The 57,103-nt window shown below is 72.7% G+C and carries 51 protein-coding genes and 1 tRNA gene (2 of these 52 running past the window's edge); 37 read left to right on the top strand and 15 right to left on the bottom strand.

Annotated features, from left to right (window positions below; genetic code table 11):
* On the top strand, nt 1-574 hold the 3' portion of the coding sequence (locus D1648_RS08345) for a hypothetical protein (protein ID WP_122940614.1). It extends 128 nt beyond the left edge of the window; the window shows 574 of its 702 coding nt (coding positions 129-702); the start codon falls outside the window, past its left edge; it ends in the stop codon at nt 572-574.
* Between the two features lie 39 nt (nt 575-613).
* Nucleotides 614-1,207 (top strand): AAA family ATPase, encoded by a 594-nt coding sequence (locus D1648_RS08350; RefSeq protein WP_122940616.1) that lies wholly within the window; start codon nt 614-616, stop codon nt 1,205-1,207.
* Here the strand turns inward: D1648_RS08350 and D1648_RS08355 are convergent.
* Both D1648_RS08355 and D1648_RS08360 read right to left on the bottom strand, forming a co-directional pair.
* Nucleotides 1,182-2,861 carry a bifunctional 3'-5' exonuclease/DNA polymerase gene (locus D1648_RS08355; RefSeq protein WP_241155426.1) on the bottom strand — a complete coding sequence of 560 codons (1,680 nt, stop codon included), beginning with the start codon at nt 2,859-2,861 and terminating at the stop codon, nt 1,182-1,184. The two genes, D1648_RS08350 and D1648_RS08355, sit on opposite strands and share 26 nt — an antisense overlap.
* Nucleotides 2,862-2,938: 77 nt before the next feature.
* Entirely contained in the window at nt 2,939-3,616 is a 678-nt protein-coding gene (locus D1648_RS08360) for an MBL fold metallo-hydrolase (protein WP_122940620.1), read from the bottom strand.
* Between the two features lie 72 nt (nt 3,617-3,688).
* On the opposite strand from D1648_RS08360, the gene uvrA reads away from it, so the two are divergent.
* The 9 genes from uvrA to secG all read left to right on the top strand — a co-directional run bounded on the left by uvrA (nt 3,689) and on the right by secG (nt 15,203).
* Nucleotides 3,689-6,556, top strand: coding sequence for an excinuclease ABC subunit UvrA (gene uvrA / locus D1648_RS08365; protein WP_122940622.1), 2,868 nt, complete (start codon nt 3,689-3,691; stop codon nt 6,554-6,556).
* A 12-nt stretch (nt 6,557-6,568) separates the two neighbouring features.
* Entirely contained in the window at nt 6,569-8,506 is a 1,938-nt protein-coding gene (uvrC, locus tag D1648_RS08370; protein WP_122940624.1) for an excinuclease ABC subunit UvrC, read from the top strand.
* Nucleotides 8,507-8,544: 38 nt separating this feature from the next.
* Nucleotides 8,545-9,441, top strand: coding sequence for an RNase adapter RapZ (gene rapZ / locus D1648_RS08375; protein WP_122940627.1), 897 nt, complete (start codon nt 8,545-8,547; stop codon nt 9,439-9,441).
* On the top strand, nt 9,438-10,571 hold the full coding sequence (yvcK, locus tag D1648_RS08380; protein ID WP_122940629.1) for a uridine diphosphate-N-acetylglucosamine-binding protein YvcK: 1,134 nt from the start codon (nt 9,438-9,440) through the stop codon (nt 10,569-10,571). Before rapZ ends, yvcK begins: the two co-directional genes overlap by 4 nt.
* Entirely contained in the window at nt 10,555-11,553 is a 999-nt protein-coding gene (gene whiA, locus D1648_RS08385) for a DNA-binding protein WhiA (RefSeq protein WP_122940631.1), read from the top strand. The genes yvcK and whiA overlap by 17 nt, the downstream gene beginning before the upstream one ends.
* 112 nt (nt 11,554-11,665) lie before the next feature.
* Nucleotides 11,666-12,670 (top strand): type I glyceraldehyde-3-phosphate dehydrogenase, encoded by a 1,005-nt coding sequence (gap, locus tag D1648_RS08390; protein WP_122940633.1) that lies wholly within the window; start codon nt 11,666-11,668, stop codon nt 12,668-12,670.
* Nucleotides 12,671-12,817: 147 nt separating this feature from the next.
* Complete coding sequence (gene pgk / locus D1648_RS08395; RefSeq protein ID WP_122940635.1) at nt 12,818-14,020, top strand: phosphoglycerate kinase; 1,203 nt, start codon at nt 12,818-12,820, stop codon at nt 14,018-14,020.
* On the top strand, nt 14,017-14,790 hold the full coding sequence (gene tpiA / locus D1648_RS08400) for a triose-phosphate isomerase (protein ID WP_122940638.1): 774 nt from the start codon (nt 14,017-14,019) through the stop codon (nt 14,788-14,790). Before pgk ends, tpiA begins: the two co-directional genes overlap by 4 nt.
* Nucleotides 14,791-14,960: 170 nt before the next feature.
* Nucleotides 14,961-15,203 (top strand): preprotein translocase subunit SecG, encoded by a 243-nt coding sequence (secG, locus tag D1648_RS08405; RefSeq protein ID WP_122941095.1) that lies wholly within the window; start codon nt 14,961-14,963, stop codon nt 15,201-15,203.
* Between the two features lie 332 nt (nt 15,204-15,535).
* On the opposite strand, the gene pgl is transcribed toward secG, so the two are convergent.
* The 4 genes from pgl to tkt form a co-directional block, all read right to left on the bottom strand.
* Nucleotides 15,536-17,254 carry a 6-phosphogluconolactonase gene (pgl, locus tag D1648_RS08410; protein ID WP_122940640.1) on the bottom strand — a complete coding sequence of 573 codons (1,719 nt, stop codon included), beginning with the start codon at nt 17,252-17,254 and terminating at the stop codon, nt 15,536-15,538.
* On the bottom strand, nt 17,251-18,804 hold the full coding sequence (zwf, locus tag D1648_RS08415; protein ID WP_122940642.1) for a glucose-6-phosphate dehydrogenase: 1,554 nt from the start codon (nt 18,802-18,804) through the stop codon (nt 17,251-17,253). The genes pgl and zwf overlap by 4 nt, the downstream gene beginning before the upstream one ends.
* Nucleotides 18,805-18,877: 73 nt before the next feature.
* Nucleotides 18,878-19,990 (bottom strand): transaldolase, encoded by a 1,113-nt coding sequence (tal, locus tag D1648_RS08420; protein WP_122940645.1) that lies wholly within the window; start codon nt 19,988-19,990, stop codon nt 18,878-18,880.
* 180 nt (nt 19,991-20,170) lie between these two features.
* Nucleotides 20,171-22,270, bottom strand: a complete 2,100-nt coding sequence (gene tkt / locus D1648_RS08425) for a transketolase (RefSeq protein ID WP_122940647.1) — start codon at nt 22,268-22,270, stop codon at nt 20,171-20,173.
* Nucleotides 22,271-22,558: 288 nt separating this feature from the next.
* On the opposite strand from tkt, the gene D1648_RS08430 reads away from it, so the two are divergent.
* The 12 genes from D1648_RS08430 (at nt 22,559) to D1648_RS08485 (ending at nt 35,113) form a co-directional block, all read left to right on the top strand.
* Nucleotides 22,559-23,509, top strand: a complete 951-nt coding sequence (locus D1648_RS08430) for a heme o synthase (protein ID WP_164518650.1) — start codon at nt 22,559-22,561, stop codon at nt 23,507-23,509.
* 4 nt (nt 23,510-23,513) lie between these two features.
* Entirely contained in the window at nt 23,514-24,533 is a 1,020-nt protein-coding gene (locus D1648_RS08435) for a site-specific tyrosine recombinase XerD (protein WP_122940649.1), read from the top strand.
* A gap of 173 nt (nt 24,534-24,706) precedes the next feature.
* Nucleotides 24,707-25,579, top strand: a complete 873-nt coding sequence (locus D1648_RS08440; RefSeq protein ID WP_122940651.1) for a ParA family protein — start codon at nt 24,707-24,709, stop codon at nt 25,577-25,579.
* The gene (locus D1648_RS08445) at nt 25,579-26,469 is read left to right on the top strand and encodes a pseudouridine synthase (RefSeq protein ID WP_122940653.1); all 891 of its coding nucleotides are present in this window, start codon (nt 25,579-25,581) and stop codon (nt 26,467-26,469) included. Before D1648_RS08440 ends, D1648_RS08445 begins: the two co-directional genes overlap by 1 nt.
* Nucleotides 26,466-27,575 (top strand): prephenate dehydrogenase, encoded by a 1,110-nt coding sequence (locus D1648_RS08450; protein WP_122940655.1) that lies wholly within the window; start codon nt 26,466-26,468, stop codon nt 27,573-27,575. The genes D1648_RS08445 and D1648_RS08450 overlap by 4 nt, the downstream gene beginning before the upstream one ends.
* Before the next feature lie 20 nt (nt 27,576-27,595).
* On the top strand, nt 27,596-29,854 hold the full coding sequence (der, locus tag D1648_RS08455; RefSeq protein ID WP_122941100.1) for a bifunctional cytidylate kinase/GTPase Der: 2,259 nt from the start codon (nt 27,596-27,598) through the stop codon (nt 29,852-29,854).
* 88 nt (nt 29,855-29,942) lie between these two features.
* Entirely contained in the window at nt 29,943-30,599 is a 657-nt protein-coding gene (locus D1648_RS18170; RefSeq protein ID WP_122940657.1) for a TM2 domain-containing protein, read from the top strand.
* Between the two features lie 151 nt (nt 30,600-30,750).
* A complete protein-coding gene (locus D1648_RS08465; RefSeq protein ID WP_122940660.1) occupies nt 30,751-31,167 on the top strand; it encodes an NUDIX domain-containing protein in 417 nt (138 codons plus the stop codon).
* Nucleotides 31,164-31,775, top strand: coding sequence for a hypothetical protein (locus D1648_RS08470; protein ID WP_122940662.1), 612 nt, complete (start codon nt 31,164-31,166; stop codon nt 31,773-31,775). Before D1648_RS08465 ends, D1648_RS08470 begins: the two co-directional genes overlap by 4 nt.
* Before the next feature lie 67 nt (nt 31,776-31,842).
* Nucleotides 31,843-33,270, top strand: a complete 1,428-nt coding sequence (locus D1648_RS08475) for an extracellular solute-binding protein (RefSeq protein WP_370239785.1) — start codon at nt 31,843-31,845, stop codon at nt 33,268-33,270.
* Nucleotides 33,267-34,205, top strand: a complete 939-nt coding sequence (locus D1648_RS08480) for a carbohydrate ABC transporter permease (protein ID WP_122940667.1) — start codon at nt 33,267-33,269, stop codon at nt 34,203-34,205. The genes D1648_RS08475 and D1648_RS08480 overlap by 4 nt, the downstream gene beginning before the upstream one ends.
* The gene (locus tag D1648_RS08485) at nt 34,202-35,113 is read left to right on the top strand and encodes a carbohydrate ABC transporter permease (protein WP_122940669.1); all 912 of its coding nucleotides are present in this window, start codon (nt 34,202-34,204) and stop codon (nt 35,111-35,113) included. Before D1648_RS08480 ends, D1648_RS08485 begins: the two co-directional genes overlap by 4 nt.
* Here D1648_RS08485 and D1648_RS08490 read toward each other — a convergent pair.
* Nucleotides 35,103-36,323, bottom strand: coding sequence for an acyltransferase family protein (locus tag D1648_RS08490; protein WP_241155409.1), 1,221 nt, complete (start codon nt 36,321-36,323; stop codon nt 35,103-35,105). The genes D1648_RS08485 and D1648_RS08490 overlap by 11 nt on opposite strands.
* A 97-nt stretch (nt 36,324-36,420) precedes the next feature.
* On the opposite strand from D1648_RS08490, the gene D1648_RS08495 reads away from it, so the two are divergent.
* The 5 genes from D1648_RS08495 (at nt 36,421) to D1648_RS08515 (ending at nt 42,356) form a co-directional block, all read left to right on the top strand.
* The gene (locus D1648_RS08495) at nt 36,421-37,713 is read left to right on the top strand and encodes a sensor histidine kinase (RefSeq protein ID WP_122940672.1); all 1,293 of its coding nucleotides are present in this window, start codon (nt 36,421-36,423) and stop codon (nt 37,711-37,713) included.
* Nucleotides 37,710-38,333 (top strand): response regulator transcription factor, encoded by a 624-nt coding sequence (locus D1648_RS08500; RefSeq protein WP_122940674.1) that lies wholly within the window; start codon nt 37,710-37,712, stop codon nt 38,331-38,333. Before D1648_RS08495 ends, D1648_RS08500 begins: the two co-directional genes overlap by 4 nt.
* Nucleotides 38,334-38,499: 166 nt before the next feature.
* Complete coding sequence (locus tag D1648_RS08505; protein ID WP_122940676.1) at nt 38,500-39,759, top strand: aspartate aminotransferase family protein; 1,260 nt, start codon at nt 38,500-38,502, stop codon at nt 39,757-39,759.
* The gene (gene doeA / locus D1648_RS08510) at nt 39,759-40,967 is read left to right on the top strand and encodes an ectoine hydrolase (protein WP_122940679.1); all 1,209 of its coding nucleotides are present in this window, start codon (nt 39,759-39,761) and stop codon (nt 40,965-40,967) included. The genes D1648_RS08505 and doeA overlap by 1 nt, the downstream gene beginning before the upstream one ends.
* Nucleotides 40,968-40,979: 12 nt before the next feature.
* Nucleotides 40,980-42,356 (top strand): NAD-dependent succinate-semialdehyde dehydrogenase, encoded by a 1,377-nt coding sequence (locus tag D1648_RS08515; RefSeq protein ID WP_122940682.1) that lies wholly within the window; start codon nt 40,980-40,982, stop codon nt 42,354-42,356.
* Nucleotides 42,357-42,419: 63 nt separating this feature from the next.
* Here D1648_RS08515 and D1648_RS08520 read toward each other — a convergent pair whose 3' ends face one another.
* Both D1648_RS08520 and D1648_RS08525 read right to left on the bottom strand, forming a co-directional pair.
* Nucleotides 42,420-43,289 carry a formyltetrahydrofolate deformylase gene (locus D1648_RS08520; RefSeq protein ID WP_122940684.1) on the bottom strand — a complete coding sequence of 290 codons (870 nt, stop codon included), beginning with the start codon at nt 43,287-43,289 and terminating at the stop codon, nt 42,420-42,422.
* A 150-nt stretch (nt 43,290-43,439) separates the two neighbouring features.
* Nucleotides 43,440-43,513: transfer RNA gene (locus D1648_RS08525), tRNA-Pro, on the bottom strand.
* A 170-nt stretch (nt 43,514-43,683) separates the two neighbouring features.
* On the opposite strand from D1648_RS08525, the gene D1648_RS08530 reads away from it, so the two are divergent.
* From D1648_RS08530 to D1648_RS08555, 6 genes are all read left to right on the top strand, one after another.
* A complete protein-coding gene (locus D1648_RS08530; RefSeq protein ID WP_122940686.1) occupies nt 43,684-44,652 on the top strand; it encodes a DUF881 domain-containing protein in 969 nt (322 codons plus the stop codon).
* Complete coding sequence (locus D1648_RS08535) at nt 44,649-44,981, top strand: small basic family protein (RefSeq protein ID WP_122940689.1); 333 nt, start codon at nt 44,649-44,651, stop codon at nt 44,979-44,981. The genes D1648_RS08530 and D1648_RS08535 overlap by 4 nt, the downstream gene beginning before the upstream one ends.
* Nucleotides 44,978-45,730 carry a DUF881 domain-containing protein gene (locus D1648_RS08540; protein ID WP_122940691.1) on the top strand — a complete coding sequence of 251 codons (753 nt, stop codon included), beginning with the start codon at nt 44,978-44,980 and terminating at the stop codon, nt 45,728-45,730. The genes D1648_RS08535 and D1648_RS08540 overlap by 4 nt, the downstream gene beginning before the upstream one ends.
* A gap of 125 nt (nt 45,731-45,855) precedes the next feature.
* Nucleotides 45,856-46,299, top strand: a complete 444-nt coding sequence (locus D1648_RS08545) for an FHA domain-containing protein (protein ID WP_122940693.1) — start codon at nt 45,856-45,858, stop codon at nt 46,297-46,299.
* Between the two features lie 4 nt (nt 46,300-46,303).
* Nucleotides 46,304-46,993 carry a MerR family transcriptional regulator gene (locus D1648_RS08550; protein ID WP_122940696.1) on the top strand — a complete coding sequence of 230 codons (690 nt, stop codon included), beginning with the start codon at nt 46,304-46,306 and terminating at the stop codon, nt 46,991-46,993.
* A 180-nt stretch (nt 46,994-47,173) separates the two neighbouring features.
* Nucleotides 47,174-47,758, top strand: coding sequence for a MerR family transcriptional regulator (locus D1648_RS08555; RefSeq protein WP_122940698.1), 585 nt, complete (start codon nt 47,174-47,176; stop codon nt 47,756-47,758).
* Between the two features lie 106 nt (nt 47,759-47,864).
* Here D1648_RS08555 and D1648_RS08560 read toward each other — a convergent pair whose 3' ends face one another.
* Nucleotides 47,865-48,656 carry a ParA family protein gene (locus D1648_RS08560; RefSeq protein WP_122940700.1) on the bottom strand — a complete coding sequence of 264 codons (792 nt, stop codon included), beginning with the start codon at nt 48,654-48,656 and terminating at the stop codon, nt 47,865-47,867.
* A 93-nt stretch (nt 48,657-48,749) separates the two neighbouring features.
* Between D1648_RS08560 and D1648_RS08565 the strand changes: the two genes are divergently transcribed.
* Entirely contained in the window at nt 48,750-49,769 is a 1,020-nt protein-coding gene (locus D1648_RS08565; protein ID WP_122940702.1) for a methyltransferase, read from the top strand.
* A 39-nt stretch (nt 49,770-49,808) separates the two neighbouring features.
* Here the strand turns inward: D1648_RS08565 and D1648_RS08570 are convergent, their stop codons facing one another.
* The 3 genes from D1648_RS08570 to D1648_RS08580 are packed head-to-tail and all read right to left on the bottom strand — an operon-like array spanning nt 49,809 to nt 52,624.
* Nucleotides 49,809-50,438 carry a TIGR03085 family metal-binding protein gene (locus tag D1648_RS08570; protein ID WP_122940704.1) on the bottom strand — a complete coding sequence of 210 codons (630 nt, stop codon included), beginning with the start codon at nt 50,436-50,438 and terminating at the stop codon, nt 49,809-49,811.
* Nucleotides 50,439-50,442: 4 nt separating this feature from the next.
* Nucleotides 50,443-51,444 carry a sugar phosphate isomerase/epimerase gene (locus tag D1648_RS08575; protein WP_122940707.1) on the bottom strand — a complete coding sequence of 334 codons (1,002 nt, stop codon included), beginning with the start codon at nt 51,442-51,444 and terminating at the stop codon, nt 50,443-50,445.
* 34 nt (nt 51,445-51,478) lie between these two features.
* Nucleotides 51,479-52,624 (bottom strand): Gfo/Idh/MocA family protein, encoded by a 1,146-nt coding sequence (locus D1648_RS08580; protein WP_122940709.1) that lies wholly within the window; start codon nt 52,622-52,624, stop codon nt 51,479-51,481.
* A gap of 156 nt (nt 52,625-52,780) precedes the next feature.
* On the opposite strand from D1648_RS08580, the gene D1648_RS08585 reads away from it, so the two are divergent.
* On the top strand, nt 52,781-53,578 hold the full coding sequence (locus D1648_RS08585) for a transglutaminase family protein (protein WP_241155410.1): 798 nt from the start codon (nt 52,781-52,783) through the stop codon (nt 53,576-53,578).
* A 13-nt stretch (nt 53,579-53,591) separates the two neighbouring features.
* Here the strand turns inward: D1648_RS08585 and D1648_RS08590 are convergent, their stop codons facing one another.
* Entirely contained in the window at nt 53,592-54,548 is a 957-nt protein-coding gene (locus tag D1648_RS08590) for a PAC2 family protein (RefSeq protein ID WP_122940714.1), read from the bottom strand.
* 119 nt (nt 54,549-54,667) lie between these two features.
* The gene (locus D1648_RS08595) at nt 54,668-55,471 is read right to left on the bottom strand and encodes a TSUP family transporter (RefSeq protein WP_122940716.1); all 804 of its coding nucleotides are present in this window, start codon (nt 55,469-55,471) and stop codon (nt 54,668-54,670) included.
* A 216-nt stretch (nt 55,472-55,687) separates the two neighbouring features.
* Here D1648_RS08595 and D1648_RS08600 point away from each other — a divergent pair, with 216 nt between their 5' ends.
* On the top strand, nt 55,688-57,103 hold the 5' portion of the coding sequence (locus D1648_RS08600) for an FtsX-like permease family protein (RefSeq protein ID WP_122940718.1). Its footprint extends 948 nt past the window's final position; the window shows 1,416 of its 2,364 coding nt (coding positions 1-1,416); it begins with the start codon at nt 55,688-55,690; the stop codon falls past the right edge of the window.

Below are 57,103 nucleotides of genomic sequence, written 5' to 3' on the forward strand. Positions count from 1 at the left end.
GGTGCTGACCACCGGCGTCAGCCTCCTGGCACAGCAAGGGCGCATGGACCTGTCGGCCGAGGAGGAGCCGAGTGCTCACGGCCTGCGGCCGCCGACGGGGCTCGAGACCGCGCTCTCGCTCGCCCTCGGCGGCCTGATGGTCGGGGCGGGTGTGGTGGGTCTGCGCCTGGACCGCGGGGCAGAGAACTTCCTCCGGCGCCGCGGCGTGCCCGCCCCGCGCGTCTGGATCGGCCTCGCCACCGGCGCCGTGACCCTGGCCTCGACCCTGCTCGACGAGCGAGGCTCCGCGCCGGGCACCACGTCGACGCAGGAGCGGGTCCTCGCCCTCCTGACCCGCGAGGATCCGATGGGCCTCGCCCCGGGCACGGACGGCATGCCCGAGGACGAGTACGGGCCCGAGGCGGAGGCGATCGCGGAGCTGCTGGACACCGGCGCCGTGCCCACGGCCGCACAGCTCGACGAGGTCTGGGAGAAGTGGTTCTCCCAGTCGCTCAGCCCGCTCCTCGGCGCCGGCCGCATGGACTCCCTGCTCGAGGCGCTCTCCGCATCGGCCCCGGAGGATCCCGGCGCGTAGTGCCCGCGGCGAACGGCGGAGGTCTGCTAGGATCGAGTGATGACGACTCCCCGCAGCGCGCCGCCGTTCGTCGTCGTGCGCGGCAACTCCGCCTCGGGGAAGTCGACGGTCGCACGCCGGGTCCAGCGCGCCCTTCCGCGCGGGGAGGTCGCGGTGATCGGGCAGGATCATGTGCGGCGGGAGCTGCTGTGGGAGCGCGACAGCGGCCAGGGCGACACGATCGGCCTGCTCGAGTCTATGGTCCGGCACTGCCTCGGGATCGGGCGGATCACGCTTCTCGAGGGCATCTTCGGCGCCGACCGGTACCACGGCATGTTCGCGCGGATGCTGCGTGATGCCCCTGGTCCGACCCTGGTGTACTACCTCGACGTGAGCCTGCCGGAGACCCTGCGGCGCCACGCCGGCAAGCCGATCGCGGGGCATGTGGCCCCTGAAGAGGTCGTGTCCTGGTACCGGCCCCACGACGTGCTCGGCGTCCCCGGGGAGCAGGTCCTCGCCGAGGAGCTCGACGAGGACCAGGTGGTCGAACGGGTCCTCGCGGACCTCTCGATGCTCCGCACCGGGCCGCGAGAGCGTGAGGGTCCGACGCCGTCCGCTCCTGAGGAGTTCACTTCTCCGCCGAGCGCTCCGTGATCGCGAGATCCAGCGGGAAGTCGATCGGGCTGCCGGGGAAGAGCAGGCGCCCGGCGGCGTCGGCGCTCTCGCAGATCGCGGCGGCCGCGGCCTCCGCCTGGGCGGCCGGGGCGTGGACGATCACCTCGTCGTGCAGGAAGAACGCCAGGTGCGCGCGGCGGGCGAACACCGGTCCCGAGGGGTCGGCCCGCTCGTCGGCGGCGACCTCCGGGAGCTGCGCGAGCCGCAGCCGCAGCGCCGCCATCCACGACAGCGCCCATTCCGCCGCGGTGCCCTGCACCACGAAGTTGCGGGTGAACCGGCCCCGGTCGCGGGCCGAGCGCCGGGCCCGCTCCTGCTCGCCGGCGCCCGCGTCGGGGCCGTTCGCGCTGCGCTGGGCGGCGGTCCATGCCGCGTCCGGTGCGGGGGAGGAGCGGCCCAGCCAGGTGGTCACCGTCCCGCCCCGCTCCCCGGTCGCCGCCGCCCCGTCCACCAGGGCCATGGCGTCGGGGAAGGTCTGCCGGAGTCTCGGCACTACCCGCCCGCTGTCGCCGGTGGTCCCGCCGTACAGCGCGCCGAGCACGCCGATCTTGGCCTCCTGCCGGCTCGGGACCACGCCCGCCTCGACGATGCCGGAGTAGAGGTCCTTCCCGGCCCCGGCCGCGATCATCTCCCCGTCCCCGGACATCGCCGCGAGCACCCGCGGCTCGAGCTGGGAGACGTCGGCGCTGACGAGCCGCCACCCCGGGTCCGCACGCAGCGCCGGGCGCAGTCGGCGCGGGATCTGCAGCGCCCCGCCGCCGCTGGAGGCCCAGCGTCCCGTCACCACGCCGCCCGGCACGTAGACCGGCCGGTACCGGCCCTCGTGCACCCACTCGTCCAGCCACGTCCAGCCGTTGGCGGTCAGCAGGCGGGACATCTTCTTGTACCGCAGCAGCGGCTCGATCGCAGGGTGCTGGTGCTCCTGCAGCTCCCACTGCGAGGTCGAGGGGACGTCGATCCCGGCGCGGTGCAGGGCGCGCAGCAGCTTCGGCGGGGAGTCCAGCGACACGGTCGGGTCCTCGAGCGCGGCGCGGACCTCGGCGGCGACCTGCACCATCCGCGCGGGGAGCGCGCCGGGGGAGGGGCGCGCCCCCAGGGCCTCGGTGAGGATCCGGTCGTGCTCCGCGATGTCCCAGGGGATGCCGGCGGCCTGCAGCTCCGCGGCGATCAGCGCCCCGGCGGACTCCGCAGCCAGCAGCAGTCGCAGCCGGGCCGGGTCCTCTGCCGAGTCGGTCGCCGCCTGCTGCCGGGAGAGCTCCGCGCAGGTCTCCTCGATCCCGTCGGGCACGCCGTGGGCGGCGGAGGGGCGCGCCTCGAGGTCGAAGAGCGTCGCGCCGTGGTCGCGCCGCGGCTCCTCCGGCTCGAGCGGGGTGTCCCACGCGGTCGCCTCCCGCAGCGGTCCCGGCTCCGCCACGAGCTGGGAGTGGCGCAGGATCCGGTGGACCAGGCGCAGGTCGTGGCAGCGCGAGAGCGTCACCCCGGCCGCGAGCAGCCGCGGGTACCAGGCCGCGGCGTCGCTGAACACCCAGCGGGGGGAGTGCTCCTCCTCGAGCTCGCGGACGAGGACGGGCAGCTCCGCGAGGGAGCACTCCCGGTCCTCGAGCACGGCGCCGTCCGCCGCGACGGAGCGCATCACGACCCGTCCGGCGGTCCCGCGCCCGAGCACGCACCGCGCCGGGACGGGCGCGGCCGTCGCGGGCGGGGGAGAGGTCACCAGCCCCGCTCGCGCCAGGCGGGCAGCGAGGGGCGTTCGGCACCGAGGGTGGTGTCGTCCCCGTGGCCCGGGTACACCCAGGTCGAGTCCTCGAGCCGGTCGAAGACCCGTTGCTCCACGTCGTCGATCAGCTGCGCGAAGCGCTGCGGGTCCCGGTCCGTGTTGCCCACCCCGCCGGGGAACAGGGAATCGCCGGTGAAGAGGTGGTCGCCCTCGTCCCCGCCGTGCCACAGCACCGCGACCGAGCCCGGGGTGTGGCCGCGCAGGTGGATGATCTCGACCCGCTGCTCGCCGAACTCGATCACGTCCCCGTGCTCGAGCGGGAGATCGATCTTCTCCGCGATCTCCCTGGCGTCGGCGGCCCCGGCGGCGGTGCGCGCACCGGTCGCCGCGATCATCTCCGCCAGGGCGCCCACGTGGTCGTGGTGGCTGTGCGTGGTGACGATGACGTCCAGCCAGTCGTGCTCGGCGCCCGCGGCGACCATGCGCCGCAGGGCGTCCGGCTCCGCGGCCGCGTCGATCAGCAGCTGCGCCCCCGTCGACCGACAGGTCAGCAGGTAGGCGTTGTTGTCCATCGGGCCGACGGACAGCTTGCGGATCTGCAGGTGCTCGAGGTCGCGCACGGCGGGCTCGCCGCCCGGCTTGACGTGTCCGGTGTACTCGTGATCAGCCATGGGCTCAGTATGTCGCCCACATCTCCCCCGAACAACTGTTCGAAGGTCCGGGCGCGCCCCTAGAATGCCCGGGTGACTGATTCCCTGGTCGTCCGTGGTGCGCGCGAGCACAACCTCAAGAACATCGACATCGACATCCCCCGCGACAAGCTGGTGGTGTTCTCGGGCCTGTCCGGGTCCGGCAAGAGCTCACTGGCCTTCGACACCATCTTCGCCGAGGGGCAGCGGCGCTACGTCGAGTCGCTCTCGAGCTACGCGAGGCAGTTCCTGGGGCAGATGGACAAGCCGAGCGTGGACCTCATCGAGGGGCTCTCCCCGGCGGTGTCGATCGACCAGAAGTCCACCAACCGCAATCCGCGCTCCACCGTCGGCACGATCACCGAGATCTACGACTACCTGCGCCTGCTCTTCTCCCGCACCGGCGAGCAGCACTGCCCTGTCTGCGGCGAGCTGGTCACCTCCTCCTCCGCGGAGCAGATCGTGGACAGCCTGCTCGAGGAGACGCCCGGCACGCGCTTCCAGCTGCTCGCTCCCGTGGTCCAGGGGCGCAAGGGCGAGCACCAGGACCTGCTGAGCTCCCTGCGCTCCCAGGGGTACGCCCGCGCCCGCATCGACGGGGAGAACCGGCGCCTGGACGAGGAGATCAGCCTCGACAAGCGCTACAAGCACACGATCGAGGTGGTCGTGGACCGCCTGAGCGCGAAGCCCGACGCGCGCCGGCGCCTCACCGACTCGGTCGAGACCGCGCTGCGCCTGGCCGAGGGGATCCTGCTGGTCGACTACGTGGACCTCGACGCCGAGGACCCGGGACGCACCCGCCGCTTCTCCGAGAAGCGCGCCTGTCCCAACGACCACCCCCTCGCGATCGACGACATCGAGCCGCGCACCTTCTCCTTCAACGCCCCCTACGGCGCCTGCCCCGAGTGCACGGGCCTCGGCCAGCGCCTCGAGGTCGACCCCGAGCTCGTGATCCCGGACGAGGAGCTCTCCCTCTCCCAGGGCGCGATCGCCCCCTGGACGATGGGCTCGTCCGACCACCACCAGGAGGTCATGGCCGGCCTCGCCGAGGAGCTCAGCTTCTCGATGGACGTCCCGTGGCGGGCCCTGCCGAAGCGGGCCCAGGACGCGCTGCTGCACGGCAAGGACTTCAAGGTCCACGTGAAGTACCGCAACCGCTTCGGCCGCGAGCGCACCTACTCCACCGGCTTCGAAGGCGTGATGCACTTCCTCGAGCGCCGCCACAGCGACACCGAGTCCGACTGGGCCAAGGAGCGCTACGAGCAGTTCATGCGCGAGGTGCCCTGCCCCGCCTGCCAGGGCGCGCGCCTGCGCCCCGAGGTGCTCGCCGTGACCGTCGGCGGCAAGTCCATCGCCGAGGTGTGCGAGATGTCGATCGGCGACGCGCTCGCCTTCCACCAGGGCCTCGAGCTCGGGGTGCGGGAGGCCGCGATCGCCGACGAGGTGCTGCGCGAGATCCGCTCCCGCCTCGGCTTCCTGCTCGACGTGGGCCTGGACTACCTCAGCCTCGCCCGCGCCGCCGGCACCCTCTCCGGCGGGGAGGCGCAGCGCATCCGCCTCGCCACCCAGATCGGCTCCGGGCTCGTGGGCGTGCTCTACGTGCTCGACGAGCCGTCCATCGGCCTGCACCAGCGCGACAACGAGCGGCTCATCGCGACGCTCGAGCGGCTGCGCGACCTCGGCAACACCCTCATCGTCGTCGAGCACGACGAGGACACGCTCAACGCCGCCGACTGGGTCGTCGACATCGGCCCGCTCGCCGGCGAGCACGGCGGGAAGGTGGTCCACTCCGGGCCCGTCGAGGGCCTGAAGCAGAACTCCGAGTCCCTCACCGGGCGGTATCTCTCCGGCGAGCTCGAGATCCCCGTGCCCGCGGTGCGCCGCCCGGTCGACAAGGACCGCGTGCTGAAGGTCGTCGCGCCCCGCGCGAACAACCTCACCGGCCAGGACGTCACCTTCCCGCTCGGCGTGCTCACCGCCGTCACCGGCGTCTCCGGCTCGGGGAAGTCCTCGCTCGTCAACGACATCCTGTTCTCGGTGCTCGCCAAGGAGCTCAACCGCGCCCGCCTCGTCCCCGGCCGGCACAAGCGCGTCACCGGCCTCGAGCACCTTGACAAGGTCGTGCACGTGGACCAGTCGCCGATCGGCCGCACCCCGCGTTCGAACCCCGCCACCTACACCGGCGTATGGGACCGGGTGCGCACCCTGTTCGCCCAGACCAACGAGGCGAAGATCCGCGGCTACACCGCGGGCCGCTTCTCCTTCAACGTCAAGGGCGGGCGCTGCGAGGCCTGCTCCGGCGACGGCACGCTGAAGATCGAGATGAACTTCCTGCCCGACGTGTACGTCCAGTGCGAGGTGTGCAAGGGCCAGCGCTACAACCGCGAGACCCTCGAGGTGACGTTCAAGGACAAGAACGTCGCCGAGGTGCTGGACATGTCCATCGCCGAGGCGCTCGAGTTCTTCGACGCGGTCCCCGCGATCCGACGGCAGATGCAGACCCTCGTGGACGTGGGACTGGGCTACGTCAAGCTCGGGCAGTCCGCGACCACCCTCTCCGGCGGCGAGGCGCAGCGCGTGAAGCTCTCCTCCGAGCTGCACAAGCGCTCCAACGGTCGCACGATCTACGTGCTCGACGAGCCGACCACGGGCCTCCACTTCGAGGACGTGCGCAAGCTGCTCGAGGTGCTCGAGGGGCTGGTGGACAAGGGCAATTCGGTGATCGTCATCGAGCACAACCTCGACGTCATCAAGACGGCCGACCACGTCATCGACCTCGGCCCCGAGGGAGGCGCCGGCGGCGGCCGGGTCGTCGCCACCGGCACCCCCGAGCAGGTCGCGACCGTCGAGGGCTCCTACACCGGCCAGTTCCTCGCCCCGATGCTCGCCGCCGGGCGTGCGGGCGCGACGGGGAAGCGCTGAGCGAGGTCCTCGATGGCTGATCCGGCGACCTATCGTCCCGCCACCGGCACGATCCCCACCCGCCCTGGGGTCTACCGGTTCCGGGACGAGCACGGCCGCGTCATCTACGTCGGCAAGGCGAAGAACCTCCGCCAGCGCCTGGTGAACTACTTCCAGGACCTCTCCGTCCTGCACGAGCGGACCCGGCGCATGGTCACCACCGCCGCGAGCGTCGAATGGACGGTGGTGGGCACCGAGGTCGAGGCGCTCACCCTCGAGTACACCTGGATCAAGGAGTTCGACCCGCGGTTCAACGTCAAGTTCCGCGACGACAAGTCCTACCCCTATCTCGTGCTGACGATGGGGGAGAAGGTGCCGCGCGTGCACATCACCCGTCGGCCTCGGGCCAAGGGCGACCGCACCTTCGGCCCGTACCCGCAGGTCGGCGCCATCCGCGAGACCCTCGACCTGATGCTGCGGGTCTTCCCGATCCGCTCCTGCACCGCCGGGGTGTACCGCCGGGCAGAGCGGTCCGGGCGGCCCTGCCTGCTCGGCTTCATCGGCAAGTGCTCCGCGCCCTGCGTCGGGGACATCACCGAGGACGAGCACCGTCGCCTCGCCGAGCAGTTCGCGGACTTCATGGCCGGCAACACCTCGAAGTACACCCGCCGCATCGAGCAGCGGATGAAGGCCGCCGCCGCGGCGATGGACTACGAGACCGCCGCGAGCCTGCGCGACGACCTGCAGGCGCTCGAGAAGGTGATGGAGAAGAACTCCGTGGTGCTCTCCGACGCGACCGACGCCGATCTGATCGGCCTCGCGCAGGACGAGCTCGAGGCCTCCGTGCAGGTCTTCCACGTGCGCGGAGGGCGGATCCGCGGCCAGCGCGGCTGGACCGCGGAGATCCTCGACGACAGCGGTGCCCCCGACCTCGTCGAACGGGCGCTGACCACCCTGTACTCCGAGGGCGAGGCGCCGAAGGAGGTCCTCGTCCCGGTCCTGCCCACGAACCTCGCGCAGGTCCGCGAGCTGATGGGCCGCACCGTCGACCTGCGCGTGCCGCAGCGCGGCGAGAAGAAGGACCTGCTGCGCACCGTCTCGGACAACGCGACCGAGGCGCTGCGCCTGCACCGCCTGAAGCGCACCGGTGACCTCACCGCCCGCACCAAGGCGCTCGAGGACCTGGGGGAGGCCCTCGACCTCGCCGAGCCTCCGCTGCGGATCGAGTGCTTCGACATCTCCCACTCCCACGGCACGAACGTCGTCGGCTCCCAGGTCGTCTTCGAGGACGGGCTGCCGAAGAAGAGCGAGTACCGCCGCTACTCCGTGACCGGCGCCGCCGCCCGCGACGACACCGCCTCGATGCACGACGTCCTCACCCGCCGCCTGAAGCACCACCTGGACCCGCCTCCGCCGGTCGAGGACGAGGACGGCCGGCCCCGGCGCTTCGCCTACCCGCCCTCGCTGATCCTCGTCGACGGCGGCCCCCCTCAGGTCGCCGCGGCGCAGCGGGCGATGGACGAGCTCGGCATCACGGACATCGCCCTGGCCGGCATCGCCAAGCGTCTCGAGGAGATCTGGCTGCCCGGCGAGGAGTACCCGGTGATCCTGCCCCGCACCTCCGAGGCCCTCTTCCTCGTCCAGCGCCTGCGGGACGAGGCGCACCGCTTCGCGATCACCTACCACCGCTCCAAGCGGGGCCGCGCCATGCAGGCCAGCGCCCTCGACGGGATCCCGGGGCTCGGACCGGCCCGTCGACGCGCGCTGCTGGACCGCTTCGTCACCGTCTCGGCGATCCGGGAGGCGAGCGAGGAGGAGCTCACCGAGGTCGACGGGATCGGGCCCGCGTTGGCCGGGCAGATCACCGCCGCGCTAACATCCGCACAGGAGAACGGCGCGGACCCCGACACCGCGGAGGACGCCCTCGGCGTCACCGTGGACATGGCGACCGGCGAGATCCTCGAGGGCTGAGCGACCGGCCCGCCCACCCCGATCCGGAAGGAGACCCCGTGACCGAGGAGTCGATCCCGAGCCCGACCACGGACACCCGAGGCGACGTGGTCATCATCACCGGGCTCGCCGGCGCGGGACGGGAGACGGCGGCCCACGCCCTCGAGGACATGGGCTGGTACGTCGTCTACAACATCGCGCCGCAGCTGATCGGCACGCTCTACGAGCTGCAGGCCTCGGCCGTGGGCCGCGCCGCCCGCTTCGCCGTCGTCGTCGATCCCCGCTCGGGCCCGTTCTTCACCGAGCTGGGCGAGGTCGTGGACGAGCTGCGCAAGGCCGATCTGCGGCTGCGCCTGCTGTTCCTCACCGCCGACGAGTCCACCCTCGTGCGCCGCTTCGACTCGGTGCGCCGCCCCCACCCGCTCCAGGGCGAGGAGGGCGTGCTCGAGGGGATCCGGCGCGAGCGGGAGATGCTCGCCCGCTACCGCCGCACGGCGGACCTGGTCATCGACACCTCGCCGCTGAACGTGCACGAGCTGACGATGAAGATGCGCGCCCTGTTCGGCACGAGCGAGGAGCAGCAGCTCACCATCACCATGCTGTCCTTCGGCTTCAAGTACGGCATCCCGCTCGAGGCCGATCACGTCAGCGACGTGCGCTTCATCCCCAACCCCTACTGGGTGCCGCAGCTGCGGCCCAAGCGCGGCACCGACGCCGAGGTCGCCGAGTTCGTGCTCGGCGACGCCAACGCCGCCGAGTTCGTCGAGCGCTACATCGAGATGATCACCCCGGTGCTGCGCGGCTACAGCACCGAGAACAAGCACTTCACGACCCTCGCGATCGGCTGCACGGGCGGCAAGCACCGCTCCGTCGCGGTCTCCGAGCGGCTCGGCGACGAGCTGCGCCGGGCCGGCCATGCGGTGAGGATCCGCCATCGGGATCTGGGGCGGGAATGAACATCGCCGCGCGCAGCCTGCGCTCCCGTCTCCGCGGCGCCGACCGCTCCGCGAGCGCCCGACGGGGCGGCCGCGGTGCCCCGCAGCGCCCTGTCCGCGTGGTCGCCCTCGGCGGCGGCCACGGCCTCGCCGCGAATCTGCGCGCGCTGCGCCTGCTGACCGAGGACATCACCGCCGTGGTCACCGTCGCCGACAACGGCGGCTCCTCGGGCAGGCTGCGCACCGAGATGCCGGTGCTCCCGCCGGGAGACCTCCGCATGGCGCTCGCGGCGCTGTGCGAGGACTCCGACTGGGGGTCGATCTGGGGCGACGTGATCCAGCACCGCTTCGCCACGGACGGCGAGCTCGACGGCCACGCGCTCGGGAACCTCCTGATCGTCGCGCTGTGGCAGATCCTCGAGGACCCGGTCGAGGGCCTGGACCAGATGGCGGAGCTGCTCGGCGCCCGCGGCCGGGTGCTCCCGATGGCGCTCGACCCCCTGGACATCGAGGCGCGCGTGGTGGGCGCCGACGGGCAGGCGCGCACCGTCTCCGGCCAGTACCAGGTCGCGACCGCTGAGGGCCGCGTCGAGGACGTGCGCCTGACCCCGCCGCGTCCCCGCGTCCCCGCCGACGTGCTCGAGGCGATCGGACGGGCCGACTGGGTGATCCTCGGCCCGGGCTCCTGGTACACCTCGGTGCTGCCGCACCTGATGATTCCCGAGATCGCCGAGGCGATCGTGAGGAGCCCCGCGCGGCGCGCCATCATCACCAACCTCTCCGTCGGCGCGCAGGAGGCCGAGGGGATGACGAGCCTGGACATGCTCGAGGTGCTGCTCGCGCAGGCCGGTGACTGCCGCTTCGACGCCCTGGTCGCCGATCCGACCACGCTCGAGGACGCCCTCGATCTCGCCGAGGCGGCCCGCGCCCGGGGCCTGCGCACCCTGCTGCGGCAGGTCAGCGTGGGCGACGGCACTCCCCGCCACGACCCGGTGCGCCTGGCCGCCGCGTACCGTGATCTCTTCGACGACGCCTTCGGCGACGTGGAGCCCGGCACCGACCGGGCCGAACCGCGCCTCGGGCGCATGCACCGCACGACGAGGGCCTCGGCCCCCGGCACGGAGGAGGACGACCATGGCGCTCACGGGTGAGGCGAAGGAGGAGCTCAGCCACCTCGAGGTGACCCGGCCCTCCGCCCGCAAGGCGGAGGCCGCCGCGATGCTGCGCTTCGCGGGCGGGCTGCACCTGGTCGCGGGGCGGGTCGTGGTCGAGGCGGAGCTGGACTCCGCTGCGGTCGCCCGACGCCTCCACGGGATCATCGCCGACATGTACGGGCATCGCGCGGATCTCGCGGTGCTCGCCCCTTCGGGGATCCGTCGCACCACCCGCTATCTCGTCCGGGTGGACCGCGAGGGCGGGATGCTCGCCCGCCAGACCGGCCTGCTCGATGCGCGCGGCCGTCCCGTGCGGGGCATGCCTCCCTTCGTCGTCGGCGGTGCGCTCGTGGACGCGGAGGCGGCCTGGCGCGGCGCATTCCTCGCTCGCGGCACGCTCACCGAGCCGGGCCGCTCCTCGGCCCTGGAGCTGTCCTGCCCCGGCCCCGAGGTCGCGCTCGCGATGGTCGGCGCGGCACGTCGGCTCGGCGTCGCCTCGAAGGCCCGCGAGGCGCGCGGCGCGGATCGCGTGGTGCTGCGCGACGGCGACGCGATCTCCGCCCTGCTGGGACGGATGGGCGCGCACTCCACCGTGCGCACCTGGGAGCAGCGGCGCACCACCCGCGAGGTCAAGGCCACCGCGCACCGGCTCGCGAACTTCGACGATGCGAACCTGCGCCGCTCCGCGCGGGCGGCGGTGGCGGCCGGCCAGCGCGTCCAGCGGGCGCTGGAGATCCTCGGCGACGAGGTGCCCGAGCACCTGCAGGCCGCCGGCCGGCTCCGTCTCGACCATCGGCAGGCGAGCCTCGAGGAGCTCGGCCGCCTGGCTGATCCTCCGCTGACCAAGGACGCCGTGGCCGGTCGGATCCGGCGTCTGCTCGCCACGGCGGACAAGCGCGCGGAGGAGCTCGGGATCCCCGGGACCGACCACGGAGTGGACGAGGACCGAATGCCCGCCTCGCCGGATCCCGGACGTTGATAAGATCATCACGGTCGTCGGTCACACGCCGGCGTCGCCCGAGCGTACGAGGGCGTGCGCGCCATGACAGTACTCGAACGTCGCAGAGCCCCTGTGACACTAGGAGGAACCCTTGACCGTCAAGGTTGGTATCAACGGATTCGGCCGCATCGGCCGCAACTTCCTGCGCGCCGCTCTCGAGCAGCAGGCGGACATCCAGATCGTCGGTGTGAACGACCTCACCGACAACGCGACGCTCGCGAACCTCATCAAGTACGACTCGATCGGCGGGGTGCTGCCCTACGACGTCTCGCACGACGAGGACTCGATCACCGTCGGCGACAACACCTTCAAGGCGTACGCCGAGCGCGACCCGAAGAACATCCCCTGGGGCGAGATCGGCGCGGACGTCGTCATCGAGTCTACCGGCATCTTCACCGACGCCGAGAAGGCCAAGGCCCACATCGAGGCCGGCGCCAAGAAGGTCATCATCTCCGCCCCGGCGAAGAACGAGGACGCGACCTTCGTCATCGGTGTCAACGAGGGCGACTACGACCCCGCGAAGCACCACATCGTCTCCAACGCCTCCTGCACCACCAACAGCCTCGCGCCGGTGGCGAAGGTGCTGAACGACGAGATCGGCATCGTCAAGGGCCTGATGACCACCATCCACGCCTACACCTCGGACCAGGTGCTGCAGGACGGCCCGCACAGGGACCCGCGCCGCGCCCGCGCCGCCGCCCTGAACATCGTCCCCACCACGACCGGTGCGGCCAAGGCCGTGGCGCTCGTGCTCCCCGAGCTCAAGGGCAAGCTCGACGGCTACTCGCTGCGCGTGCCGGTCCCCACCGGCTCGATCACCGACCTCACCTTCGAGGCCTCCCGCGAGGTCACCGTCGAGGAGGTCAACGCCGCGGTGAAGAAGGCCGCCGAGGGCCCGCTCAAGGGCGTCCTGCGCTACACCGAGGACCCGATCGTCTCCAAGGACATCGAGGGCGACCCGCACTCCTCGATCTTCGACTCGCAGCTCACCAAGGTGAACGGCAACCAGGTCAAGATCTTCGCCTGGTACGACAACGAGTGGGGCTTCTCCAACCGCCTCGTCGAGCTCTCGCAGCTGGTCGGCAAGTCCCTCTGATCCTGCCGTCGTCCTGCTGACGAGCTGGACATCCCCGGAGCCCGCCGGTCGCCACCCCGAGGGGTCGGCGTCCGGCGGGCTCCGCTCGTCCCCCGTCCCGTCGGTCCGCCTCGGCGCCCGGCGGTCGAACCCCGAAGGAGCACCACAGTGCTGAAGACCATCGATTCGCTCGGAGAGCTGCGCGGCAGGCGCGTGCTGGTCCGCGCCGATCTCAACGTGCCGCTGGACGGCACCACGATCACCGACGACGGCCGCATCCGCGCCGCCCTGCCCACCCTCACCCGCCTCGTCGAGGCCGGTGCCCGGGTCGCGGTGATCTCCCACCTCGGCCGCCCCAAGGGCGCGCCGGAGGAGAAGTACTCGCTGCGTCCCGTGGTCGGCCGCCTCGGCGAGCTGCTCGGCCAGGACGTCGCCTTCGCGACCGACACCGTCGGCGCCTCCGCGCAGGAGACCGTCGCCGCGCTCGACGACGGCGAGGTCGCCGTGCTCGAGAACCTGCGGTTCAACGCGGGGGAGACCGCGAAGACCGACGAGGAGCGGCTCGCCTTCGCCCGCGAGCTCGCCGCCCTCGGCGACGCCTTCGTCTCCGACGGCTTCGGCGTGGTCCACCGCAAGCAGGCCTCGGTCTACGAGCTCGCGACCCTGCTGCCCGCCGCGGCGGGCGAGCTGGTGCTGCGCGAGGTCGAGGCTCTCCGCAAGGTGACCGACACCCCGGAGCGGCCCTTCGTGGTCGTGCTCGGCGGGGCGAAGATCGCCGACAAGCTCGGCGTGATCGACGCGCTGCTGGGCCGGGCCGACCGCATCCTCATCGGCGGCGGCATGGCCTACACCTTCCAGAAGGCGCTCGGCCACGAGGTCGGCAGGTCCCTGCTGGACGAGTCGAAGATCGAGGTGGTGCGGGAGTACATGGAGCGTGCGAAGGCGAACGGCGTCGAGCTGGTGCTCCCCGTCGACACCGTCGTGGCCCCCGAGTTCTCCGCCGACGCGCCGACCTCCGTCGTGGGCGTCGACGGGATCCCCGCGGATCAGGAGGGCATGGACATCGGCCCTGAGACCGCGAAGCTCTTCGGCGAGAAGATCGCCGACGCGGCGACCGTGTTCTGGAACGGCCCGATGGGCGTGTTCGAGTTCCCGGCCTTCGCCGCGGGCACGAAGTCCGTGGCCGAGAAGCTGGGCGCGGCCTCCGGCTACACCGTGGTCGGCGGCGGCGATTCCGCCGCGGCCGTCCGCATCCTGGGGGTCGACGAGGCCCTCTTCTCCCATATCTCCACCGGCGGCGGGGCCAGCCTCGAGCTCATCGAGGGCAAGGACCTGCCCGGACTCTCCATCCTCGAGGAGGATCAGAAGTGACCACCCGCACCCCGCTCATGGCGGGCAACTGGAAGATGAACCTCGACTGGAAGCAGGGCCTGGCCCTGGTCGAGGAGCTCGGCGAGCAGCTGCAGGGCGTCGACGCCGGCAAGGTCGAGACTGTGGTGCTGCCGCCCTTCGTGGACCTGCGCACCGTGCAGGTCGCGGTGGACGCCGGCAAGCTCCCGATCGCCTACGGCGCGCAGGACATCTCCGCGCACGAGTCCGGTGCCTACACGGGCGAGGTCTCCGGGGCGATGCTGTCGGCGCTGGGCTGCACCTACGCGGCGGTCGGCCACTCGGAGCGCCGCCAGTACCACGGCGAGACCGAGCAGGTCACGAACGCCAAGGTGAAGGCCGCCTTCGCCGCGGGCCTGGTGCCGATCCTGTGCGTCGGCGAGCCGCTCGAGGAGCGCAAGGCCGGCAAGCACGTCGAGTACACCCTCGCGCAGCTCGAGGGCGGCATCGAGGGCATCAGCGCCGAGCAGGCCGCGAAGATCGTCATCGCCTACGAGCCCGTCTGGGCGATCGGCACGGGAGAGGTCGCGACCCCGGACGACGCCCAGGAGGTGTGCGCTGCGATCCGCGAGGCGCTGCGGGCGATGCACGGCGACGCCGTGGCCGACGCGGTCCGCGTCCTGTACGGCGGCAGCGTGAAGTCCTCCAACGTGGGCGAGCTCATGCAGCGCGCCGACGTCGACGGCGCACTCGTCGGCGGGGCGTCGCTCAAGGCCGAGGAGTTCGCCAAGATCGCGGGTTTCCAGGGCTGATCTCGGCACTGTCCCGGACGGCCGGTCGAACGGCCGTCCGGGAGCGCGGAGCCCGGCGAGCCCGGGCGACGTGCTGAGAGGCACGCGGGCCGGATCCTTCCGGGGCCCGGCCCGTGCCGTATGCTTGACCGGTCCGTCCGACTCCGTGGAAGGGTGACCCCCGCGTGGATCTGTCCCTGGTGAAGCTCGTCCTCCAGATCCTGCTGGCCGTGCTCGGCCTGCTCACGATCATGCTCGTGCTCCTGCACAAGGGGCGCGGCGGCGGCCTGTCGGACATGTTCGGCGGCGGCGTGTCCTCCTCCGCGAGCGCGTCGGGCGTCGCCGAGCGCAACCTCAACCGTCTCACCGTGACGATCGCGGTGGCCTGGGGGCTGAGCGCCGTCGGCCTCGGCATCGTCGAGAAGTTCCTCTGAGCGGCAGGGCGGCCGTCGGCTGACGGCTCCGCCCCGCCGCACGGCGAACGGGCCGGTCACCTCACGGTGACCGGCCCGTTCCGCATGCCGGGGCCTCGCGAGGGCCGCGCTTCCCGCCGCGCTCGGGCGCGACCGGGTTCCTCACACGGTGCCACGGCCCGGTCAGCGGCGGTTACCCGAAGGTATCCAGTGTGGGGTGTCGGTATGGCGCAGAATTCCGACACGCCACACTGGATACCCAGGAGTAACACCGATGACAGCGGGGCGGCCGGCGGCTCAAGGGGCGGGCGGCCGGCGGCTCAAGGGGCGGGCGGCCGGGGCCTCGGTGTCGCTCAGCCAGCGGGGCGGCCGGCGGCGGCCTCGTCGAGCACCCAGATGGTGGACTCCAGGCCCCGCACGGCGGAGGCGGGCACTGCCCACGGGTCCACGGCGGCGTGCGCGTCGCGCACGGCCTCGGCCTTCTCGGCCCCGGCCACGAGCAGCGCCACATGGCGCGAGGAGTTCAACACCGGCCAGGTCAGCGAGATCCGCTCCGACGGCGGCTTCGGCGAGCCGGTCACCGCGACGGCGCTGGCGAGCACGTTCTCCTGCCCGGGGTGCTGCGGGAACAGCGAGGCGATGTGGCCGTCCGGCCCCATCCCCAGCAGCAGCACGTCGAAGAACGCCTGTCCGCGGGTGCGGAAGGGCTCGTCGCCGCCCATCTGGTCCAGCTGCTGGCCGTACCAGGCCGCGGCGTCCTCGAGGGACATGCCGTCGGCGGGGGAGGGCATGATGTGGACGTTCCGCGCCGGGAGCCCGTCCTGCTCGCGCAGCACGTCCAGGAGGCTCTTGCGCACGCCCACCTCGTTGCGCTCGCTGGAGTCGGGGTCGACGAAGCGCTCGTCGCCCCACCACAGGTGCAGTCGGGTCATGTCGACCCCCGCGGCGCGCAGCGCGGCGGGCAGCGCCGCCGCGGTGAGGGTGCCGACGGTGCCGCCGGTGAGCACCAGGTGAGCCTGCGGCCGGGACTCGAGCGCCTCGGCGAGCTGCTCCGCGGCGGCGGAGGCGGCGGTCGCGGCGACCGCGTCCGCGTCGGCGACCACGACGTCCTGCGGGGCGGGCTTGCCGCTCGCGAAGGTCGCGGGGTCGTCGATGCCGGAGAAGGCGGCGCCGAGCACCTCGCCGTAGACCTCGTCGGGGTCCAGGCGGCGCAGCTCCTCGGTGACGAGCTCCGCGAGGGTGCGGCGCGGCATCGTCACGTGCTGACCCTGGTCGTCCCCGGGCAGCCTCATGATGATCGAGTCGTCGCTGACGCGGCTGAGCTCGATCGTGCCGTCCTCGCGCACCAGGCGCACCGCGTGCACGCCGGCGAAGTCGGGATCGGCCTCGGGCGGCGGCACGATCGAGGCCGTCACGCCGAGGGTGTGCTCGAGCCAGGTCGCCATCAGCAGCACCGAGGGGTCGCCCTCGGTGCCGGCGACCTCGATCGCGGTGGGGGTCGAGACCGGCGGGACCTCGTAGGCGCTCGCGACGAGGCCGCGCCAGCGGGTCAGACGCGCCCAGGCGAAGTCCGAGTCGCCGCTGGCGTAGCCGCGGCGCAGGCGCTTGAGGGTCCCCAGCGGGTCCGCGCAGGCGGCCGAGTCGGTGATGCGGCGCTGGGACATCGAGCCGAGCACGTCATGGACGGGGGAGGACGGGGCGTTCTCCGGCCACCAGGTGACGATCGGCGCATCGGGCAGCAGCAGCGCCATGACCAGGGTGTCCAGGGACCACAGCACGTCTCCGCGGGCCTGGAGGATCACGATCTCGCCGGCGCCCGCGTCCCGGCCCACGCGGATCTCCGCGTCGAGGCCGGAGGTCTCGGCGTCAGGATCGGCGTCCACCACGATGACCCGCGCGGGATGCTCGTGGCTCGCGGCGATAGCGGCCTCGAGCGGCTCCTCGATGTCCTCGGTCGAGATGATGATCAGGGTGAGGACCCGGCCGATGGTGTTCTCGCCGAAGGTCTCCCGCATCTCGGTCATGGTCTTGTCGACCGCGGACGCGGTGGTGTCGGTCAGGGTGGTGATCACGGTCGCCTCCAGGTGCGCCCGTCACGGGCGAGCATGTCGTGTGCGGTGTCGGGGCCCCAGGAGCCCGGACGATAGGGCGCGGGGTCGAGGTTCTCGGCCCAGAACTCGGTGATGGGGTCGAGGATCTTCCAGGAGAGCTCGACCTCCTTCTGGCGCGGGAACAGCGGCGGGTCTCCCAGCAGCATGTCGAGGATCAGCCGCTCGTACGCCTCGGGGGACTCCTCGGTGAAGTTCATGCCGTAGGCGAAGTCCATCGTCACGTCCCGCACCTCCATCTGGGTGCCGGGCACCTTGGAGCCGAAGCGCATGGTGACGCCCTCGTCGGGCTGGACGCGGATCACGATCGCGTTCTGGCCGAGGTCCGCGGTGTCGGTCGAGTGGAAGGGCAGGAACGGGGCGCGCTTGAACACGACCGCGATCTCCGTGACCCGTCGGCCGAGGCGCTTGCCGGCGCGCAGGTAGAAGGGCACACCGGCCCAGCGGCGCGTGGCGATGTCAAGGCGCATCGCGGCGAAGGTCTCGGTGGTGGAGTCGGCGGGGATGCCGTCCTCCTCGAGATAGGGGCGCACCTCCTCGCCGCCCTGCCAGCCGCCGACGTACTGGCCGCGCGCGGTGTGCAGCGCGAGGTCCTCCGGCAGCTCGACGGCGGCGAGCACCTTCTCCTTCTCGGCGCGCAGGTCGCTCGCGCGGAAGGTGACCGGCTCCTCCATCGCGGTGAGGGCGAGCAGCTGCAGGAGGTGGTTCTGGATCACGTCACGGGCGGTGCCGATGCCGTCGTAGTAGCCGGCGCGGGAGCCGATGCCGATGTCCTCGGCCATCGTGATCTGCACGTGGTCGACGTAGTTCGCGTTCCAGATCGGCTCGAACAGCTGGTTCGAGAACCGCAGCGCCATGATGTTCTGGACGGTCTCCTTGCCCAGGTAGTGGTCGATGCGGAAGACGTCCTCGGGGCGGAACACCTTCTCGACCACGTCGTTGAGCTCCCGCGCGGAGGCGAGGTCGTGCCCGAACGGCTTCTCGATGACGACGCGGCGCCAGGAGCCGTCCTGCGGGGTGTTCAGCCCCGAGTTCGCGAGCTGCCCGCACACCTGGGGGAAGGCGTCCGGCGGGATCGAGAGGTAGAAGGCGTGGTTGCCGCCGGTGCCGCGCGTGCGGTCCAGCTCGCTGACGACCTCGGTGAGCCGCTCGAAGGCGGCGGTGTCGTCGAAGGTGCCGGTCACGAAGCGCAGACCGCCGCGCAGCTGCTCGAAGACGCTCTCCTCGAAGCCGGTGCGGGAGTGCTCGGACACGGACTTCTCGACGTAGTCGGCGAAGTCGTCGTCGGACCAGTCGCGACGGCCGTAGCCGACGAGGCCGAAGCTCGGCGGGAGCAGCCCGCGGTGGGTGAGGTCGTAGATCGCCGGCAGAAGCTTCTTGCGGGCGAGGTCGCCGGTGACGCCGAACATCACCATGGAGCTGGGCCCGGCGATCAGGGGCAGGCGACGGTCGCGCGGATCCCGCAGCGGGTTCGGCGCGCCGGCCGCGGTGGCGGGGGTGGGGGAGTCGGTCACGATGGTCCTTTCTCGGACACGGGACGGCGGGAGCACGGATCCGCCGCGGCGGATCCGTGCTCCGGCGGGCGGATCAGGCGCGCGCGGCCTCGACGGACGCGGAGACCGTCTCCAGCAGCTCGTTCCAGGCCTTCTCGAACTTCTCGACGCCCTCGCGCTCGAGGACGGCGAAGACGTCGGCGAGGTCGACCCCGGCCTCGCCGATGCGCTCGAGCACGGCCTCGCCGGTGGTCGCGGTCTCGGCCGACAGCGGGGCCTTGAGCTCGGCGTGGTCGGCGGCGGCCTCGAGGGTCTTCTCCGGCATGGTGTTCACGGTCGGGTCCGCGACGAGGGAGTCGACGTAGAGCGTGTCGGAGTAGTCGGGGTTCTTGACCCCGGTGGACGCCCACAGCGCGCGCTGCACGTTCGCGCCCTTCGCCGAGAGGGCCTCGAAGCGCTCGGAGCCGAAGGCGGAGAGGTACACGCCGAAGGCGGCCTGGGCGTTGGCGACGCCGGCCTGGCCCTTGAGCTGGGCGGCCTCGCCGCCGAGGGCGTCCAGGCGCGCGTCGATCTCGGTGTCGACGCGGGAGACGAAGAACGAGGCGACCGAGTGGATGGTGGAGAGGTCCCTGCCGGCCTCCGCGGCCTGCTCGAGGCCGGTGAGATAGGCGTCGATCACGGCCTCGTAGCGCTCGACCGAGAAGATCAGGGTGACGTTCACGCTGATGCCCGCGGCGGTCACGGCGGTGATCGCGGGCAGGCCCTCCTCGGTGGCGGGGATCTTGATCATGACGTTCTCACGGCCGACGAGCTCGAAGAGGTGCTCGGCCTGCGCGATCGTCTTCTCCGTCTCGTGGGCCAGGCGCGGGTCCACCTCGATGCTGACGCGGCCGTCGAAGCCCTTGGAAGCGGCGTAGGCGTCGGCGAAGAGGTCCGCGGCCTCGCGCACGTCGTCGGTGGTGAGCACCTCGATGACCTCGTCGACGTCCTTGCCCTCGCCGGCGAGGCGGGCGATGTCGGCGTCGTACTCCTCGGAGCCGGAGATCGCGGCCTGGAAGATCGAGGGGTTCGTGGTCACGCCCACGATGTTGCGGGTGGCGACGAGCTCGGCGAGGTTGCCGGTGCGCAGGCGTGTGCGTGAGAGGTCGTCGAGCCAGATGGAGACGCCGGCATCGGTGAGGGCCTGGGTGGAGGGGTTCTGGGTCATGACGTTCCTTCCGGGCGCTGGGCGCCCTGGGTCGCATCTGCTGTCGTCGTGGTCAACGCCCTCGTGGGACTCCGGCATCCAGGAGGTGTCCGGAGGAACACCGCGGCGGCCGCAGCGCGAGGGGATGGGGGAGGGGAGAGAGGCGGGGGCGGGACCTGGCGGTCCCGCCCCCGCGGCGGATCAGGCGCCGGCCGCTGCCAGCGACTCCTCGGCCGCCTCGACGACGGCCTCGGGGGTGAAGCCGTACTCGCGGAACAGCGTCTTCGCGTCGGCGGAGGCGCCGTAGTGCTCGAGCGAGACGGCCCGGCCGTGCACGCCGAGGAAGCGGTGCCACGGCATCGCGATGCCGGCCTCGACGGTGACGCGGGCGGTCACGGAGGAGGGGAGCACGGACTCCTTGTACTCCTCGGACTGCTCGTCGAACCACTCGACCGACGGCATGGAGACCAGGCGGGTCGGGGTCCCCGCGGCCTCGAGCCGCTTCTGCGCCTCGGCCGCGTACTGCACCTCGGAGCCGGTGGCGATGAGGATCACCTTCGGGTCGCCGCTGGAGGCGTCCTTCATGACGTACCCGCCCTTGGCGACGTTCTCCGCCGAGGCGTACTCGGTGCGGTCGAAGGTGGGCAGAGCCTGGCGGGACAGGAGCAGGCCGACGGGTCCGCTGTCCCGCTCCAGCAGCACCTTCCACGCCTGCGCGGTCTCGTTCGCGTCGGCCGGGCGGACGATCGAGAGGTTCGGGATCGCGCGGTAGGCGGCGAAGTGCTCGACCGGCTGGTGGGTCGGGCCGTCCTCGCCCAGACCGATGGAGTCGTGGGTCCACACGTAGGTGACCGGGGTCCTCATCAGCGAGGCGAGGCGCACGGCGCCCCGCATGTAGTCGGCGAACTGGAAGAAGGTGCCGCCGTAGGGGCGGGTCAGCCCGTGCAGCGAGATCCCGGAGAGGATCGCGCCCATGCCGTGCTCGCGGATGCCGAAGTGGAGGGTGCGGCCGTACTCGTCGCCGGGGAAGTCCTCGGAGCCGATCTCCTCGGGCAGGAACGACGGCTCGCCCTTCATGGTGGTGTTGTTCGAGCCGGCGAGGTCGGCGGAGCCGCCCCACAGCTCGGGCATGACCGCGGCGAGGTCGCCGAGGACCTTGCCGGAGGCGGCGCGGGTGGCGACGCCCTTCTCGTCGGCCTCGAAGGTCGGGAACGCCTCGGCGAAGCCCTCGGGCAGCTCGCGGGCGACCAGGCGGTCCAGCAGCGCGGCCTTCTCCGGGTCGGCGGTGCGCCAGGCCTGGTAGCGCTCGTCCCACTCGGCCTTCGCCGTCGCGGCGCGCTCGGCGAGGGAGCGGGTGTGGGCGAGGACGTCCTCGTCGACCTGGAAGCTCTGCTCGACGTCGAAGCCGATGGCCTCCTTGAGGCCCTTGACGCCCTCGGGGCCGAGCTTCGCGCCGTGCACGGCGCCCTTGCCCTGGAGCTCGGGGATGGGCCAGCCGATGACGGTGCGCAGGCGGATGAAGGTGGGCTTGTCGGTGACCTTCTGGCCCTCGAGGATCGCGTCCTTCAGCGCGGCGACGTCCTCGACGTAGCCGGTGCCTCCCTGGGTCCAGTCCACGGTGCGCACGTCCCAGCCGTAGGCCTCGTAGCGCGCGGCGGTGTCCTCGGTGAACGCGATCGAGGTGTCGCCCTCGATCGAGATCTCGTTGTCGTCCCACAGGACGATGAGGTTGCCGAGCTGCTGCGTGCCCGCGAGGGAGCTCGCCTCGGAGGAGACGCCCTCCTGCAGGTCGCCGTCGGAGGCGATCACGTAGGTGAAGTGGTCGAAGGGGCTCGTGCCGGGAGCGGCGTCGGGGTCGAGCAGGCCGCGCTCGCGGCGCTGGGCCATGGCCATGCCGACGGCCGAGGAGATGCCCTGGCCGAGCGGGCCGGTGGTGATCTCCACGCCCTCGGTGTGGAAGTTCTCGGGGTGGCCGGGGGTCTTCGAGCCCCAGGTGCGCAGCTCCTCGATGTCCTTCTTCTCGAGGCCGAAGCCGCCGAGGAAGAGCTGGATGTACTGGGTCAGGCTCGAGTGGCCGGCGGAGAGGACGAAGCGGTCGCGGCCCAGCCAGGCCGGGTCCGCGGGGTCGTGACGCATGACGTCCTGGTAGAGCAGGTACGCCGCCGGGGCGAGGCTGACGGCGGTGCCGGGATGGCCGTTGCCGACCTTCTCCACCGCGTCGGCGGCCAGGACGCGGACGGTGTCGACCGCCCGCTTGTCGAGCTCGGTCCAGCCCTCGGGGGCCCTGAAGTTCTCCGTCATGTCGTGGACATCCTTTCGCCGGGATGCGGCCGTCGCGGCCGCTCGGAAAGTACAGGCCTCGCCGCGCGGCGCCGGGGAACCGGCTGCGACGTGCGCGTTCCGCAGGCGAGACGACGGGGTACACCTTAGTCCGCGAGGCCGGTAGGGGTCATGCGCGTCCAGGCTGTTGCCGCCGTGGGCGGTGCCCACCGTCACCTTCGGCCTGCGCGCGCCTCCCGGGCGCTTCGGCCTAGACTGGGCGGTGCTCGCGCGATCGCGGGCCGTGACGACGAGGAAGGACGGTGGGCGGTGACCGCCACCCAGGGTGCATCGCTGCGAGACGTTGGCCGGGACGGCGGGCGTCCTCCGCGGACCCTCCGCTCCGTCCTCGGCGCGTATGTCGCGCTGACCAAGCCGCGGATCATCGAGCTGCTGCTGATCACGACGGTCCCCACCATGTTCCTCGCGGCCGGGGGGTTCCCCTCGCCGTGGCTGATGATCGCGACGATGCTCGGCGGGTACCTCGCCGCCGGCGGCGCGAACACGCTGAACATGTACCTCGAGCGCGACATCGACGCGAAGATGAAGCGCACCCGCAACCGGCCGATCCCCTCGGGCGCCGTCACTCCGCGGGCCGCGCTGATCTTCGGGCTCACCCTCTCGGTGGTCTCCACGCTTTGGCTGGGCCTGCTGGTCAACTGGATGTCCGCCGCTCTCGGGCTCGGCGCCATCGCGCTGTACGTCGTCTTCTACACGATGATCCTCAAGCGCCGCACCAGCCAGAACATCGTCTGGGGCGGCATCGCGGGCTGCATGCCCGTGCTGATCGGCTGGTCGGCGGTGACCGGCACCGTCTCCTGGACCGCGGTGCTGCTGTTCCTGGTGATCTTCTTCTGGACGCCCCCGCACTACTGGCCGCTCGCGGAGAAGTTCTCCTCCGACTACGCCAGGGCCGGCGTGCCGATGCTGCCGGTGGTCTCCTCCCGCACCAACGTCGCCGGCCAGATGCTCCTGCACACCGGCCTCATGATCGCCTCGAGCCTCGCGATCATCCCGCTGGGGGAGACCGGCTGGGTGTACGGGATCGTCGCACTCCTCTCCGGCGCCTGGTTCGGCTTCCTGGTGGTGCGCTACGCGCTGCGCGTGCGCCGCGGGCTGAGCGGGAAGGCGCTGGGGCCGATGAAGGTCTTCCACGGCTCGATCACCTATCTCACCGTGCTCTTCGTCGCCCTCGCGATCGACCCGTTCGTCACGTTCTGACCCCATGAGCGCCGGGGAGGCCCCGCGCCCGGAAGGGGACGGACCGTCCTCCCGCCCGGGGGATCACCTCCGCCCGGGCGACGTGCGGATCCTCGAGCAGTATCTCGGCCACCTCCGGGTGGAGAGAGGCCTGGCGGAGAACACGCTCGCCGCCTACCGACGTGATCTGCGCCGCTATCTCGCCGATCTCTCGCGCCGCGACGCGGATCCCGCCGCCGTGGACCCGCAGGAGGTGGGGGAGTGGCTGCAGGCCCTGCGCACCGGGGCCGACGGCGGCGCCCCGCTGTCGGCGTCCTCGGCCGCCCGTGCCCTCGCCGCGGTCCGCGGGCTGCACTCCTTCCTCGACGCCGAACGGGTCTCCGCCACGGGCGACCCCTCCCGGCTCGTGCCGAGCCCGGCGCTGCCGCGCCGCCTCCCGCACCCGCTCACCATCGACCAGGTCGAGGCGCTGCTCGAGGCCGCGGGACGGCCCGGCACCGGACGGGACGCGACCGAGCGGGCGCTGCGCGACCGGGCTCTGCTCGAGCTGCTCTACGGTCTCGGGGCGCGGATCTCCGAGGCGACGGGGCTCGATCTCGACGACGTCGATCTCCGGGAGCGCTCCGCGGTGCTGCGCGGCAAGGGGGACAAGCACCGGATCGTGCCCGTGGGGCGCTACGCCCTCGAGGCCCTCGGGGCATATCTCACGCGCGGGCGTCCCGCGCTGGCCTCGCGAGGGCGGGGCACGGCCGCGATCTTCCTGGGCGCGCGCGGCACCCGCCTGACCCGCCAGGCCGCCTGGCAGGTGGTCCAGCGCTGCGCGCGCGAGGCCGATCTGTCCGATCTCGCGGAGCCGATCAGCCCGCACACGCTGCGGCACTCCTACGCGACCCATCTGCTGCACGGCGGGGCGGACGTGCGCAGCGTCCAGGAGCTGCTGGGCCACGCCTCGGTCACCACCACCCAGCTGTACACCCAGGTGACGGTCGACTCGCTGCGGGAGACGCATGCGGGCGCCCACCCCCGCGCCCGGCGGGGGGCTTAGACTTGAGCGGCACCACGCCCCCGCACGGCCCCGGCCGCCGGGGGCTCGCCACGGGTGAGGCGGGGACGGGCGCGCAGCCGTCCCTCCCCGGGCTGGGACCGGAGCACCTCCGCGGCCCGCTCGCCCCGCCCCGTGCCCGCACCAGACCACGACGCCGACGACAGGACAACGACGTGAGCCCGACCTCCCCTCAGCAGCTGGACATCGATCTCGGCCCCACCGGCCGGCCGATGCCGGAGCTCCCGGAGCCGGCCCCGCTCGACTCCCACGGTCCGGCCCGGATCATCTCGATGGTCAACCAGAAGGGCGGGGTCGGGAAGACCACGAGCGTGATCAACCTCGGTGCGGCCCTGGCCGAGCTGGGCCGGAAGGTGCTGCTGGTCGACCTCGACCCGCAGGGAGCCCTCAGCGCCGGCACGGGCGTGAACCCGTACGATCTCGACATCACCGTCTACAACCTCCTCATGGAGCGCGGCCACGACGTGCGCACCGTGATCCAGGAGACGGAGACCGACAACCTCGACGTGCTCCCGGCGAACATCGACCTCTCGGCCGCCGAGGTCACGCTGGTCAACGAGGTCGCCCGCGAGATGGCGCTGGCGCGCGTGCTGCGCCCCGTGGCCGACGACTACGACGTGATCATCATCGACTGCCAGCCCTCGCTGGGCCTGCTCACCGTCAACGCCCTGGCCGCCAGCCACGGCGTCATCATCCCGCTGGAGGCCGAGTACTTCGCGCTGCGCGGAGTGGCGCTGCTGGTGGAGACGATCGAGAAGGTCCAGGACCGCATCAACCCGCGCCTCGAGCTCGACGGCATCCTGATCACGATGTTCGATCCGCGCACGCTGCACGCCCGCGAGGTGTGCCAGCGCGTGGTCGAGGCCTTCCCCGACCGGGTCTTCCACACCACGATCAACCGCACGGTGAAGTTCCCCGACGCCTCGGTCGCCGCCGAGCCGATCATCTCCTTCGCCTCGGCCAACAAGGGCGCCGCCGCCTACCGGCAGCTCGCACGCGAGCTCATCTCGCGCGGCGCCGCGGCCTGATGGCCGCCGAGCGTCCCCGGCGGGGGAGCGGCGGGGGGAGCCGTCCCGCCCGCCGCCGCAGCGCCTTCACCCCGCCCAAGCAGGTGCGCCTGCGCGACGCGGACGGGACCCGACGCCCGGGCCCGTCGACCGACGGGGAGGGCGAGGCGATCCACCGCGAGGGCGGCGAGCGGCTGCAGAAGGTCCTCGCCCGCGCCGGCTGCGGTTCCCGTCGTGCCTGCGAGGCGCTGATCGCCTCCGGGCGCGTCCGTGTCGACGGGGCCGTCGTGCACGAGCAGGGGGTGCGCATCGACCCCGCCGTCCAGGTGGTCCACGTCGACGGGCGCCGCCTCCAGCTCGACGAGTCGAAGCTCACCCTCGTGCTGAACAAGCCGCGCCGGGTCGTCTCCGCGATGAGCGACCCCGAGGGACGGCGCGACCTGACCGAGTTCACCGCCGCCCACCCGCAGCGGCTGTACCACGTGGGCCGCCTCGACTACGAGACGGAGGGCCTGCTGCTGCTGACCAACGACGGCGAGCTCGCCCATCGCCTGACCCATCCGAGCTTCGAGGTCGACAAGACCTACGTGTGCCGCTTCGACGCCCCCGGCGGCCCGCCCCGCGGCCTGGTCAAGGCTCTGCGCGAGGGCGTCGAGCTCGAGGACGGGCCGGCCCGCGCGGATCGCGCCAGGGTCCTCGCCCAGGACGGCCGGGAGGCCGTGGTCGAGGTGACCCTGCACGAGGGGCGCAACCGCATCGTGCGGCGGATGTTCGCCTCCCAGGGCTTCGAGCTGACGGCCCTGGTGCGCACGCGCATCGGATCGGTGCTCCTGGGGGACCTGGCGCCCGGCGCGACGCGCGAGCTGACGGACCGGGAGCTCGGCACGCTGATGGCGGAGGTCGGGCTGTGAGGACCCTCGTCCCCTCACCCGTGCGGATCATCGGCACGGGGCTGATCGGCGGGTCCCTCGGCATGGCCCTGCGCCGCGCAGGCGTGGACGTGCAGGTCGAGGACGTCTCCCCGGGCACCGCCGCGCTCGCGGTGGAGCTCGGCGTGGGCGCGCTGCCGACGGCCGCGGACCGCCGCCCCGAGCTCGTGCTCGTCGCCGCTCCGCCCGACGTCGCCGCGAGCCTCGTGGACGATGCGCTGCGCCGCTGGCCGGACGCTCTCGTCGCCGACGTCGCGAGCGTGAAGTCCACGGTGCTCGAGGGGCTGCGGCGACTGGCCCGCCCGGAGGACCTGCCCCGCTACATCGGCGCGCACCCCATGGCCGGGCGCGAGGTCTCCGGCGTGATCGCCGCCCGCGCCGACCTCTTCCAGGGCCGCCCCTTCGTGGTCGTGCCCCATGAGGACACGCTCGCGGACGCGATCAGCGTGCTCAAGGGTCTCGCCGCCGAGATCGGCTCGGTGCCGATCCTGCTGGACGCGGCCGCGCACGACACCGCCGTCGCCCACGTCTCCCACGTCCCGCAGGTGATGGCGAGCCTGCTGGCGACCACGCTCCTGGAGCCCACCGAGCAGGCCTTGGGCCTGGCCGGACAGGGACTGCGCGACACCACCCGCATCGCCGACTCCGACCCGCGGCTGTGGGTGGAGATCCTCGGCGCGAACGCGGCGGCCGTCGGCGAGGTGCTGACCGCCGTCTCGTCCCGGCTCGAGGAGGTGCGCGGCGCGCTCGCGACGCTCGAGGGGGACCCCGATCCCGGCACCGGCTCCCGCCGAGCCCTCGCCGACCTCGTCGCCGAGGGGAACCGGGGAGTGCGCCGCATCCCCGGCAAGCACGGCGGCGCGACGGACGCCTTCACGACCCTCGTCGTGCTCGTCCCGGACCGACCCGGGGAGCTCGCCCGCCTGCTCACCGAGATCGGGCAGATCGGCGTGAACCTCGAGGACCTCCGCCTCGAGCACGAGCTGGGCCGTGAGGTGGGCCTCGCCCACGTCGCGATCGACGCGACCCGTGAGGACCTGCTCACGCGGGAGCTCACCGCGCGCGGGTGGAGGGTCGCGGGGGCCTGAACGCCCCGTATCCTTGCGGGATGCACACCAGCGCGCCGCACGACCCCGCCGAGGGCATCACGATCGCTATCGACGGTCCGGCCGGCTCCGGGAAGTCGACCGTCTCCCGCCTCGTCGCCGAGGCGCTGGACGGCGGCTTCCTCGACACCGGCGCGATGTACCGGGCGATCGCCTGGTCCTGCCTCGAGCACGACGTGGACCTCGCCGACCGCGAGGCCGTCGCCCGTGTCGCCGAGGAGATCGACCTCGAGCTCGGCACCGACCCGGCCGGTGCGACCGTCGTCGTCGCCGGCACCGACATCACCGCCGCGATCCGTGAGCAGCGGATCTCCCAGCACGTCTCCGCCGTCGCGACGAACACGCTGGTGCGCCCGATCCTCCAACGCCGCCAGCGCGAGGTGCTCTTCACCACCGCGGCCGAGCGCGGCTTCTGCGTCGCCGAGGGACGGGACACGACCACCGTCGTCGCCCCCGACGCACGGGTGCGGGTGCTGCTGACCGCCTCCGACGAGGAGCGGATGCGTCGCCGCGCGGCGGAGCTCGGCCTCGAGGACACCGAGGAGAACCGGGCGCGGATGGCTGACCAGGTGCTGCGCCGCGACCGCGACGACTCCGCCGTCTCCGAGTTCCTCACCGCGGCCGACGGCGTCGAGCCGATCGACACCACGGGCCTCGGGATCGAGGACGTCGTCGAGAAGGTGCTCATGCTCGTCGCCGCCGCGGAGGCCGCCGACGAGGAGGCGGAGCACGGCGCGGCCGAGCCCGCCGCGCCCGCGGTCGTGGAGGCCGCAGCGACCGAGGCCCTCCCGGATCCCGCGCGGTCCGCGGTCTCCGGGGACGAGGGCCCGAGCGACGAGGACGTCGAGGCCGCGCTGCGCGCAGGGCTGTCCGAGTACGAGCTGGACGAGGAGGACCTCGCCCTGCTCGGCGGGGCCGAGGGGGAGGAGCTGCTGCCCGAGGCGCGGCGCAACCTGCCCGTCGTCGCCGTCGTGGGTCGCCCCAACGTCGGCAAGTCCACCCTCGTCAACCGCATCCTCGGCCGGCGCGAGGCCGTCGTCGAGGACCGCCCGGGCGTGACCCGCGACCGCGTCTTCTACGAGGCCGAGTGGTCCGGGAAGGACTTCTGGCTCGTGGACACCGGCGGCTGGGAGGACAAGGTCCAGGGCATCGCCTATCGCGTCGCCGAGCAGGCCGAGGTCGCCGTCTCCCTCGCCGACGTGGTCATGTTCATCGTCGACGCGAACGTCGGCATCACCACCACCGACGAGCAGCTGCTGAAGGTGCTGCGCAAGGCGAAGGTGCCGCTCGTCCTGGTCGCGAACAAGGTCGACGACCAGCGCGGGGAGATCGAGGCCGCCGCCCTGTGGAACCTCGGCCTCGGCGAGCCGTATCCCGTCTCGGCCCTGCACGGACGCGGCTCCGGCGACCTGCTGGACGCGGTGATCGCCGCGATGCCGGAGGAGGGCCGCGGCGCGCCCGTGGACCACGGCCCCCGCCGCGTCGCGCTCGTCGGCCGCCCCAACGTGGGCAAGTCCTCGCTGCTGAACCGCCTCGCGAAGGAGCAGCGGGTCGTCGTCGACGACGTCGCCGGCACCACGCGCGACCCGGTGGACGAGAGGATCACCCTGGGCGGGAAGGACTGGACCTTCGTGGACACCGCGGGGATCCGGCGCCGCGTCGCCCAGTCCCAGGGCGCGGACTACTACGCCTCGCTGCGCACCCACGCCGCGCTGGACCGTGCCGAGGTCGCCGTCGTGCTGCTGGAGGCCTCCGAGCCGATCTCCACCCAGGACCTGAAGATCATCGACATGGTGCTCGAGTCCGGGCGGGCCCTCGTGCTGGCCTTCAACAAGTGGGACCTGCTGGACGAGGAGCGGCACAAGGCGCTCGAGCGGGAGATCGAGCGGGACCTCGCCCACGTCGCCTGGGCCCCGCGCGTGAACATCTCCGCCGCGACGGGCCGCCACGCCGAGAAGCTCGTGCCCGCGCTCGAGCAGGCGTTGCGCTCCTGGGACCGACGTATCCCCACCGGTCGCCTGAACGCCTTCCTCGGCCAGCTCGTCGCCGCGCACCCGCATCCGCTGCGCGGCGGGAAGCAGTCCCGCATCCTGTTCGCGACGCAGGCGCGCACCCGCCCGCCGCGCTTCGTGATCTTCGCCAGCGGATTCCTCGAACACGGCTACCGGCGCTTCATCGAGCGCCGCCTGCGCGAGGACTTCGAGTTCATTGGCTCGCCGATCGTGATCGGCGTGAGGATCCGCGAGAAGCGTCGGCGCTGACAGGAGCCGTGCGAGCGCGCGAGAGCGGGGCGCCGGGTGCGTTCCGCCGGGATGCGGGCGACCGGAGCGAGCACGTATCGTGGCAGCCATGAGCAACCCCTCCGACGACAGCTCCTGGACGCCGCAGGACCACGACCCGTACGCCGCGCAGGACCCCTACGGCCAGTCTCCGCCGCCGGCGCAGGATCCGTCCGGTCAGGTCTCGCCGTACGACCAGTCCTCGCCGTACGGTGCCGCCTCCTCCGCGGAGCCCGACGACCAGGGAGGGTGGGCCCCCGCCCAGGGGACCGGCGCGTCCGACCCCTACGGCCGGTCCTCGCCCTACGGCGCACCGGCCGACGGGCAGGCCGATGACGGCCAGGCATCCCCGTACGGCCAGGCATCCCCCTACGGCCAGGCGTCCCCCTACGGGCAGGCATCCCCCTACGGCGCCCCCGCTGGCGGCCAGTCCCCCTACGGCGGCCAGATCCCGCCGGGCGGCCAGGCGCCGTACGGCGCACCGGCAGGGCCGGCCGGCGGCCAGGCGCAGAGCCGCGTGCTCGTGGGCGTCCTCGGGATCTTCCTCGGCGGCTTCGGCGTGCATCGCTTCCTCATGGGATACACCGCCATCGGCGTCATCCAGATCGTCGTGACCTTGGTGACCTGCGGCTTCGGTGCGATCTGGGGGTTCATCGAGGGAATCATGGTGCTCGCCAAGGCGCAGGCCTTCGAGCGCGACGCCCACGGCCGCCCGCTGCAGGACTGACCATCGCGCGCGGCCGACCCTCACCGCGCCCTCCCGCGCCCGTCTGCGCGCCGCCCCCGCCCCTTTCCCGTCCCCGACCAGGAGGAGCATCATCGCCACCCCCGACTTCGTCCTCTCGCTGCGCGAGCGCATCGGGAACGAGCTGCTGTGGATGCCCGGGGTGACCGCGCTCGTCCTGGACCGGGAGCGCACCCGCATGCTCGCCGTGCGCCGCAGCGACGACGGCAGCTGGACCCCGGTCACCGGCATCATCGACCCGGGGGAGGAGCCCGCGCACGCCGCCGTGCGCGAGGTCGCCGAGGAGGCGGGGATCCGCTGCACGGCCGTGCGCCTGATCGACGTGCGCGCTCTGCCGGAGGTCACCTACGACAACGGCGACCGGGCCCAATACCTCGACCTCTGCCTGCTGTGCGAGGCCGACGGCGCACAGGAGCCCTGGCCCGCCGACGGGGAGAACACCGCCGCGCAGTGGTTCCCCGTCCACGAGCCGCCGCCGATGAACGACCGCTTCGCCGCGCAGCTCGCGCTCGCCCTCGAGGACCGGCCCGAGGCGCGGTTCCGCCGATGAGCACGACGGACCCCCTCCCCGGCACCCGGGTGCGGATCCCGCTGACCGACCGGCCCGGCGACGACGCGGTCGTGCGCGTGATCGCCGCGCCTCGCCGCGACCTGGCCCGCCGCGGACAGCTCGGGGAGCCGCTGCGCCCCTTCGCCGACGCGCTCCTGGTCGACGTCCACGCCGGGGACCGGATGCTGCTGCCCGGCGCCTGGGTCCAGCACGAGGTGCTCCAGCGCGGCGAGCCCCTCGCGCCCGTGCCCGTCGCCGCGGCCGATCTGCGTCCGCCTGCGGTGATCGCGGGAACCCCCGAGCGGGCCGCGCTGCACTGGGGCGAGACCGTGTGGCCGCTGGAGCTCGGCGGCGCGGTCGCGATCCCCGCCGCAGGCCGCGCCGACCCCCATCCGCTCTCCCGACTGCGCCGGCTGCTGCTGGTCGCCGCCGGCCGCCGCGCAGAGATCGCCCTGACCCTGTGGCAGGCCCCCGACTTCGAGATCCCCTGGCAGGACGTGCGCCTCCTGCCGCGGGCCGCCTCCTGGTTCGAGCTCGCCCAGGTCCCGGCCGGCATGCGCTACGCGGATGCGGAGCGAGCTCAGGGAGTGGGCCGCGCCCGGGGCTGACCCGCGGGGCGGCGACGCGCCGAGCGCGGACCGGACATGCGCGTGACCTACGCCACCGGCTAGGGTCATGGGGCCGAGAGACGTCGACGAGGAGGTCCGCGTGGTTCCATCCCTCTTCCCCCGCAGCGGCGGCGACCGCCGCTCGTTCCTGCGGCTGACTGCGGGAGCGGCCGTGCTGCTGCCGCTGGGAGCGCTGGCCGGCTGCTCCGGGGGAGCGCGCGACGCGGGCACCCTGCGCATCGCCTTCCAGCAGTTCGGCTCCAACACGATCAAGCAGGAGTGGATCGAGCGCGCCGCGCAGGAGTTCTCCGCCCAGAACCCGGATCTCGTGATCGACCTCGTCCCGATCGTCGCCTCGGAGAACGACTACTTCACGAAGAACGAGCTGCTGATGAGCTCGCCCCGCACCAGCCCCGACCTCGTCTACGAGGACTCCTTCATCCTGCTCTCCGATGTGGGTGCCGGCTACCTCCAGCCCATGACCGACCTGGTCGAGGGCTGGGACCACTGGGACGACATCGCCGAGGCCTCGAAGCTCGCCGTGACCGGCGAGGACGGGGAGGTCTACGGGGTGCCGATCACCACCGACACCCGGGCGATCTGGTTCCACCGCGAGGTCTTCGAGGAGGCGGGCCTGCCCGCCGAGTGGCAGCCCACCTCCTGGGAGGACATCCTCGAGGCCGCTCGCGCGATCAAGGACTCCGACTCCGAGGCGATCCCGTTCTTCATGTACGCGGGCACGCCGCAGGGGGAGAAGGCCTCGATGCAGGGCTTCGAGATGCTGCTGTACGGCACCGGCGACGGCACCGGGCTCTACGACGAGGAGAGCTCGACGTGGATCCTCGGCTCGCAGGGCTTCATCGACTCCCTCGCCTTCCTGAAGACGATCGTGGACGAGGAGCTCACGGCCTCGCTCGGCCAGCTGCTGGACCCCAACATCTCCGAGCAGATCTACACCTCGATGCTTCCCGACGCGAAGCTCGGCATGCTCATCGACGGCTCCTGGATCTCGCAGAACTGGACCGAGAGCGCCGGCCGGCCTTGGCCCGAATGGCCCGAGGTCGTGGGGCTCGCGGACATGCCCACCCAGGACGGCGGCGGCACCGGCACCGTCACCCTCGCCGGCGGCTGGGGCCTGTCGATCCCGCAGCACGTCACCGACCGGGAGACGGCCTTCCGCTTCCTCGAGGTGCTGGTCTCGACCGAGACCCTCGTCGAGTACGCGATCGCCGACAACCACATCACGGTGCGCGCGGACGTCGCGGAGGTGGAGGACTACCTCAGCTACTCACCGGCCGTGGAGTACTTCACGAACCTGCTGGAGACCGCCTACTACCGGCCGGCGCTGCCGGCCTATCCGGAGGTCTCCTCGGCGATCCAGGAGGCGATGGAGGCGGTGCTCACGGGGGCCACCCCCGAGGCGGCGGCCGCCGCCTACGACGCCACGGTGCGGGACATCGTCGGCGAGGAGAACGTGCAGGAGGCCCAGGGATGACCGCGACCCACACGACGGCGACCCACCGCGCCGCTGCGCGCAGCGGGAGGAGGACCCGCCTCGGCGACGGGCTCTCGCCGCTGCGGGCGGTGCCGATGCTCCCGGCGGCGCTGCTGCTGCTCGGCTTCATGCTCGGACCGATCCTGTACTCCCTCTATCTCGCCTTCACCGACAGCGCGATCCGCGGCGAGGGCGCCTCCGACACCAGCTTCGTCGGGGTGCAGAACTTCCTGGACGCCTTCGCCGACGGGGACTTCTGGAACTCTGTGGTCCTCACCCTCGTGTTCACGCTGGTGTCCGCAGTGGTCGGCCAGAACCTCCTCGGCATGGGCCTGGCGCTGCTGATGGAGCGGACCCACCGCCTGGTCACCTTCACCGTCACCTCGATCGTGATCGCCGCCTGGATCCTGCCCGAGGTGGTCGCCGGCTACCTGCTCTACACCTTCTTCGCCGACGACGGCAGCCTGAACACGATCCTCACCTCGATCGGGCTGCCCTCCCAGGACCTGCTGTTCAGCGCCCCGATCATCGCGGTCTCCTTCGCGAACATCTGGCGCGGGGCGGCGTTCTCGATGCTCGTCTACTCCGCGGCGCTGAGCTCGGTGCCCGGGGACGTGTACGAGTCCGCGGCGCTGGACGGCGCCGGGCCGGTGCGCCGCTTCGTCTCCGTGACCGTGCCGCTGCTGCGCCCCGCGATCGCGACCAACCTGATGCTCACCACGTTGCAGACCCTGTCGGTGTTCGGGCTGATCTTCATCATGACCGGCGGCGGCCCCGCCCGGCAGAGCCAGACCCTGCCGCTGTACATGTACGAGCAGGCCTTCTCCTACGGGCAGCTGGGCTACGGCACCGCCGTCGCGCTGCTGCTCCTGCTGATCGGCGCGCTCGCCTCGATCGCCTACCTGCGCCTGCTGCCCGAGGAGGACAAGCGATGACCGCCGGCCTGTCGACCACCGCCGCCGCGGAGCAGCCGCGACCCGCCGAGACCGCGGCGCCCCGGCCCGCCCCGAGGACGGGCCGCTGCCGCGCGGCAGGCACCCGCCTCGCCAGCAACCTCGTCATGGCCGCGATCGGCCTCGCTTTCCTGGTGCCGCTGCTGTGGGTGGTGCTGGCCTCCTTCGACACCGAGGCCTCGCTGTCCGTGGCCTGGCCGGAGACGTGGAGCCTCGGCAACTACTCGGCGATCTGGAACGCCGAGACCACCTTCCGCCCGCTGGGCAACTCGCTGCTCCTCTGCGGCGGCGCGACGCTGCTGACGATGGTCTCCGCGGTGCTGTGCGCCTACCCGCTCTCCCGCTACAGCTTCCGGGCCAAGCGCCCCCTGCTGCTGACGATCATCTTCTCCACGGGCCTGCCGATCACCGCGATCATGATCCCCGTCTACTCGATGTTCGTGCAGGTCAACCTCATCGACTCGATGGGCGGGGCGATCCTGTTCCTCGGGGCGAGCTCCCTGCCCTACGCCATCTTCCTCACCAAGGGCTTCATGGACGGGGTGCCGATGGAGATCGAGGAATCGGCCTGGACCGAGGGGGCGGGCGTCTACCGCACCCTGTGGTCGGTGGTGCTGCCGCTGATGCGCTCGGGCCTCTCGGTCGCCACGATCTTCACCTTCGTCTCCATGTGGGGGAACTTCTTCGTCCCCTTCATGCTGCTGCTCAGCCCGGACAAGCTCCCCGCCGCGGTGACGCTGTACACCTTCTCCTCCCAGTACGGGCAGGTCGCCTACGGCCAGCTCGCCGCGTTCTCCATCTTCTACTCGCTGCCGGTGGTGGTGCTGTACCTGTTCCTGGGCCGGAACCTCGGTCAGGGCTTCGCCGCGGCGGGCGGTGTCAAGGGCTGAGCAGCACGCTCCGGTGCCGGTGCCCGTTCAGCCACCGGCCCACCCAGGTGCCGCGCACGCCGAGGTCGTAGCTCAGCAGCGTCGCCGCGAGGACGACGCCGAGGGAGAGGCCCAGCTCGAGCGGTATCGGCCAGTCGGTGCCCGCCAGCGGCACCGCCACGAGCAGCAACAGCGGGAAGTGCCACAGGTACACCCAGTAGGAGGCGTCGGCGAGATAGCGCACGACGGGCCGCTCCCGGCGCAGCACCCGGCCGCACAGCCCCAGCAGACCGTGCACCCACGCCCAGGCCGCCAGCGCATGCGCCGCCGCGGAGAGCGGGAGGGGCATCGCGATCAGCAGCGCGGGGCCGGTGAGCGCGACGGCCAGCACCAGATGGGCCCTCCAGTGCCGCTCGGCGCGGGCGAGGCCGTCGGGCGCGGCGTGCAGGAACCAGCCCACGAGGAACGCGCCGGTGTAGCCGATGCTCGCCCCGGGCACGGGGACCAGCGTGTACGGCTCGACGATCCCCATGAGCGTGTCGCCCTGCACGAGCAGCGCCAGCGCGTAGGGGAGCGCCGCGAGCAGCATCCCGCCCGGGGCGGAGAGCAGCGCGCCGATCCGCTCGGCCCAGCGCCCGGAGCGCTCCGCCCCGAGCAGGCGCACGAGCACGGCGCGCACCGCGACCACGACCAGCACGATCTCGAGCAGGAGCAGCAGGAACCACAGATGCATTGTGGGCAGGTCCAGGACGGTCCCCGTCGCCTGCGGGGAGGGCTGCTGGGCGCCGGTGACGACGCCCGGACCGTGGACCGCCTCGGCCAGCACGACCGCGGCGATCAGGAGGCCGAAGAGCACCGGCCACAGCGCGACCAGCGGCAGGCCGAGCCGCTGCAGACGGTCCCGCAGATACGCGCCGGCACCGCGACGACGCAGCACCATCCGCCCGAAGTAGCCCGCGAGCATCATGAACAGCACCATGCGGAAGAGGTGCACCACCCCCACGACGAGCGCGGCCAGGGGCGATCGGGAGCCGTCCTGGACGAGCCAGCCGCCCCAGGGCATGTACGGCATCAGGGCGTGCAGCAGCACGCCCAGCAGCAGCGCCCCGCCGCGCAGAGCGTCCAGGTGGTGCAGCCGCGCACCGGGCCTCGGCCCGGGGGCGGTGTCGGTCGCGGGGGCGTCGCCGACAGCGGGGGCGGCGTGCGCGGGAGGTCTCGGCAGGGAGGACATGGAACGACGGTATGCACGAGCCCCGGGGCCGCACCTCCCCCGATCGGAGGAGGACTATCCGGTGGTGCTCCGTGCCCGGGCACGGGAGACTGGCCGCATGTCCGCCCCGCCCGCCCCGCCCGCCCCGACGTCGTCGCCGCCCGACGCCGCGACCGGTGCCGCGCACGCGGGGACGGATCGCGGCGCGACCGTCGCCGACGGCATCCTCTCGGACGGGTCCGCGCGCACCCTCGGGGACCGCCTCGTGATCGTCATCCCGCCGGTGCTGCTGATCCTCGCCACGTTCCTCGGGCTCGTCCTGCCGCGCGAGGGCGTCGTGCCCCACGACGGGCTGTGGGCGCTCCTGCCCGCCGCTGTGCTGCTCGTGCTGCGGCCCGTGCTCGGGCGCAGCCTCGCCGCGACAGGACCCGACAGCTCCGCTCTGCGTGCGCTGTACACGCTGCACCTGCTGACCCTCGCCGCCGGCGTGGTGCTGAACCCCTATCTGTGCATCTATGCCTTCGTCGGCTACATCGACGGCGAGCGCTTCCTGGCCGGCGCCCGGAGCCATCTGGTCCTCGTCCTGACCGCCCTGGTCAGCGCGGCAGGGCAATCCGGCGGGCTCCTGGTGATGCTGCATGCGCCGTGGCTGTACGTGCTCCTCGCGGCCGTGAACCTGCTGCTGGCCGGGGCGATGAGCCGCGTGGCCCGGGAGCGCGGGGTGGTGCTGGACGCGCGCGAGCGGGCGCTCGAGGAGCTCGCCCGCAGCCAGCGGGAGAACGCGAGGCTGCACGAGGAGCTGCTGGAGCGGGCCCGGCTCTCCGGGGTCGAGCAGGAGCGCACCCGGCTCTCGCGCGAGATCCACGACACCGTCGCCCAGGGCCTGGTCGGCGTGATCCGCCAGCTCGAGGCCGTCGGCCCCGGCATCGACGAGGACTCGCGCCGTCGGGTGAGCACTGCGGAGGAGACCGCGCGCGACGCCCTGCTGGAGGCGCGTCGGGCCGTCGAGGCGCTCTCCCCGCACCAGCTGGGCGTCGACGACCTGCCCGAGGCGCTCGGCGTGCTCGTGGCACGCTGGGCGAGGGCCCACCGCATCGTCGCGGCCGTCGACGCGGACGAGGCCGATCCGGACGGGCCGCATGCCGAGGTGCTGCTGCGCATCGCCCAGGAGGCGCTCGCGAACGTGGTTCGGCACGCGCGGGCGGACAGCGTCGCGCTCACGCTGAGCGGGGGAGAGGGGCAGCAGGTGCTGCGCATCGTCGATGACGGCATCGGCGCCGACCTCGGCAGCGTCGGGCGCGGGCACGGCCTGGACAACATGAGGGCGCGCGCCCGTGCCGTCGGCGGCGACCTCGCCGTCGACTCCCGCCCGGGGCACGGCCTCGCGATCACCGCGCGGGTGCCGGCATGAGTTCCCCGGTGCGGGCTGTGGTGGTCGACGACCATCCGGTGGTGCGCGACGGGCTCGTGGCGATGCTCGGCTCCGATCCGGGCATCGAGGTGGTCGGCAGCGCGCAGGACGGCACCGACGGGCTGCGGCTGATCGAGCGCACCGCTCCGGACGTGGTGCTCATGGACCTGCGCATGCCCGGCACCGGCGGCACGGAGGCGATCCGTCAGCTGCGTCGCCGTGACCGCCTGCGCCCCCGGGTGCTGGTCCTGACCACCTACGACACCGACCGCGACATCCGCGGCGCCCTCGAGGCGGGAGCGGACGGCTACCTGCTCAAGGACGCCCGACGGGACGATGTGCTGCGGGCGGTGCACGACCTGGCCGCCGGCCGGCCCGTCCTCGCCGCGGCCGCGCTCGCGGTCCTCGCCTCCGGCCGGGATCCGCGCCGCGAGCTGAGCGGACGCGAGGTGGAGGTGCTGCGGCTGGTCGCCGACGGATGCACGAACCGGGCCGTCGGTTCCCGCCTCGGGATCGGGGAGGCGACGGTGAAGACGCACCTCGGGCACGTCTACGAGAAGCTCGGCGTCACCGACCGCGCCTCCGCGGTGCGCACGGCCTGGGAACTGGGTCTGGTCTGACCAGGCACGATCCGTCCTGGCGGCCCCGGAGGGTGCGTCCTGCTTGACGGGGAGCACCTCGGGCTGTGAAGGTCATCACACCGGGCCGTATCGGCACCAGAGGCGGTCTTCGCTCTCGGCCCGGTCGCGGAGATCGGGCCGCCTCCTGAGCGAGAAGAGGTCTCCCATGGACACCGCAGTCTTCGAGAACCACGAGTCCGAGATCCGCGGCTACTGCCGCCACTACCCGACCGTCTTCGCCTCCGCGTCCGGGGCCCGACAGGTCGACGAGGACGGCCGCAGCTATCTCGACTTCTTCGCCGGGGCCGGGGTGCTGAACTTCGGACACAACCATCCCGCGATGAAGCAGGCGCTGATCGAGTTCCTCGAGGCCGACGGCGTCGCCCACTCGCTGGACACCTACACCACCACCAAGCGCGACTTCATCGCCCGCTTCCACGAGGCGGTCCTCGCGCCCCGCGGCATGGACCACCGGCTGCAGTTCATGGGGCCCACGGGCTCGAACGCCGTCGAGGCGGCGATGAAGCTCGCCCGCGCCGCGACCGGCCGGCGCGAGATCGTGGCCTTCAGCCACGGCTTCCACGGCATGACCCTCGGCTCCCTCGCCGCGACCGCGAACGACGCGTTCCGCCGCTGGGCGGGGGTGCCGCTGGAGAACGTCCTGCGCCTGCCCTTCGAGACCGCACCGGGCGGGGACACCGCCGTGGCCGAGTACCGCCAGGCGCTGCATGACCCCTCCAGCGGGCTGCTGCCGCCGGCCGCGTTCCTGGTCGAGGTCGTCCAGGCCGAGGGCGGGGTCAACGTCGCCAGCGCCGAGTGGCTGCACCAGGTCCAGGATCTCGCTCGCGAGATCGGGGCGCTGCTGATCATCGACGACATCCAGGCCGGGATCGGCCGCACCGGCAGCTTCTTCTCCTTCGACGGGATGGGGCTGGACCCGGACATCATCACGCTCGCCAAGGGCCTGGGCGGCTACGGCACACCGATCGCGATGAACCTCAACAAGCCCGAGGTCGATCAGCACTGGAGCCCCGGCGCGCACACCGGCACCTTCCGCGGGCAGGGGCTGTCCTTCGTCGCCGGGAAGGTGGGCCTGGACCTGCTGGCCGAGGAGGGCTTCCTCCCGGGCGTCGAGGCCAAGGGGCGCCTCATGCGCGAACGGCTCGAGCGGATCGTCGCCGCACACCCCGAGCACGAGTGGGCCGTGCGGGGACGCGGCATGATGCAGGCGCTGGACACGGGCGACGGCGCCTTCGCCGCCGCAGTCCAGCGAGAGTGCTTCGAGCACGGCCTGCTGATCGGTCCGTGCGGCAGCGGAGGCCGGGTGATCAAGCTGATCCCGCCGCTGATCATCTCCGAGGAGGACCTCTCGGAGGGACTGGACCTGCTCGAGGGCGCCGTCGCCCGCGTCGCGGAGGCGCAGTGATGCGCCGCCGCCATGACATGACCTTCGCCCCGGAGGAGTACGAGCGCCGGGTGGGCGAGCTGCGCGAGCGGATGGCGCAGCGCGAGCTGGACGCGGTGATCATCACCGATCCGGAGAACCTGATGTACCTCACCGACCATCAGACCACCGGCTACTCCTTCTTCCAGGCTCTGATCCTCCCGCTCGAGTCGGAGCCGGTGATGATCACCCGCGCCCTCGAGGAGTCCAACGTCGTCTCCCGCACCTGGCTCGAGCACTCCCGCGCCTATCCCGATTCGGGCGACGCGATCCTCGAGCTCGTCTCCACCCTGCGGGACCTGCGGCTGGACGACTCCCGCGTGGGCTACGAGCGCAACAGCTACTACTTCCCGGCCTATCAGCAGGACCGCTTCCACGACGCCTTCGGGGAGGGGCTCGTGGACTGCTTCGGCATCGTCGAGGAGGGGAGGGTCCGCAAGTCCCCGGCGGAGATCGAGGTGATGCAGCTGGCCGCCTACGCCGGGGAGGCCGGGATGGCGGCGGGCCAGCAGGCCGCGATCTCCGGCGCGACCGAGAACGAGGTCGCCGCGGAGATCACCTCGGCGATGTTCCGCGCCGGCGGGGAGTTCCCGGCCGTCGTGCCCTATGTCGCCTCCGGTCCCCGCTCGATGATCGGCCACTCCACCTGGGAGGGGCGCATGATCCGGCCCGGCGAGCACGTCTTCCTCGAGGTCGCCGGCTGCTACCGCCGATACCACGCGGCGATGATGCGCACCGTCGTCAACGGCGCCCTGTCGGAGTCGATGCGCTCGGCCCAGGACCTCATGAAGCACACCCTGGCGGAGCTGCGCGCCCTGATGCGGCCGGGCGTGACCGTCTCCGAGGTGGACCGGCTCACCCGGCGGCTCATCGAGAGCAACGACGTCGGCGCGAGCCTCGCCACGCGGGCCGGCTACTCGATCGGGATCGCCTTCCCGCCCTCCTGGGACGAGGGCTACATCCTCTCCCTCCTCGAGGGGGACGAGCGCCCGCTCGAGGAGGGCATGACCTTCCACCTGATCCCCTGGATGTGGGGGGTGGACGGCGACAAGACCGTCGGGATCTCCGACACCGTCCGCATCACCGCCGACGGCTGCGCCTCCTTCCTCACCCTGCCGGAGGACTTCACCGTCCACGAGAGCTCGGCCCGAACCCGCCCCGCGCACGCCGTCGGCGCCGCCCGAGACTGACAGGAGCACACCATGACCGTCCTGACCGCGATCGACCCGACCACCGGGGCCGTCGTGCGCGAGCAGCCCGCCGCCACCGCCGCACAGATCGACGCGGTGCTGGCCCGAGCCCGCACCGCCTTCCTCGACTGGCGCGGGACGAGCTTCGCCCAGCGCGCCGCGCTGCTGCGTGCCCTCGCCGCGCACCTGCGCGAGAACATCGAGGAGCTCGCACCGCTGATGACCGAGGAGATGGGCAAGCCCCTCGCCGAGGCCCGCGGCGAGGTGGGCAAGGCCGCGTGGGCCGCCGAGCACTATGCCGAGCACGGGGAGGAGTATCTCGCTGCGGAGCACATCGCCTCCGACGCCGCCTCCTCCTACGTCCAGCACCTCCCGCTGGGCACCGTGCTCGGGGTGCTGCCCTGGAACGCCCCGTTCTGGCTCGCGCTGCGCTTCGCCGCCCCGGCCCTGATGGCCGGCAACACCGCGGTGATGAAGCACGACCCGCACGTGCCCGGCTGCGCGGCCGCGATCGAGGAGGCGTTCCGCGCCGCAGGCTTCCCGGAGGGGGTCTTCCAGACCCTCCACGCCGCGACCGAGGACGTCGAGTCCGTCATCCGCGATCCGCGGATCCAGGCCGTGTCCTTCACCGGCTCGGACCGGGCCGGGTCGACGGTCGCCGCGATCGCGGCGAGCGAGATCAAGCCCGCCGTGCTCGAGCTCGGCGGCTCCGACCCCTGCATCGTGCTGGCCGATGCGGACCTCGAGCAGGCTGCCCGGGTCTCGGCGCTCTCGCGGATCATCAACGCCGGTCAGTCCTGCATCGCGGCGAAGCGGGTGATCGTCGAGCGGTCCGTGCACGACCGCTTCGTCGAGCTGCTCGCGGCGGAGCTGGGCGCGCTCGTCGTCGGCGATCCGCGCGAGGAGACCACCCAGGTGGGCCCGATCGCCCGCGAGGACCTGCGGGAGAACCTCCACCGCCAGGTCACCGCCTCGGTGCAGGCAGGCGCGTCCCTGGTGCTCGGCGGGGAGATGCCGGCGGGGGAGGGGTTCTTCTATCCCGTCACCCTGCTGACCGGGGTGCGAGCGGGGATGAGCGCGTGCACGGAGGAGACCTTCGGCCCGGTCGCCGTGGTGATGGTCGCCGAGGACGCCGAGGAGGCGCTCGCGATCGCCAACGACACCCCGTACGGGCTCGGGGCGAGCATCTGGACCGAGACCCGGCGCGGCGAGGAGCTCGCACGGCGGATCGAGGCGGGGCAGGTGAGCGTCAACGGGATCGTGAAGACCGATCCGCGCCTGCCCTCCGGCGGCATCAAGCGCTCCGGCTACGGGCGCGAGCTCGGCCCCCACGGCATCCGCGAGTTCGTCAACGCCCAGCAGGTGTGGGTGGGGCCGGCGAACTCCTGAACCGCGCGCCGCGCCCGGGAGCCGCACCGCGCCGGGCCCTCCGACGGGCCCGGCACGGTCCGGTCAGCGGAAGACGATGGTGCGCGTGCCGTCCAGCAGCACCCGATGCTGCGCGAAGAGACCCACGGCCTGGCGCAGCGTGCGCACCTCGGTGTCCTGTCCGATCGCCATCAGCTCCCGCGGCGAGCGGGTGTGATCCACGCGGATGACCTCCTGCTCGATGATCGGGCCCTCGTCGAGGTCGTCGGTGACGAAGTGCGCGGTCGCCCCGATCTGCTTCACACCGCGGGCATAGGCCTGCCGGTAGGGGTTCGCGCCCTTGAAGCCGGGCAGGAAGGAGTGATGGATGTTGATGCAGCGTCCGGCGAGCTCGGCGCACAGCTCGGGGGAGAGGATCTGCATGTAGCGGGCGAGGACCACGAGCTCGATGTCGTGCTCGTCGATCGCCTCGCGCACCCGGTCCTCGAAGGCCGCCTTCTCCTCGGGGGAGGTCACCGGGCGGTGCTCGAAGGGGACGCCGTGGAACTCGGCGTAGCGGGCCGCGGTGTCGTGGTTGGCGAGCACGAGCGGCACCTCGATCGGGAGGTTCCCGATCGAGGTCTGGTACAGCAGGTCGTTCACGCAGTGCGTCGACTTCGAGGTGAGCACCAGGGTGCGCACCGGGCGGCCCACCTCGTCGACGGTCACCTCCATGGCGTGACGCTCGAGAGGGCCGGTGAGCGCCGCGCGGATCTCGTCGGACGAGGCGGCGGTGAGGATCTCGACGCGCATGTAGAAGCGACGGGAATCGCCGCTCTCGAACTGGCGGCTCTCGACGATGTTCCCGCCGACTGCGACGATCGCTCCGGTGATCGCGTGGACGATGCCGGGGCCGTCCGCGCACACGAAGGTCAGCACGTAGCGATGGGCGGAGGCGGGCGGAGCAGTGGTCATGGGGTGAGTGTAGGAGCCGGCCGGCGGTTTGCGCCGCCGGGACCGCGCTGAGGCACGCGGGTTGCCGCGCAGCTCACGTCCGGCCGGGTGACGGCCGGGGACGACGAAGGCCGCCGACCAGTTCCGTCACTGGTCAGCGGCCTCTCTCGGTCGGGCTGACAGGATTTGAACCTGCGACCCCTTGACCCCCAGTCAAGTGCGCTACCAAGCTGCGCCACAGCCCGAGATCCTCCGTCACCGGAGGACCGAGGAATACAGTACCCCGCTGCGGGCTCGGGAGCGAATCGAGAGGGGCGTGACCTGCGGCACCCGTGGCGCAGCCGGGCTCCGGCACGTGAATGGGATAGAGCGGAGCCTGAGCCCGTCGGTCTCCCCCAGCTCCTAGACTCCAGGCATGCGAGGACGAGGGACGACGCGGGGCGAGGAGCACTCGACGCCGCACGGCGAGACGCCCTACTCTCCGACCTCGCTCCTGCGCGCCCTCACCGCCGATCCGTACTCGGTCGACACCTTGCGGGAGGAGGAGCACCCCGTCGCCTCCGCCACTCCGCCCGACACCCGCTGGATGCGCACCGTCACCCTGCTGCTCGCCGTGCTGCTCGGATTCTCCGTCGCGGTCTCCGCCGTCGACCTGCGCGAGGAGGCGGCCAGTGCCGACAGCCCCCGCGCCCTGCTGGAGCAGGAGGTCCTCGACGTCCGCGCGGAGACCGACGAGCTCGAGGAGCGCCGAGCCGAGCTCGAGGGGGAGATCGCCCTCGCCCAGGAGCAGGTCCTGGACGAGGGCGACGACGACGCTGCGCAGCGGCTGGGGGAGTACGAGCAGGCCGGGGCCGGTGCCGCGCTGAGCGGCAGCGGCGTCGTGCTCACGCTCGAGGACTCCGCCCCGCTGCCCTCGCGATCCGGGGCAGGCCCGGGGGCCGTGAACCGCGTGACCGACGGGGACCTCCAGATCGCCGTGAACGGGCTCTGGGCCGCCGGCGCCGAGGCCGTCGCCGTCAACGGGCAGCGCGTCAGCGCCACCACGGCGATCCGCACCGCAGGCTCCGCGGTGCTGGTCGACTTCCGCCCCCTCTCGCCGCCCTACGAGGTCACCGCGCTCGGCGACCCCGAGCTGCTGCGCAGCGGGGTCGAGGACGCCGAGACCGGCGCCTATCTCTCCGAGATCTCGACCCGCTACGGCATCGGCGTCTCCTGGACGGCGGGGGAGGACCTCTCCGTTCCCGCCCGCAGCCTCGGCACCCTGCGCGAGGCCGAACGGTCCGACGACGAGGCGGAGGGCGCCTCGGACCCGTCGGCCGCACCGACCGCCACGACCCCCGACAGCGCCGCCGAGGGCGGCGCGGAGCAGGAGGACTCCCCGTGATCGCCATCCTCGGCCTGGTGGTCGGCATCGTGCTGGGCGTCGTCGTCCAGCCCGACGTGCCCGCCGGCCTCCAGCCCTATCTCCCCATCGCGGTCGTCGCGGCGCTCGACACCCTCGCCGGAGGGCTGCGTGCGAGCCTCGACGGCGCCTTCGACTCCCACGTCTTCATCACCTCGTTCCTCTTCAACGTGCTGATCGCCTCGTTCCTGGTGTTCCTCGGGGACCAGCTCGGAGTGGGCTCCCAGCTCTCCACCGCGGTGATCGTCGTGCTCGGCATCCGGATCTTCTCCAACGCCGCCGCGATCCGGCGGCTCCTGTTCCGGTCATGAGCGAGGGCACGCGCACCCCGCAGAGCCGGGACGAGCAGAGGATCGTGTGGCGCCGGCTGAAGGAGACCCTCCGCCCCCAGGCCACCGCGTCGCAGGTGATCGTGGGTCTGCTGTGCCTCCTGCTCGGCGTGTCGATCGCCGCGCAGATGGGCCGCAACGACGAGTCCCTCGAAGGGGCCACGCAGCAGGAGCTGGTGCGGCTGCTGGACGAGTCGGGCCGCCATTCCTCGGACCTCGAGGTCGAGAACGCCGAGCTCGAGCGCACGCTCGAGACCCTCCGCTCGGGGCAGGAGGGCGACGCCGCCGCCCGCGACGCCGCCGAGCAGCGCCTCGGCGACCTCGAGATCCTCGCCGGCACCGCACCGGCCCACGGGCGCGGCATCGTCGTCTCCATCGCAGATCCCGAGTCGGGCGTGCGCGCCTCGACCCTGCTGGGCGTCCTCCAGGAGCTGCGCAACGCCGGCGCCGAGGTGGTCCAGATCGGCGATGTGCGGGTGGTGGCCTCCACCTCGATCACCACCGGGCCCGGCGGCGAGCTGCTCGTGGACGGCACGCCCGTTCCGGCCCCCTACACCCTCCGCGCGATCGGGGACCCCGCCGTGATGGAGCCCGCGCTGCGGATCCCCGGCGGCGCCGCCGATTCGGTCTCCGGCGACGGCGGCACCCTCGCCGCGACCGCCGAGGACGAGGTGAGGATCGACGCCACGGTCACGCTGAGCCGACCCGAGCACTCGCAGGTGGTCAAGTGATCGTCAAATCCTTTCGTGGTGCAGGCCGCGAGCACCCGGACCAGGCGTCGGACGTGCGAGAATGACGAGGCGGAGGCCTGCACCGCCACCACGCAGGGTCGCAGCAGCCAAGGAAGGGGTGTGAGGTGTCAGAGAACACCGAGTGGAACGAGGCGAACCTCGACCACACGTCGAAGCTGAGCGCGATCTCGCCCAGCGACCCCCTCGAGGAGGCCGAGCCCGGCCTGTCCTCGCAGGATCGCCGGGCGATCGAGAACCTGCCCCCGCGCAGCGCGCTGCTCATCGTGCGGAAGGGGCCGAACCTCGGCGCCCGCTTCCTCCTGGACTCCGAGACGACCATCGCCGGGCGCCATCCCAAGAGCGAGATCTTCCTCGACGACGTCACCGTCTCCCGCCGCCACGCGGCCTTCGTGCGCGACGGCGACGGCTTCCTCGTGCGCGACCTCGGATCCCTCAACGGCACCTACGTGGGCAAGGACCGGGTCGACGAGTCCCGCCTCCACGCCGGGCAGGACGTCCAGATCGGCAAGTACCGCCTGACCTACCACCCGTTCCCCGGGACGGCCTGACCCCATGCCGGCTGCCGCCTCCCGCAGGCCCAGCTCCGCCGCCGCACGTCTGAGCATCGGACAGGTGCTGGAGATGCTGCGCGACGAGTTCCCCGACCTCGCCCACTCCAAGCTGCACTACCTGGAGTCCGAGGGCCTGATCATGCCCGATCGCACCCCGGCCGGGTACCGCAAGTACAGCCGCGAGGACGTGGACCGACTGCGCTTCGTGCTGCGCGCCCAGCGCGACCGGTTCTGGCCGCTGAAGGTCATCAAGCAGCACCTGCTCGAGCACGGCGTGGACCCCGAGATCACCTCGATCGCCTCCCGTCCCGGCCCCAGCTCGACCCTGCAGGCGGTGCGCCTGGACCGTCGCGGCCTCGCCCGGGAGGCCGGTGTGGAGGAGGACTTCCTCGCCGAGCTCGAGCAGTTCGGGTTCCTCGGCGACGACCTGCTCTTCTACGGCACGACCGAGCTCGAGATCGTCACCGCCGCCCGGGACCTGGCCGACGAGGGCCTGCACCCGCGCCACCTGGTCATGCTGCGCACCGCCGCCGAGCGCGAGGCGCACATGATCCGCTCCGTCGCCCGCCCCCGCAGCCGCGCGGGGGATGCGGCCGCCCGGGGAGAGGCCGAGGACTACGCCCGCGACCTCGGGGAGTCCATGATCACCCTGCACGGGGCCGTCCTGCGTACCAGGCTGCGGGAGGTCTGAGCGGGCGCAGGGGATCCGAGCACGGGTCGGGCGGCCCCGACCTCAGCACCTGACCGGGGAGGTCGTCACCTCTCCGTGACCTCCGCGCGGCGCGTTGCTACCGGAGCGGGGTCACTTCGCGCTACTCTGGGCAGGCGCTCTCATCCTTCCCCCTCTGAGAGCCGGAACCCGGAGGTAGACGTGAACGCCACCCGCGGCGATGATCGCACTGAGCAGACCACTGTTCCCGCCGAGCCCGCCCAGGGCGTGCTCTTCGACGACGTGGTGGACACTCCCGGCGAGCTCGGCTACCGCGGCCCCGCCGCGTGCAAGGCCGCCGGCATCACCTACCGCCAGCTCGACTACTGGGCTCGCACCGGCCTGGTCGAGCCGAGCGTGCGCGCCGCCCACGGCTCCGGCAGCCAGCGCCTCTACGGCTTCCGCGACATCCTCGTGCTCAAGGTCGTCAAGCGGCTCCTCGACACGGGCGTGTCCCTCCAGCAGATCCGCATCGCCGTCGGCGCGCTGCGCGAGCGCGGCATCGACGACCTCGCCGGGATCACCCTCATGAGCGACGGCGCCTCCGTCTACGAGTGCACCTCCGCCGAGGACGTCTTCGACCTGGTCCAGGGCGGTCAGGGAGTGTTCGGCATCGCCGTCGGCCGTGTCTGGCGCGAGGTCGAGAACGACCTGGCCGTGCTGCCCGGCGTGGATCCGGCCGACGACGCGGCCCTCGCGCTCCAGGACGAGCTCGCAGCGCGCCGCCGCTCCCGTCAGGCCGGCTGAGCGCCGTCCACCGCAGACCCACGAGAACGGCGGGCCCCCGGGGAAGGGGGCCCGCCGTTCCGTCGTGCCGGGACTGTCTCTCGGGCCGATGTGCCGGAGAGCAGGCTCAGGAGTTCTGGCGGGAGTCCATGACGGTCTTCAGCAGCGCGTCGAAGTCCTCGGTGAGCCGCGCACCGGAGGCGCCCTCGTAGCGGTGCAGCGGCACCGCCCCGCCCTGCGCCTGCTGCAGGCCCACCCGCTCCTCGATCACCGGGTCGAGGACCGCGTCGCCGAAGAGGTCGCGCAGCTCCGCCAGGCGGTACTGGTGCTCCACCGAGCGCGGACGGTACCTGTTCACCACCAGGCCCAGCGGCTGCAGACGCGGGGCGACGCCCTCCTCGTGCATCTCGGCGGAGAGCTTCAGGGCGCGGTCCGCCGCGGTCACCGCGAAGAACCCGGGCTCGGCGACCACGAGCGCGCGGTCCGAGGCGGCCAGCGCCATCTGCGTGAGCCCGTTGAGGGAGGGCGGGCAGTCGATCAGGACCAGGTCGTACTGGTGGGTGCGCTTGTCCAGCGCCTGGTGCAGCCGGCTCACGTCCTTCGGGCCCGGGGCGGGGGAGTCCATCACGGCGGAGCGGCTCGTGCCCGGGATGATGTCCAGGTGCGAGGCCGCGTCCTTCGCCCACGGGGTGGGGATGATCGCCCGGTCGATCGTCTCGGTGCGCGGCGAGGAGAGCACCTCGGCGATGTCGAGCGTCGTCGCCGGCTCCCCGAGCAGGCCGAGCGTCGAGTCGCCCTGGGGGTCGAGGTCGATCACGAGCGCGTTCACCCCCTGGTGGAGGGCGGCAGAGGCCAGGCCCAGGGTCACGGACGTCTTGCCGACGCCGCCCTTCAGGGAACACACACTCACGATGAACACCCCCGCAGTCTACCGATCCCCGCCAGCGCTCCGGTGCTGCGACGGGCGGGTAGCCTGCCGGAATCGCCCGCACGTCGCCCCGGAGGGACCCAGATGACCCCCATCACCCACGATCTCGTCCTCGAGGTGCTCGAGGGATGCGCTTCGAGCGCCCTCGCGGAGGCGCGGGAGCTGGGACCGGTGCGCACCGTTGCGGCGACCGAGCTGCTGCTGCGCACGAGCGACCTCGACGCGGTGCGCTCCCTGCGCTGCACGGTCGCCGCCTCGACCGCCCTGACCGTCCCGGCGCGCAGGCCCCGCGAGCTGCTGGAGACCTCCGTGCAGCAGCGCCTGGCCGCAATGCTCGAGGAGCTGCGCCGCCAGCGCCCGCGCCAGGTCTTCCACGGGCTGCGCCTCGAGGCCGCCGGCGCCGGCAGCCCCGACATGCGCCGTCTCGCGGGCGCACTGGCCGAGCTCGCCGCTCTCCCGGTCGACGACGCCGACGGCGATCTCGTGGCCCGGGTGCGCCGCGGCGCCTCGCCGGGGACCTGGCAGGTGCTGCTGCGCACCACCCCGCGCCCCCTGGCGACCCGGGCCTGGCGCACGGTGGACTATCCCGGCGCCGTCAACGCCACGATCGCCGCGACGGTGCTGGACCTGCTGGACGTGCGCGCCGAGGACGCGGTGCTCGACATGACCTGCGGATCAGGGACCTTCCTCGTCGAGCAGCTGCACCGGGCGGCACCCGCTCGCGCCGTCGGCGTGGACCTCGAGCCCGCAGCGATCGAGGCGGCGCGCCGTCACCAGCGCGAGGCCCGACGACGCGGACGCATCGACTGGGTGACCGGCGACGTGCTCACCACGCCGCTCGAGGGAGGCTTCACCCGGATCCTCAGCAACCCGCCGTGGGGCACGCTCCACGGCGAGCACGAGAGCAACGAGCGCCTGCTCGCCGACCTGCTCGCCCGGGCCGCGGAGCTCGCCGCGCCCGGCGCGCGCCTCGGCGTGCTCACCCACGAGATCAGCCGCATGCACCGCGTGCTCGAGCAGGACGCTGCCGGGTGGCGGCGCCTCGGCGAGCACCGCTTCTTCCAGAAGGGGCACCACCCCCGCCTGTTCCTGCTCGAGCGCTGACCCCGTCGTGTCCGGAGGAGGATCCCGGGCCGGGACGCCTCAGAGGCCGCGCCGTCCTTCGGCGAGCGCCCGCCGGGCCGCCTCGTCCCCGTGGATCCGCACCCGGGCGACCTCGTCGCGGCCGGTCACCCACAGCAGCAGCTCGAGCGGCTCGCCGTGGACGCGCAGGCTCCCCTGGGCGCGGCGCGACCCGAGGCGCCGGCCGCCGAGCGGGGAGACGAGCGTGACCTCGGCGCGGATACGCATGGCCAGCGGCGCCATGAGGCCGGTGGCCCTCCATGCCGCCCGGTCCCGCTCAGGCTCCGATCGCCGCGGCTCCCAGCCGTCCTGCGCGCGGCGCAGGTCCTCGTGGTGGATCAGCAGCTCGGCCTGTCCGCTGAGCGCATCGAGCCGTCCGACGGGGGAGAGGGGGCCGGGTCCGCGCCGGAACCCCATCACCCGCTCCTCCCAGTCCAGGGCCCGCCATCGTGCCTGCGCCTCGCGGGCCGCCCTCCCGAGGACACCGGGCAGGCGCGCGCCCAGCATGAGCTGGGGCGCGCTCTCGCGCTGCACGAGATGCTCCAGCAGGTCCTCGGCGTCCCAGCCGGGGAGGATCGTCGGCGCCTCGGGACCGAGCGAGAGGAAGCTCGCGGCGAACGCCTCGCGCTCCTCCGTGCGTGTCTCGCCCATCGGCTCAGCCCTGGTTGCTGAAGGCGGCGTCGAAGGACTGCTCGGAGACCGGGTAGTCCAGGTCCCGCAGCAGCTCGAGCGCCTCCTTCGCGCCGTGGAGGCGGTCCATGCCCGCGTCCTCCCACTCGATGGAGATGGGCCCCTGGTATCCGATCGAGCGCAGCGCCCGGAAGGCCGCGTCCCACGGCACGTCACCGCGCCCGAAGGAGACGAAGTCCCAGCCGCGCCGCGGATCGCCCCACGGCAGGTGGGAGCCCAGGCGGGTGTTGCGCCCGGTGGTGCGCACGCGGATGTCCTTGCAGTCCACGTGGTAGATCCGGTCCGCGAAGTCGGTGATGAAGGAGACCGGGTCGATCTCCTGCCACATGAAGTGGGAGGGGTCCCAGTTCAGGCCGAAGGACTCCCGGTGGCCGATCGCCTCGAGGGTGCGCTGCGTGGTCCAGTAGTCGTAGGCGATCTCGGAGGGGTGGACCTCGTGGGCGAAGCGCACGCCGCACTCCTCGAAGACGTCGAGGATCGGGTGCCAGCGGTCGGCGAAGTCCTGGTAGCCCTCGTCGATGACGTCCTGGCCGACGGGCGGGAACATCGCCACGTACTTCCAGGTCTTCGAGCCGGTGAAGCCGACCACGGTGTCCACGCCGAGCTTCTGCGCGAGGCGGGCGGTGTTCTTCATGTCCTCGGCGGCGCGCTGCCGCACCCCCTCGGGGTCCCCGTCGCCCCAGACCTGGCTGCCGACGATCGCCTGATGGCGGAAGTCGATCGGGTCGTCGCAGATGGCCTGGCCCTTGAGGTGGTTGGAGATCGTCCACACCTTCAGCCCGTGCTTCTCGAGGATCCCGAGCCGCTCGGCGACGTACGCCTCGTCGTCCCAGCGGCTCGCGTCGAGGTGCTCGCCGGAGACGGCGATCTCGAGGCCGTCGTAGCCCCAGCCGGCCGCGAGCTCCGCGACCTCCTCGAGGGTCAGATCGGCCCACTGGCCGGTGAACAGGGTGTGCGGGTGCGCCATGGCGGTGATGCTCCTTCTCGTCGGTGAGGGATGGTCAGAGGCGGACGGTGCTGCCGCCCGCCGCGTCGGAGTCGATGATCGCCTCGAGGATGCGCTGCAGGGCCAGGCCGTCCTCGAAGTCGGGGGAGTAGGCGGCCGGGTCCCGGTCGGTGACGGCCAGCAGCAGGTCGCGGGCCTGGTTGGTGAAGGCGTTCTCCCAGCCCAGCACGTGCCCCTGCGGCCACCAGCCCTCGAGATAGGGGTGCTCCGGCTCGGTGACCACGATCCGGGTGAAGCCCTGCTCGGTCACGGGACGGGTCGCGTCCAGGAACCACAGCTCGTCGAGGCGCTCGAGGTCGAAGCGCAGGGCGCCGTCGGTGCCGTACACCTCGAGGCTCAGCTCGTTCTTCCGGCCGGTCGCCATGCGGCTCGCCTCGAGCGAGGCGATCGCGCCCCCGGAGAGCTCGAGGCTCGCCCAGGCGGCGTCGTCGACGGTGACGGGCTCGGGGCCGTCCGCGCCGGGACGCTCGGGGACCATGGTCGCGAGCCGGCCCCGCACGGCGGCGACGCTCTGACCGGTGACGAACTGGATCTGGTCGACGGCGTGGGAGCCGATGTCGCCCAGCGCCCCCGAGCCCGCGGTCTCCTTCCGCAGCCGCCAGGACATCCCCGCCTCGGCATCGACGAGCCAGTCCTGCAGATAGGAGGCGCGCACCTGGCGGATCTCGCCGAGCCGGCCGGCGGCGACGAGGTCGCGGGCATGGGCGAGGGCGGGCACGCGACGGTAGGTGTGCCCGAGCGCCGCCACCTGGCCCCGCTCGCGGGCGGCGCGCGCCGCCTCGACCATCCGCACGGCCTCGTCGGTGTCGTTCGCCAGCGGCTTCTCGCACAGCACGTGCTTGCCCGCCTCGAGCGCGGCGATCGCGATCTCGGCGTGCAGGAAGCCGGGGGTGCAGATGTCGACGATGTCGACGTCCTCGCGGGCGATCACCTCGCGCCAGTCGGTGGCGTGCTCCTGCCAGTCCAGGCGGCGAGCGGCCTGCGCGACTGCGGACTCGTCACGTCCCACCAGGACTCGCCGCTCGATCTCCGGGACGTCGAAGGCCGCGCCGACGCTGCGCCAGGCCTGGGAGTGGGCGCGGCCCATGAACGCGTAGCCGATCAGGGCGATGCCGAGGGGACGGGCAGGGGACTCGGGCACGGGCTCTCCTTCAGGACGTGTGTCGTGGCCGCACGGGCGGGCGTCCTCGGAGCACGGTCGCCGATGACGCCTGGGTCATAACACTATGCCGCTGATCACGCCCGCGCCAAGGAGCGGAGAGTCCGCCGGAGTCCGCGCATGCCGGACACTGGACGGATGGAACGACACGTGCGCGCATGGATGAGGGCCGAGGTCCAGGAGAGGACGGACGTCGCGCTGCTCGTGGGCGTCTCGGACGCCCCCGCGGCGCGGGAGTCGCTCAGCGTGCGCATCGGCGGCGCGGAGCACCCGGTGACCGAGGCGCGCGACCGCTTCGGCAACAGGCTCCATCTCCTGCACGGTCTGCCCGGCGGGGAGGTCGAGATCGCCTACGACGCCCACGGCATCGCGCCTGCCTCTGCCCCGCGGGTGCTCGAGACGGACTCGGTGCTGCACCTGCGCCCCTCGCGCTACTGCGAGGTGGACGAGCTCGCGCACGTCGCAGAGGAGATCGTGGGGGAGCGGCAGGGCGGCGAGGCGCTCGACGCGGTCGTCGCCTGGGTGGCCGGGCATCTGCAGTACGTGCCGGGCTCGAGCACGATCACCGACTCGGCGCTCAGCACCTTCGCGGCCCGCCGCGGCGTGTGCCGCGACTACGCCCATCTCACGGCGACGCTGCTGCGCGCGGCCGGGATCCCGGCCCGCTGCTCCTCGGTGTACGCCCCGGGGCTGAGCCCGATGGACTTCCACCTGGTCGTCGAGGCGCTCGTCGAGGGGCGCTGGCTCGTGGCGGACGCGACGCATCTCGCGCCGCGTGCCTCGATGGTGCGGATCGCGACCGGTCAGGACGCGGCCGACACCGCGTTCATGACGACCCTGGCCGGGGACGTGGCCCTCACGAGCATCCAGGTCACCGCGGTGGTGGATCCGGAGCTGCCGCTCGAGGACGCGGCCGAACGGCTCGAACTGCGCTGAGGGGCCCGCCCGCTCAGGTGCCCGTGGCCTCCGGACCGCCGGACCGCTCGGGCCCGCCGTCGCCCTCGGGCCCGCCGGGGTCCTGCCCGTCCTCGTCGCCGAAGCTCGCGAGATACTGCTCGACCTCGGCGGCGATGTCCTCGGCGCTCGGCACGACGGAGCCCACGCCCGAGGTGATCATCTTGTCGAAGCGGTGCTCGAGTCCGGAGACCATCTCCTGCAGCGCCGGCTGCGCATCGATCTGCGCGGTGATCGCCTCGCGCACGGGGCCGGCCTGCGCCTCGAGCGCCTCGGCGGCGATGTGCGGCCCTCTCTCCTCGCCGACCGCGGCGAGCAGCGCGATCGCGGCATCGGGATAGGACATCTCGTGGAGGTACTGGGGCACGTGCACCGTCAGCCCCACCACGTCGTGGCCGCCCTCGGCCAGCCGCATCGTGAGCAGGGCCGTGAAGGGGGCGCGCAGGCGGAAGGTGCCGGGCATGGTGCGTCGCACGGCGATGGTCTCGGGGTCCCCGGCGAAGCGGGTGACCGGCAGCTCCCGAGTGTGGGGGACCGGGGCGGGGAAGCCCTGCAGCAGCAGGGTGCGCTCGATGCCGAGCTGCTCGACCACGATCCGCAGCGCGCTCGCCACCCGCTCCCACTGGAAGGACGGCTCGGGCCCGTTGAGCAGGAAGAAGGTCTGTCCGTCCGCGTCGGTGACCTCGTGCAGCAGGATCTCGGGACGCTCGTAGTCCTCGAAGTGGTCCAGGCTCAGGGTCACCTCGGGGCGGCGCCCGGCGTAGTCGTGGACCTGATCCATGTCCAGGCGCCCCACGACGCGGCTCGAGAGGGTGTTGAGCAGGTGGTCGTCCAGCAGACGCTGCGCATCGCCCGCATCGGTGAAGGCCCCGAGGGTGACCAGCAGCGTGCGGCCGTTGAGGGAGCGCGAGTCGACATGGCGCTCGTAGCTGAACAGGGACGTCGGATCCATCATGACCTCCGGGGCGACTGAGCGGCCGGTGCGGGCCGGCGCGGGGTGACCTCCTGGTCAACGGCCCGCCGCCGCGAACTATTCCGCCGCCGGCGGGGACGGGGGAGAGGTAGCGCACCTCACAGCAGCATCAGGACGGTGTCGGCCCCGAGGCGGAGCGCGAGCGCGCCGGTCACCACGAGGAACACGAGGCGGACGAAGCGGGAGCCGAGACGCAGGGCGAGCCGTGCGCCCAGGAAGCCGCCGGTGAGGTTCGCGAGCGCGAGCACGGCGCCGAGCAGCCACCACACCTGCCCCTGCAGGCCGAACACCGCCAGCGCCCCGAGGTTCGTGGTGAGGTTCGCGAGCTTCGCGTGGACGCTCGCCTCGAGGAAGCCGTAGCCCAGCAGCGCGACCATCGCGATGATGAAGAAGCTCCCGGTGCCAGGGCCGAGGATGCCGTCGTACACGCCGACCCCCGCGCCGATCGCGCCCGCCCGCAGCGCATGGGAGCGGCCCTGGTGGCGCGGTGCATGCTCGAGCCCCATCGTCGGCCGCAGCAGCGTGTACGCGCCCACCGCCAGCAGCGCGACCAGCACGATGGGGGTCAGCCACGGCCTGGGGATCAGGCTCGCCATCGCGGCTCCGGCCGCGCTGCCGCCGAGCGCGCAGATGACCAGCGGCGCCGCGGTCGCCGCGACCGGCGTGATGCGGCGCACATACGTCCAGGAGGAGACCGCCGTGCCGGCGGCGGAGGCGATCTTGTTCGTGCCCAGCACAGCCCCGCTCGAGGCGTCGGCGGGCATCGCGGTGAGCAGGGCGGGCAGCTGGATGAGACCGCCGCCGCCGACGACAGCGTCCACCCAGCCGGCCACGAACGCGGCGGCGACGAGCAGGACGAGGGTCAGGGCGGAGAGCTGGGTCAGCTCGGCGAGCAGCGGCACCGCACCAGTGAACCATCACCCCGGCGAGCTCCGGGCGGCCGCGGCACAGGGTCTCGGGGCGTTGCCCCCGGGGAGGCGGGAGGGGACGCCCCCTGCCGGCCGCGGGGGCTCTCCGTACACTTCCACGACCAGCCGGTAACCCCTGGTCACGCGCTTGCGCCGGCCCTACCGTGACGTTCGAGGCACCGCATCGGGCGGCGCGGAGGAGGCGGCGTGATGCTCATCAGGATGGCCCGGGCCGCGCTGCGCAGCGAGCGCTCCGTCCTCACGGTGCTCGGAGCGCTGCTGCTGCTCGCCGCGCTGCTGGCCTGCACCGGCGCGGCGCTCATGGCGCGGCTGTCCGGCGCGGGCGAGGAGCTGCTGGACCGTGCCGACGCCCCCGACCTCGTCCAGATGCACGCCGGGGAGCTCGACGAGGAGGAGATCGACCGCTTCGCCGAGGGACGGCCCGAGGTTAGCGCGCACCGGGTCGCACCCCTGCTTGGCATCGACGGCGCCGAGCTGCAGCTGGACGGCGAGAGCCAGGCCGGCAGCGTCCAGGAGATCTCGCTCGCCGTCCCCGATCCCGAGCGCGACCTGATGCTCGTCGCCGAGGACGACAGCCCGCTGACCGAGGTCGAGCCCGGCACCGTCTGGCTGCCGGTCTTCCACCGGACCGAGCAGGGGATCCAGGTGGGCTCGACCCTCGTGATCACAGCGCCCGACGGATACCGCCTCGAGCTCACCGTGGCCGGCTTCGTGCGGGACTCGACGATGAACACGCCCATCGCCGGCTCCAAGCGGCTGGCCGTCGCCGCGCAGGACCTCGCCGCGGTCGCCGCGCACACCGGCACCTTCGAGCACCTGATCAGCTTCTGGGTCGAGGATCCCGCCACGGACATCGCCGCGCTGCGCACCGCCTACCAGACGCAGGGTCTGCCCTCGGCGGGCCCGCTCGTGGACCGCTCGGCCTTCGCCCTGTTCACCGTGATCGCCGAGGGACTGGTCGCCTCGGTGGTGCTGCTCGCCGCAGCGCTCGTGCTGATGGTCGCCCTGCTGTGCCTCCGGCTCGCGCTGCGCACGGCGCTCGAGCGGGACCGCCGCGAGCTCGCGGTGATGAGCGTGATCGGGATCGCCGCCCGGGACCAGCGCCGCGTGCACCTGCTCGTGCACGGGGCCGTCGCCCTCGCTGCGAGCACGCTCGGGCTGCTCGGCGCGCTCGCTCTCGAACCGCTGCTCTCGGCCGGGCTGACCGCCTACGTGGGCGAACGGGGAGGGCCGCGCATGGTGCTGGTGCCGGCCGCGGTCGCGGCGCTGCTCGTCGGGGCGGTGTGCGCGAGCGTCGAGCTGCAGCTGCGCCGGGTGCAGCGCACCGGGCCGCTCGCGGTGCTGCGCGGTGAGGGCAGGACCGGCACGCGGCCGGGCCGGCTGCGGCTGCACCGCTCGCCGCTGCCGGTCGGGATCAGCCTGGGGGTGATGGCGCTGCTGCGCCGCGGCGGCGGCACCGTGCTGCTGACCGGCGTGCTCGCCGTCTCGACGGTCCTGGTCATGCTCCCCTCCGCGGTCACGTCCACGCTCTCCTCCCCGCAGTTCTCCTCCTACCTGGGGCTCGGTGCCGAGCAGCTGCGCCTGGACATCCCGCACGCGGGGGCC

The sequence above is a fragment of the Brachybacterium sp. EE-P12 genome (assembly GCF_003711805.1).
Lineage (GTDB): Bacteria > Actinomycetota > Actinomycetes > Actinomycetales > Dermabacteraceae > Brachybacterium.

What these genes read in the sequence shown, in the direction of transcription:
- D1648_RS08570 (WP_122940704.1), bottom strand. Translation starts at nt 50,438, where the DNA reads ATGGGCGAGACACGCACGGAGGAGCGCGAGGCGTTCGCCGCGAGCTTC.
- D1648_RS08590 (WP_122940714.1), bottom strand. Translation starts at nt 54,548, where the DNA reads ATGGATCCGACGTCCCTGTTCAGCTACGAGCGCCATGTCGACTCGCGC.
- D1648_RS08575 (WP_122940707.1), bottom strand. Translation starts at nt 51,444, where the DNA reads ATGGCGCACCCGCACACCCTGTTCACCGGCCAGTGGGCCGATCTGACC.
- D1648_RS18170 (WP_122940657.1), top strand. Translation starts at nt 29,943, where the DNA reads ATGAGCAACCCCTCCGACGACAGCTCCTGGACGCCGCAGGACCACGAC.
- D1648_RS08585 (WP_241155410.1), top strand. Translation starts at nt 52,781, where the DNA reads ATGGAACGACACGTGCGCGCATGGATGAGGGCCGAGGTCCAGGAGAGG.
- D1648_RS08515 (WP_122940682.1), top strand. Translation starts at nt 40,980, where the DNA reads ATGACCGTCCTGACCGCGATCGACCCGACCACCGGGGCCGTCGTGCGC.
- D1648_RS08530 (WP_122940686.1), top strand. Translation starts at nt 43,684, where the DNA reads ATGCGAGGACGAGGGACGACGCGGGGCGAGGAGCACTCGACGCCGCAC.
- doeA (WP_122940679.1), top strand. Translation starts at nt 39,759, where the DNA reads ATGCGCCGCCGCCATGACATGACCTTCGCCCCGGAGGAGTACGAGCGC.
- yvcK (WP_122940629.1), top strand. Translation starts at nt 9,438, where the DNA reads ATGAACATCGCCGCGCGCAGCCTGCGCTCCCGTCTCCGCGGCGCCGAC.
- D1648_RS08350 (WP_122940616.1), top strand. Translation starts at nt 614, where the DNA reads ATGACGACTCCCCGCAGCGCGCCGCCGTTCGTCGTCGTGCGCGGCAAC.
- D1648_RS08355 (WP_241155426.1), bottom strand. Translation starts at nt 2,861, where the DNA reads ATGCGCTCCGTCGCGGCGGACGGCGCCGTGCTCGAGGACCGGGAGTGC.
- uvrC (WP_122940624.1), top strand. Translation starts at nt 6,569, where the DNA reads ATGGCTGATCCGGCGACCTATCGTCCCGCCACCGGCACGATCCCCACC.
- D1648_RS08470 (WP_122940662.1), top strand. Translation starts at nt 31,164, where the DNA reads ATGAGCACGACGGACCCCCTCCCCGGCACCCGGGTGCGGATCCCGCTG.
- D1648_RS08550 (WP_122940696.1), top strand. Translation starts at nt 46,304, where the DNA reads ATGCCGGCTGCCGCCTCCCGCAGGCCCAGCTCCGCCGCCGCACGTCTG.
- D1648_RS08360 (WP_122940620.1), bottom strand. Translation starts at nt 3,616, where the DNA reads ATGGCTGATCACGAGTACACCGGACACGTCAAGCCGGGCGGCGAGCCC.
- D1648_RS08540 (WP_122940691.1), top strand. Translation starts at nt 44,978, where the DNA reads ATGAGCGAGGGCACGCGCACCCCGCAGAGCCGGGACGAGCAGAGGATC.
- D1648_RS08465 (WP_122940660.1), top strand. Translation starts at nt 30,751, where the DNA reads ATGCCCGGGGTGACCGCGCTCGTCCTGGACCGGGAGCGCACCCGCATG.
- tal (WP_122940645.1), bottom strand. Translation starts at nt 19,990, where the DNA reads ATGACCCAGAACCCCTCCACCCAGGCCCTCACCGATGCCGGCGTCTCC.
- D1648_RS08485 (WP_122940669.1), top strand. Translation starts at nt 34,202, where the DNA reads ATGACCGCCGGCCTGTCGACCACCGCCGCCGCGGAGCAGCCGCGACCC.
- D1648_RS08495 (WP_122940672.1), top strand. Translation starts at nt 36,421, where the DNA reads ATGTCCGCCCCGCCCGCCCCGCCCGCCCCGACGTCGTCGCCGCCCGAC.
- der (WP_122941100.1), top strand. Translation starts at nt 27,596, where the DNA reads ATGCACACCAGCGCGCCGCACGACCCCGCCGAGGGCATCACGATCGCT.
- D1648_RS08490 (WP_241155409.1), bottom strand. Translation starts at nt 36,323, where the DNA reads ATGTCCTCCCTGCCGAGACCTCCCGCGCACGCCGCCCCCGCTGTCGGC.
- D1648_RS08500 (WP_122940674.1), top strand. Translation starts at nt 37,710, where the DNA reads ATGAGTTCCCCGGTGCGGGCTGTGGTGGTCGACGACCATCCGGTGGTG.
- D1648_RS08565 (WP_122940702.1), top strand. Translation starts at nt 48,750, where the DNA reads ATGACCCCCATCACCCACGATCTCGTCCTCGAGGTGCTCGAGGGATGC.
- tkt (WP_122940647.1), bottom strand. Translation starts at nt 22,270, where the DNA reads ATGACGGAGAACTTCAGGGCCCCCGAGGGCTGGACCGAGCTCGACAAG.
- whiA (WP_122940631.1), top strand. Translation starts at nt 10,555, where the DNA reads ATGGCGCTCACGGGTGAGGCGAAGGAGGAGCTCAGCCACCTCGAGGTG.
- D1648_RS08520 (WP_122940684.1), bottom strand. Translation starts at nt 43,289, where the DNA reads ATGACCACTGCTCCGCCCGCCTCCGCCCATCGCTACGTGCTGACCTTC.
- D1648_RS08505 (WP_122940676.1), top strand. Translation starts at nt 38,500, where the DNA reads ATGGACACCGCAGTCTTCGAGAACCACGAGTCCGAGATCCGCGGCTAC.
- D1648_RS08480 (WP_122940667.1), top strand. Translation starts at nt 33,267, where the DNA reads ATGACCGCGACCCACACGACGGCGACCCACCGCGCCGCTGCGCGCAGC.
- D1648_RS08475 (WP_370239785.1), top strand. Translation starts at nt 31,843, where the DNA reads ATGGGGCCGAGAGACGTCGACGAGGAGGTCCGCGTGGTTCCATCCCTC.
- D1648_RS08445 (WP_122940653.1), top strand. Translation starts at nt 25,579, where the DNA reads ATGGCCGCCGAGCGTCCCCGGCGGGGGAGCGGCGGGGGGAGCCGTCCC.
- D1648_RS08435 (WP_122940649.1), top strand. Translation starts at nt 23,514, where the DNA reads ATGAGCGCCGGGGAGGCCCCGCGCCCGGAAGGGGACGGACCGTCCTCC.